A 47,104-nucleotide genomic window follows, 5' to 3' on the forward strand; every position below is an offset into this window, starting at 1 on the left:
TGGGAGCCGGTCCGGCGTCTCTCGATCCGCCGTGATGAAGTTGACCGCCATGTTGCATCCTCGCCTCTGTTCTGTAACGCTCCTAGTCTACCGGATGCCCGGGGTGATAAGTCGGACAGCCTCCTAGTGGCGACGGGGATGTCGGTGAGGAGCACCTCACGGAGCAGGGACGCGTGCTCAAGCGCTTGGCGCCGCGCACGCGCCCCTACCGCAGCGTGTTTGGTGAGTTTCAGCTCGAGCGGTTCGTCTATGGCCAACGTGAAGGCCAGGCCATCGAGCGGATCCCCTTGGATGCGCGGTTGAAACTCCCCGAGACCTGCACCTCGTTTCTGCTGCAGTCCTGGAACGAACAGCTGTTGATCGATCAGCCCTACGCACAGACCAACGACCTGCTCGAGCGCGTGCTCGAGGTGCGCCAATCGGTGCAGACACTGGAACGTCAGCAGGCCGGGTTGAGCACCTCCGTAGACGCGTTTTGGGCGCAGCAGCCAGTGCCCGCGTTCGCCAACACCCTCGTGGTCAACACCGTCGATGGCAAAGGGGTGGCGATGCGCGCCAGCGAGACCCAAGGGCTGGGCGGCAAGAAGAAGATGGCCCTGCTTGGCAGATTGCACCCCATCGCAACCGGCTTCGACTGCGCGGACCAGCGCTTTCGGAGAGCACTGCCTTCACACGGCAGGGGTCGCTGGTTCAATCCATCAGCTGCACAGAACGCCCAATGCGCCTCCACTTGGATTTGACCGCCAGCCAAGTGCCCGCTATCCTTGGTGGTCTGCCCGCACTCAGGGCGCGTAGCTCAGTGGGAGAGCACTGCCTTCACACGGCAGGGGTCGCTGGTTCGAACCCAGCCGCGCCCACCATTCAAATCAATCGCCTGCATCATTTTTACTTGACTTATCAATAAGTCACGGCTCGTGCTGGCAATTCCCAAATCGGCAGTGCGACGACAGCGCCTCAATATCCTCGAAGGTTTCGGCAATGCCGGAGGCAGCATCTGACAACTGCAATTCGTGCATACCCGGGGTGTCCCGGTGACGACGAGTAGATGAAGGCGCACGCATTCAGAGGCAGCGACGGCGGCCTCAAGTGGCTGGAAGACCCCGCCGATAAGCTTGCCGGGGGGCGCGGGAGCGACGATCCACCGCTTTCCGCATTAGCGGCAAGTCGCGCTCGTAGACACGCCCCAACGGGCGGCCGATGATGGCTGGAAAGCAACCACCACGTCGTCGGCCGGATGACGCGATTGCCGGGGAGCTAATCGCCCTTCGTCGTATCGATCTTGAGCGGAATGTACGCGAAGCAGGTACGCTTCCAACTCGTAAAGAGCAGCACCAGCGCGATGACCGTCAGGAGCATTTGAAGCGCCACGCCAGGCATAAAAAAGCTGATCGTGATGATCACGGCGGCCGCGATCATACGGATGTTGCTGTCGCCGTTACCGACGTTCTTAGGTAGGGCCATGGAGGGTTATCCTTGAGAAATTTGGGCGTTTAATTGTTTAGCTGCGAGATGGTCGTCGGCTCAGTCGGGGGGCCGACGGCCGATCCAACTTCGCAACGGGGGGGCATATCGAGCGACCATTGGGTTGGACCGGGTGAGTCTAACAAAATCGCGGACACAGGCGATGATGCATGTCGATGCACGACGCCATTGTCCCAGCTATGCAGCGTAGCATATGCCTGACCATCTGCAATGCGCGTCCCGCTCAGCCGGATTGAATCGCAGGCTTCAGCGGCACCGCCGTAACAATCCACGGCAACACAGGCGGCTCGAAGCGGCATCGACCATGCCGGCTCGCTCGACCCTAACCTTGTGGAACCTCAATGAGCGCTCGGTAACAGGTGTAGCCAACGATCGAGTCCGCAGACAGTCCTGGTAGCGCTGCAGTCGCCATTCGGGGCGAAGCCCGCGTGCATGGCTCTCCTGTGTCCCCTGGAAGCTTCCCTTGCATCCCTACTGCGTCACTGGCGCTTCCGCAGCGTTGGCTTCCTGCTGGTCGCCTTCTCCGCCGTCGTCGGCCAAACCTTCGTGCTGTCGCTGTTTGGCGAGGAATGGCGGGCATGAGGTCGGCTTGAGGTGCGTATTAGGCGTACATTAGTTTTCCGCGCGGTTCAGGAACGGGGCGATCCAGTTCGCGCGCAGTTTCAATCCATTCTTGAATTATTATCTCTGCGTTTTGTAGAGCTTTTTGATAGCTTTCCCCATCTGCCATACAACCAGGCAGTTCTGGCACTTCCGCTAGATAAGCATTATCCTCATTGCTCCAATAAATAATGATCTCATATTTAGCTGCCATATATGTCACCGAGTTTGTACTTGAGGATAACAGTACGTACTTGTTTGACTTGGTAAGCCTTCGCTAGTGCGCCGACTGGCTGAAGATTCAAGATTTCTTGAATTTTCGGCTTCGTGTAGATGAAATGATCTCCTCTCACTCTTTCTGTGAAACCGAGTGTTTTGAGCAGTTTGCACAGATCCTTAAATGAGGTGTTTGCGTCAGAAGTGCCGCGCAGGACTAACTCCAAAATCTTTTCAGTTTTTCCATTAGCTAAATCTGCTTGGCTCTCCCGTGCCTAACCCCAAGCCCCAAGCTCAGCCAAGTCCTTTGAGCAAGAGCGAAACCGGCTCGGCTAGAGCATTTTGTTAGGCGATTATCCACATTACCCAACGTGCTCCGCTGAAGCCTTGCATTCAGTATCCAGCTTCTCGCTCAGCATCTGTTCAATACTCTGACTCCAAGCGGTCTTGAACGCGGGGTCGGAGGCAAACAGTTTATACAGCTCAAGCTCTTCTTTTCTGCGTTTCAGCATCACATCCTGCAACATCTTGTCGAGCGCCAGCTCGCGCGTGTAGGGGTCGGTATTGGCCGCGTATTTTTCGCTGTAATCCGGGTGGGAGCGGATGCTGTTGACCACATTGATGAACTTCACCCGCTGCTCTTCCGGTGTCGCGCTCCAGCCCTGGAACCAGCGTTCGTTGAAGGTGCGGATGATCTCGTCGAGCGGGTCTTTGTCCGGGTCGCCATCACGGTAGCCGCGTGGATTGGGGTTCTGCGGATCAAGCTCGGACGGCGACGCATCAAGGTCGATGCTGTGGTTCAGTTTGGTCCGCTCAAGACCGTAGGAGGACAGATCGACCGCCTCCAGCAAGGCGTCGAGCTGATCCTGGTCGGGGTCGGTGATCTTCAGCTTCGGCAGCAGAAACTTCAGAAACCAGAAGAGCTTTTCCCAGGCGATGATCTCGAATGGCATGATCGACGCCATCTGGCTATAGATCTTGACGAACTGACGCGCCTTGATCTTGAAGTCGATCTTGTCCTTCTCGGTCAACTCCAGCTGCTGGTTGAAGCGCTCTGCCGCCTTGTCGACCAGCGGACTCAACGCCTGAGCGTCATCGCCCGCGAAATAGCGCGTGACGAAGTCCTCGACCTCTTGCCATTCATACACCCCGACCTGATCGAGCGCCGCCTTCAATTCGTCTGGGTATTGCTCTGGTTGTGATCGGTGAGTTTCTGACTGACCTCACTAATGGGGGTGTCGTGCTCGACCATCACCGGCTTGGTATCCATGAATAATCGGATCGGTTTGCGACCGTGTAGATCGCGTCCGTAGCGGCTGAGGAAGAGATTCATAAAGTCCATTCGCCGCACAAGCCCAAGGGGTTTGCCCTTTTCCACTACCGGCAGTGTCTGCAGTTGGCGTGCAGCGTGAAAGACCTCGCCGACTTCCTCGACGCTGTAGTCCGAGCATACGGGCGGGATCTCGGTTGCCAGTCCGGCGACCGTGGCGGTCTGCGCGTCGCTCAGGCTGCTCTCGGAGTCGGCAGCGCCGCAAAAGAGCTTCTTGCGCAGCCGTTTCCTCGGCGCTGGATCGAGCGCGCCGATAGAGTTGCCCTGCAGAAGAGGGATACCAAGCGCTTCGGCGGCACGCAGAGTCTGCTCGGTGTCGATCCCGGTGGCGACGACCAGCGCATTGAAACGCCGAGCGACATCCAGGGTGGCACGCGCGAATTCAAGGCTGGGCACCGGCAACTGCAGGGCTTCGATCTGGCCGCGGCCCAATTCGATGTAGTCTGGGCGCAGTGCCTGCACGGCGAGCAGCGCGCCATGACTGTCGCCGAAGCCGCACAGCATCCACTGGATGCCCAGCGCACGGAGATCGGCCAACAGTCGACTCAAGGCCTTCAGGCTGGACTGGACGCGGTGCTCGGAGAGCCCCAGTACGAGCCTGTCCGGCTCCAACCCCGCCTGCGTCAAGGTTTCCTGCAGCCGGTCAGCGCAAAAGCCGGGGTCGTAGAGCGCCGCCCGTCTGAGCCGATAGAACAGTTTGCCGCCGAGTCCTTGCGCCCGGAATTGTGTGGCAAGGCTGTTCAGGACCGCCAGCGTTAGCTCGGCCGATCGCCCACAGTGCTCGGCCACGCCGAATAGCGTCAAGGGGAGGCGGAGCGGGCTGTCGGTGGGTCCGCTGATCTGGCCGCGGTAGCCATGTGGGTCACGCAGTCGCAGCTCGGCAATCGGTGCGAAGGCGGGCGTCAGCGATTGCCGCACCAAGATCTGATCCAGATCCTGCACCGAGGCGTCATCGATTGAATCACCCGTGCTCGGATCATCGCAGCGCGCATGGCCAGTCCGTGTATTGGTGTCGTCGTCGGGTAGGCTCAATTGCTGACGTTCGATCACAGGACGACAAATCTCTACCTTAGCAGAACTGAGTGTCACTTTAGTGACTGCGGGCATCTGACTGAGGGCATCGCCGGGATGGGGTAAATACTGTGCTGTCTCTTGAGACAAGGCCGCTCGAGCAATGGCCGCGTTGCGGCATTCGCTGGCCGCGGCACATGGGGCCTGCATTATCTCTGGCACCTGTTGATCTGGTCTCGCATCTCGGCAGGACGCTGCGGGCTCCTGCCGATCGAGCTGCCGCTCAAGGTCTATGCACTGCTGTTCGCCAACCTGCAACAAGCGGATCTGCTCTCGCCGACGCGCCACGCCATTCCTGGCCCCGCGTCTCGCGGCATCTATCCACTTCGTGCACACGGCGCGTGGCAACGATCGGGACTTTTTTACCCATGAGCGGGTGTTCCAGAAGCTGAGCGCCTTCTCCGGGCGTTATGATCCCACGCTCAATGTCGAGTGCTTCCGCGACCTGCTCGACGGTTACCGCAATGAGCTGATCTTCTATCACTCACCCGCGCAGTACCTGCCGGGTCTCGATGGCTGGCGGCCTTGCGACGGATGGATATCGTGCTGGTCTTCGGACGTGAGGACCCGTTCCTCGACAACAATCGCTATCTCAGCCGTATCCTCTGGGAGAAGGGCCTCTGGCATGCGTTGCACGAGTGGGATGATCGTGCCCATAGCGGCTACTACTGGCGACGCATGGCGCCGCATGGCGCCGCTCTACCTATGAGCGGGCTTGAATGATCGAGCCGGTGGAGCCTAACGCAGCCCGCGCAGCCTCCTGCTCAAATCAGCCTCTTCCTGGCTTCAGCGCTGATCCATTCGCTGACCAGCACCGTTGCCAGGATGACGATAAAGATGAGCGTCACCTGCGGCCAGGCGAGGGTATCGACCGAGGCCTTGAGCTGCAGTCCGATGCCGCCCGCGCCAACCAGCCCGAGTACCGTCGCTTCGCGGATGTTGATATCCCAGCGGAACACGGCGATGCCGGCAAATGCCGGCAGCACCTGAGGCATGATGGCGTAGTCCAACACCTGGACGGGACCGGCACCGGTTGCGCGAACCGCTTCGACTTGTTGCGGGTCGATCTCCTCGATCGCCTCATAGAGCAGCTTGCCGATGAAGCCGATCGAGCGCAGCGCAATCGCGATCACGCCTGCCAGCAATCCCGGGCCAAGGATGGTGACCAGGAGGAGCGCCCAGATCAGCGCATTGACCGAGCGCGATGCAACGATCACGAGCAGTGCAAGGGGGCGTAGGAAAGCGACGCTCGGGGAGGTATTGCGGGCCGCGAGAAAGGCGATCGGTAGCGCGATCACAAGCGCGATGAGCGTCCCGAGCGTCGCGATGTTCAGCGTATCCCAGAGCGGTCGCCAGAGTTGGTCCAGATAAGACCAGCGCGGCGGGACCATGCGCGAGAACAGGTCGCCGGCCTGGCGCGGGGCATCCCAGACGAAGGCCCAGATCTGATCCCGGGTCATCAGCTCCCAACAGACCAGGAACAGCAGCACCAGGAGCAGCCAGGCCAGCCAGCCGATCAGCTCACGGCGCGGTGTGTGGCGACGCCAGCGCGCGTTCGCCTGAGGTTGCTGATTGGCTGGCTGATGGGCTGCCTTCTGAGCAGGGGACACCGCTTGGCGCGACGAAGCGCGGGGCTCGTGCCTGTTCACTGTAGCCTCCGGCGTATCCAGCTCGAGCTGTACTCGGTCGCCAGCACGATGAGGATGATCAGCAGCAGGATCGCGGCGGCTGAGTCGTACTCATAGCGGTCGAGCGCCGTGTTCAGCGTGGCGCCAATGCCGCCCGCGCCAACGATGCCGATCACCGACGACTCCCGGAAGTTGATGTCGAGTCGATACAGCGACAGGCCGATCAGCCGCGGCATGACTTGCGGCTTGACCCCGTAGTCGAGCACCTGCCACCAAGAGGCGCCCGTCGCGCGCACGGCATCAGCCTGGGCCTTATCGATCTCCTCGATGTCCTCGCCCAGCAGCTTGGCCAAGAAACCGATGGTGGCAAAGGCCAGTGTCAGGAAGCCAGCCAGAGGGCCGAAGCCAACCATCGCGACAAAGAGGATCGCGACGATGATCTCTTGTAGGGAGCGCGAGATGGCGATAATCGCTCGGCAGCCGAGATAGATTGGCAGCGGCGCGAGGTTGCGGGCAGCGCCGATGCCGATGGGCACCGAGAGGAGGATGCCGGCGACGGTCGCCGTGAACGTCATCGTCAAGCTCTCAACCAGTCCCGTGCTGATATCACGCCAGCGGCTGCTGAAGTCCGGACTGGCAAAACCGCCGATAAAGCGCAGTCCCCGCTCCCAACCATCGGCGGCCCGCGCCCAGTTGACATCGATGCTCGCGAGCGCGAGCAGACCATAGCTCAATGTAGCGAGGATCAAGAGCCAGCGGAGCCGGCGGTCGCTGATCAACGGTGGACGCCGCCAGCAGGTTGGCCAATCGGGTGACACATCCATCCCTGCCCGCGATGCTGAGCTCGGCGCGTCGGACGACCGGTCGGTCTTCATCACAGCGCCCCAGCCATCGACTGATCGGTCGGCGGCTCTGGCCCAGGGTGGTGCTGAGTGGCGCCTGCTGGGTGTCGCTCCGGCGCGCCGCCTGAGTGCCCGGCATCCTCCGTGGTCGATCCCCAATCCTCCTCGCCGTAGATCTGGGTCAGCACCTCGGGACTCAGCCCATCTGGTGGTCCGTCGTAGACGATACGCCCAGCGCGCAGCCCAACGATTCGCATCATGAACTGCTGCGCGAGGGCCACGTCGTGAATGTTGACAATGGCCGCCAGCCCTCGCCCCGAGCCAGGCCCTGAGCCACGCCCGGTGTCATCGGCCCGATTGGCTTCGGCGCAGACCTCACGCAGCAGCCGCATGATCTGCCGCGAGGTCTTCGGGTCCAGGCTGGCGGTGGGCTCGTCGACCAGCAGCAGATCGGGCTCTTGCGCCAACGCGCGGGTGATGCCAACCCGCTGGCGCTGACCACCGGATAACGCATCGGCGCGCTTGTCGGCATGCTCGGCGAGGCCCACGCGATCCAGCAGTCGATAGGCGTTCGCAATATCGGCCGGCGGAAACCGCCGCAACCAACTGCGCCAAAACGGCACGTAGCCCAGTCGCCCGGATAAAACGTTCTCCATGACGGTAAGGCGCTCGACCAGTGCGAATTCCTGAAAGATCATCCCGATTCGCCGCCGCGCGCGTCGCAACCCGCGCCGACCGAGCGCGCTGAGCTCGATCTCGTCCGGCGCAGGACTGCCCGGTCTCGCCGGCCCCAGAAACACCTGCCCGCTGGTCGGCTCGACCAGCCGGTTGATGCAGCGGATCAGCGTTGACTTGCCGGCCCCGGACGGCCCGATCAGCCCGAGCACCTGCCCTGGCGGGACGCTGAGCGAGACATCGCTGAGTGCCAGGTCACCGGCGGGATAGCGCTTGCTGAGTCGGACCAGCCGCAGGGCGAGCGGCGAGCGAGCGTCAGGGCTCACGCGCTCGGCGCTACTTGCAGTCGTAGGACACACCATTGGCAGCGTCGATCTTGCGGATTACCTCCCAATGCTCTTTAAAGGTGATCGGGATGAACTGCGCTTCGCCAGACTGCTTGAATTCCTCCTGCAGCTTTGAGCCCTCCCAGGGAAAGCTGAAGAACGCATCCTTGACCTTGTCCGCAAGCTCCGGCTTGAGGTTGTAGACCACACCATAGCCGGTGGTTGGAAAGGTCTGCGACTTGTAGAGGCTGACGACCTGCTCCGGCTCGATCACCTCGCGAGCCATCATCCTGCGCAGCACCGAGTTGGCGACCGCCGCAGCGGGGTAGTCCTGATTGGCGACGCCGAGAATCGAATTATCATGCTTACCAGAGAAGACCGGCTCAAAGTCACGCTCGGCGACCAGATCGAAGTCGCTCTTGAGGATCGCCGAAGGCGCTTTGAAACCCGAGTTCGAGGTCGGCGAGGTGAAGGCCAGCTTGCCGCCTTTGATGTCGGCCACCTCATCGATGCCGCTCCCCGGGTAGGTGATGAGCTCCATCTCATAGCCAAAGCTGCCGTCCTCGGAGGCCATCATGGCAAACGGGACGAAGCCAGCGCAGTTCACCGCCAGCGGATTGGAGCCGGTGTTGAAGCCCGAGATATGCAGGCGGCCGGCGCGCATGGCTTCAATCTGGGCAGCGTTGGATTGGACGGGAAAGAATTGCACGCGTTTGCCCGTCACCGCTTCCATGTGGGTCAGAAACTCGTCCCAGACCTCGGCATAGACGGACGGGTCCTCGACCGGGGTGTAGGCGAAGACAAGCGTACTCGGGTCGAGCCACTGCTCAGAATCAGTCGGGGCATCCGCCACGAGATCGCCGTCGGCATCGGTATAACGTGCGTCGAGTGCGAGCAGTGGCCCGGCGAGCAGGAGCAGCAAGAGGCCCAGCAGGCTAAGATAAGTCAGGCGGACAACGCTCGACAGGCTCGCTAACGATGACGGTTGGTGCATCATGGTGCTCTCGAGGATCAAGTGAGGGGTTGGGCGCAACGGGTAGACTCGTGATGCTAGCGGCCAAGTATGACCCCTTGATGACGGGTGACGACCTGCCATCCTGATATCGCCCGCCGCAGGCCCAGCGCTCCCACCCTGTCATCCGAGACAGGAGGCTCCATACGCGACCTGACGTGACCTCTCGGCACTAGTCGAATTGGATGCGCGGAACACTCAATACAGCGCCGATTGACCATGATGCTAACGCACAGCCCACAGACCACAGCCGCTTGGCGGCATGCCCTTTTCACCCTCTTGATCGGCTTGGCCATTGCTCAGCCAATCCTCGCCGATGAGGCCCGGGAAGTGGCCTACCTGCAGGTGTCTTCCCAGCCCGCCGAGGAACTGCTGAAGGTGCTCCGCCCACTTGTTGGCGGCGGTACGCTGATGGCCCATGGAGATCAGCTCATCGTGCAGGGCACGCCATCAGAAATCGCTACCGTCAGCGAGGCGCTCGAACGGCTTGACCGCGCACCACGAAGACTCATGATCGAGGTGCGCCTGGCCGAACAGTCAGCGGAGTATGACGGATCTGGGCGTCGCAGCGGCGTGCGCGTGACCGGCACCCGTCGCCAAGAGGATCTGCTGCAGCGCGTGCAGACGCTCGATGGGCGCCCAGCGCTGATTCAAACCGGCGAATGGCGTCCGGTGACGACGCTTGCTGGTGTCTGGGCACGGCAAGGTGGTGCGGTTTTTCATCACCAGGGTCAGTCGATCAACACGGGTTTCTACGCCGTCGCACGGACCCATGGCAACGACGTTACGGTCGAGCTCTATCAGCAGCACGAGCAGGCGCAACCGAATGGTCGACTGCGCGGTTCTTCCGCACAGACGACGCTGAGCGGACCACTGGACGCATGGCTCGAGGTGGGTGGCGAGCAGCGACTGCGGGAGCCCGGCGTCAGACGCTGGTCGACCGGAGACGCCGCCGAGAGGCGCCTGCAACTGCGTGTGCGTTGGCTTGACTAGCCAGCCAAGTTGCACAGGGCGCTGGTGGCTGATAACCGCTCGACCGCGCCTCATCAGCGCCTTCGGTCCCGGTGATGGCGCACATCAGATCGCTCGCTGCGGCCTTGACCTCATCGTCGGTCATGCGCGCACCGCCCCAGTAATCGTTACCCGGCCAGGAGACCTGATCCCAGGCGACGATGCTGAAGAGTTGACTTGCCTTCGGGTATTTTTTGTATACACAATAATAAGCATGGACATCACCTTTGATCCAGCCAAAGACCGCCTGAATATCGCCAATCATGATCTGTCGTTGGCGTTGGCGGCAGTCCTCGAATAGGAGCTCGCGCTGGTGCGCGAAGACACCCGTGAGGCCTACGGCGAGCAGCGCTGGATTGGCTTCGCGCCCATTGGTCGTGCGGTTTATTGCGTGGTGTTCACTGAGGAACGCGAGCTTTATCGCATCATCAGCTTGCACAAAGCCACGCCAAAAGAGATCAGAGACTATGCACGTTACATCGAAATCCGGCCGGATTTTTGAGCTACCGAGCGCAGAGGAAGAGGCCCGCATTCGCGCGGGCATCGCTGCAGACCCGGACACCCATGAGATGACCGACAAGGAGATGGCGCAACTGCGCCCGTTCGCGCGCTCCTTAGGGCGACCGAAAGCCGACAGCACAAAACAGCCGGTCTCGATCCGGCTCTCGCCAGAGGTGGTTGACTATTTCAAAGCTGGCGGCCCCGGCTGGCAGACCCGCATTGATGCCGTACTACGTGAGTATGTGGCGTCTCACTAACGCACGAACTCGACAACTCCACGGCGAAGCGCGGCGTTTGAGACCCTGGTCAAGACACTGATCGATGAGCCCGAGCTGCGCGCGGCTATTGATCTCTTCAGTCAGCGCCGACTCAGCAGAAGTGTTCGGCCCGCAGCTGTTCAGCACCGGGGCTCAGGCTGGGCTTGTGCCGATCGGGCGTCTGCGCGAAGCTGCCAATCATTGCTGACTCGACGCCTGCCAACACCGGTTCAGGCGTCGCCACCAAGAGGACCTGAGCCTTGTCGATGCCTTGCCCCTGCGGCTCCGGACACACCCTTGCCGACTGTTGCGGCCCATTCCTGGCTGGCACCACAGTGCCGCCAACCGCTGAGGCGCTGATGCGCTCGCGCTACACGGCCTTCTCCCAAGGTGCCATCGACTATCTGCGCACCACCTGGCACGCCAGCACACGCCCCGCCGAGATCACCTCGGACCCAGCGCCGACCTGGATGGGCCTCAAGATCCTGACCACCAAGGCAGGTGGTGCCGACGACAGCGAAGGCTGGGTAGAGTTCGTCGCGCGCTACAAGATCGGCCGACGTCCGTTCCGGCTGCATGAGCGCAGCCGCTTTCTGCGCGAGGATGGGGCCTGGCGCTATGTCGATGGGGTGTTGGACCCGAACTGATCCCTGGCGCCTGAACCTCCAAACCGCTCATCCAGCTCCAGGATGCACCCCCCGGATCGTCAGCACCCTCGTCTCATTCATCCAGATCAACGACCATCGTGACCAAAAAGACGACCAAGAAACCGACCCGCACCGAGCCACGGCCTGCGCAGTCTCTGCACGCCGCTTGCCGGGGCCACCGCACGGCGTCTGGAGGACGCGCTCGCGCAACTCAATGCCCTGCTCATGCTCAGAAACGACGCCGAAGCCTGGGAGGCCTTCGGGCGGATCAGCCAGACCGATTGGTTCGCTGACACTGACGGACTGCGCGCCGCGGCCTTGTGTCACTTCGGTGCCTGTGCAGCCGCGCGCCTGGGTCGGGGCGATGACGCGGTCCGGCTCTGGAAACAGGCCTCGACGATGGACCCCACGCTGAAGCCTGCCAGCGCCAATCTCAACCGGTGCGAGCGTGACCAGGCGCCACCGCCCTTTCCCATCGTGCTCGAGATGTATGAGGCCCTGCCAATCCCGTGGACGAACCGGCTGAGCCGCGATGAATTACCCGCGAGCGCAAACCGATCGACCTCCCCGCGGACCTCGCGGCGCTGCTCGATGAGTCGAATGCCTTATTCAAGCAGGGGCAGGCCGATGCGGCGGAACAGCGCCTCAACCGCATCCTGCAACGCGTGCCCACGCATGCGATCGCCCGCGGCAACCTGGCCGCTGTGCGCACGCTGCAAGGACGCCATGCCGAGGCGATGCAATTGCTGCAAGACCTGGTCGCCGACCACCCGGATTACCTCTTGGGCCGCTGCAATCTGGCGCAGATGCTGCTTGAACAGGACGCGATCGACGACGCCCACGCCCTGCTGGTCGGCCTGATCGAGCGCGAGCAGCTGCATATCCAGGAGGCGTTTGCGCTCTACGGCGCGCTGGCCAGGGTGCACCAGGCCAAGGGCGAAACGGATGCGGTGCAGACACTGCTGTCCCATCTGCAATCCATGGTCGAGGACGAGGACGATGAACGCCGATTCCGGCAACTGAAACGCGCGATCGATCGGCCTAATCTCCTGCAGGAATTCAGCGAACATCTCGCATCGTTGGTGGGACCGGGCGCGAAGCGTCCGTGAGGATGCTGCTTGTTGGGCAGGACAGTCAGTCGGCGCGACATCTGTTTGCCGATCAGCCCCTCGGGGAGCTTGCCTCACTGCGCTGGCAGTCTCGGATGATTGTCGTGGAAGGGCAGATACCGGATGCGATCGCATGCCTGCGGGCAGCGCAGCCCGCGATCGATGCGCGTGACTTCCTCTGGTTCGTGCAGGGTCAGGCATCCTTGCAGACCAACTATTCTGGGCCGCTCGAGGCCGCTTCATCACAGCGCTCAGCGATCGGCGTGCCGATCCAGAAAGGCCTGAACCACGGCTCGATAAGCCGCCGGCGCTTCGACGTGCGCCAGATGCGAGCAGCCCTCGAGCAGCGTCCACTCGGCATGGGGCAGACCCTCAAGCAGGACTTGGTTGATCCTGGGCGTCGACTCGTCGAACTCGCCGGAGATCAGCAAGACCGGAACCTGGATCTCACTGAGCCGCGCGGTGCGATCCCAGTCCTTGAGATTGCCAGTGATGTGGAACTCGCTCGGCCCCCACATGACGTTGTAGGGCTGACCGATCTGCTCAAACGCGCGCTGAACGGACGCGGGCCAAGTCTCGAGCCGAATCACGTGGCGGCGGTAGAAGGCCATCATCGCCTCCTGGTAGGCCGCGCTATCGGTGCTGCCGGCGGCTTCCTGCTGATCGAGCACCGCGCGCACCTCGGCGCTGAGCTGCGCGCGCAAGCGGTGGGTCTCCTCGCCCCAGAGCGGCGCGCTGGGCGTGCTGTTGGCGAGGATCAGCCCTTGCAGACCGAGCGGCTGGGTGAGCGCGTACTCGATCGCCAGCATGCCACCCCAGGATTGGCCGAGGATGACGGTCGCGGATGCGCTCAACGCCCTATCGAGTAAAGATCACAGCCGACCCATCGGTAAGTAGCTCGCGAATCCGCCAGGGTCGGCCATCCACATCCAGCTCGACCAGGCCAATACCACTGCCATTGAGCAGGCGCCGACCGCTCGCGGCCCCCTCGGGCTTACGCGGCAGGATGCGCAGACGCCGTCGACGGGTGAAGACATTCAGCGGTGAGCTGGGGGCAAAGAGCCAGTGATCGAGCCGATCGAGCACAGCGAGCAGGCGCTCTGGGAAGGCATTGCGCACGCCGCTACTGGTGATCTGCCAGACCTCTGGTCCGCGGCTGCGCCCGCGCAGTTCTACGTCGTAGACGAAGGAGTAATGCACGTCGCCCGAGAGGATGACGAAGTGCTCTGGTGTTTGTGGATGGCGGAAGATGTTCAACAAGCTGTGCGCCGCGCCGGAATGCGCCATCCAGTTCTCGGCATCGACCATCAGCGGAAAGCCGAGCCAGGTGAAGACGCGCTGGATGGTCTCGATCAGCTTGACGCCGAAGATCGGCGCCGGCGAGACCAGCAGCACCGCCGGCAGGCCGCGCAGGCGCTGCTGCAGATCGGTCAGCGCCTCCCAATCGAGCAGACCCGAGGGCTTGCTCGCCGCCGACTCCGAGCGCCAGCGATGGGTGCGGCTGTCGATGACGACCAGCGGTGGCGTCGTCGGCCAGTCATAATGCCAATCGCCGAAGCGTAACAGGCGCTGCACGCAGGCCTCGTGCTCGGCGCTGCCGGGATCATCGAGGCTGCGTTGCAGGCCTGCGAGCAAGTCATCGCTGAAGGCCTCGGGGCGATTGCCCCAGCCTTGATGGATCAGATAGCCGATCAGGGCATTGCCGATCACCCGCCGCGAGAGCGCATGGCCATAGGCCACCTCCTCCCAGGCGCGGCTCAGATTCCAGTCATCGGTGACGTCATGATCATCGAAGATCATCGCTACTGGGAGATGGGCCAGCAGCCGACGCACGGCCGGCAGCGCGGCGATGAAGGCATCGAGCGTGGCACGCTCCTGCGCGAATTGTGCCCGTTGCGCCTTCGTCAGGCTGGCGGGTGGATCGAGGTTGAGCCCGTGCCAGGGCGCGGGCGAGAACACCAGCAGGTACATCGCCAGCATCTCGCCCAGGCTGATCAGGTGGTTGTGGGCATTGGCGCTGGTGAAGATGGGCTTCTCAACGCCGCCGAACAGCACTTCGAGCAGGGCCGCGCTGTGGCGCTGCCGCGGTAGCAGCCACTCGCGACGGTAGTAGCCATCTCGGTGTGCATAGAGCGAGCGCGCATCGACGACGCCGCTCTGCGTCAACTCCGGCAGCGACTCGTCCGGCAGGCCTAAGCGCTCGATCAGCGCATGGATCGCGCGCAGCATCGGGCCGGCAACATCGTCCATATAAACCTGATCGCCTGAGAGCATCAGTAGCGATGGCCAGGCCGACATGGCGTCTGCGTCCTGCACGCTCGCTGTTGCTGGATTCGGTGCCGCCGTGGACGGTACTGCCGAGGCCGATGCTGCCGTGGTTGGTTCTGCAGGGGGCGGCGGTGCTGTTGGATTCGGTGTGGCCAGGCTTGGCGACCCAGCCAGCAGATCGGCGAGCCACTGGTCAGCCCGCGCCAGTCCATCCCCGCCGGGATGATGCGGCTTGCGGCAGGAGCCATGCAGCAGCGAGTGGACCTGAGCCGGCACCTTGAAGCCTGGCGAGGACTGGCCCGGATAGCAGAGATCAGGCGCCCAGTCGGCGCTGTCCTGCCAGGGTTGCTCGGGTTCCGCGAGCGGCTTCAGGGCCAAGCGATAGGCAATCCAGTGCTCAGCTGGCAGCGGTTGCGTAAGCCTCAGATCGATGAGCACATAGTGCAGCGCGCTGCCGGCGCGCAGCAGTCGGCAGGATGGATCGCCAGGCTCTAGGATGTAAGTTTGTGCTGAAGGCTGGCGATCGTCGGGCTCCAGGAGCGATTCCAGTGGTGGTTGTGGCTCCCAAGCCAGCTCCAGGCGCACACGCACCGGCGCGCGCACCGCGAGCCAGAGACTGACCCGGTCACGGAGTACGCGACGCAGGATGGGGCCGGCCCAGACCAACGGTGATGCGACAGTATTCTGCATGAGCGGCACGTCATTCGATCGGCGCCCGTCGGATGTGTTTCGGCGCTGTCGGAGTCACGAAAAGACAGCATTGGTCGCTGACGGGCGTGCACCGTGCCAACCATCACCGTCCTAAGGCGGAGTCATGCCCGTTAGTCTGGAAGACGACGCCGAATGCGTCAAATTCAGCGACGACGAGTCTTCTCCGGTCTCGAGCTTTGTCCGATCGCGGATGACTGGCCCGGCGTTTGCCTTGAGGTGGGGGCGCCGAGCGGCAGTCGGTCATCCTGCCGATGGTGATCGCCTGCGGAGGCGTATCGCATCCCTGCTCAGCACTCCCGGCGCGACTTGCCCTCCTTTATCACTCGTTTGACCATCTTGCCGAAGGCACGATCTTTGGTCCGACGCTCGGCAAGACTCGCTGAGTTGAAGCGGTCCTCCGCCAGCAGCTTGCGCCAGCGCTGCAGCCGCGCGGGCTCGAGCTGGCCCTGCTCGATCGCCGCGCGGATCGCGCAGCCGGGCTCGCGCTCGTGTTGGCAGTTCCCGAAGCGGCAGTGCGTTGACAGGGTCTCAATGTCCTCGAAGGTCTCGGCGATGCCGGAGGCGGCGTCTGCCAACTGCAATTCGCGCATGCCCGGGGTGTCCAGCACGAGGCAGCCGCCGGGGATCAGGTGCAGCTCGCGACGGGTCGTGGTATGGCGCCCCTTGGCGTCGTCTTCGCGGATGGCCTGGGTTGCGATCGCCTCGTTGCCGGCCAGGGCGTTGGTGAGGGTGGATTTGCCGACACCTGATGAGCCGAGGAAGGCGACGGTTTGGCCTGGCTGGCACCAGGGCGACAGCTTGGCCTGTGGGTCGTCTCCACGGGCGTCGAGCGCGACGACCGGGACCCGGTCGGAGACGCTGCGGGCGGCGTCGATCCAGATCGGCCGATCGGTCACCAGGTCGGCCTTGGTCAGCACCATGACCGGCGTGATTCCGGCCTCGAAGGCCAGCGCGACATAGCGCTCCAGCCGGGCCAGGTTGAAGTCCTGATTGCAGGAGGTGACGATGAAGACCGTGTCGATGTTCGCGGCGATCAGTTGTACCTGCCGGTCGGTGCCAGGCGCGCGACGCTTGATCAGGGTTTTTCGGGACAGGATGCGGCTTGATCGAGGCTGTGTGCGATCGAGCAGCAGCCAGTCGCCGACGGTCACATCGGCGCACGGTGGGAGGGTCTCGTCGAGGCCGACGCCCAGGATCTGCAGGCCACTGCGATGCACGGCGACCACACGGGCTGGGGGCGTCTCGGAGAGCACGTCCACGCTGATCTGCTCGGCGAAGAAGGGTTGCCAGCCGAGTGCGGCGAGCGACGCCGGATCCTGGCTGGCTGAGTCGGCGTGCTTGCTCTCGTGAACATGGCCGAAGTCGTCGGAGTTCATGCGGATCATCCCTACCAATACACCGGATCGTTGAGTGCCTCGACACAGCGCGAGGGTCCTTTGAGCGGGCTCATCGCTCGGTCTGTCAACGACTGCGCCAGCCAGCCTTCGGGACGCTGCAGCTTGAAGGGGGCTGGTGCATCCGCCTCACTGATCGGCTTGAAGCCGACCTTGGCATAGTAGCCGGGATCGCCGTAGGTCATCACGATGTCGACGCCGGCGCTGCGCAGCGCGGCTAAGCCATGGTTCAGCAGGCGTTGCCCGATGCCCTTCCCTTGCTGATCAGTCGCTACGGCGACCGGGGCGAGCACGAAGACGGTCCGCTGATCCTGCTCGTAGGTCAGTCTTGAGGAAAGGATGCCGCCGATGATCGCGCCGTCTTCCTCGGCGATGAAAACGAAGCGATCCTGCTGCGCCGTGCTGGCGAGCAGGTTGCGCACGAGATCGCCGATCAGCGCGCCTTCTTCCGCGCCCTCGGAGGCGGTGAAGGTGGCGCGGAACAGCTCGATGATCGCTTCATCTCGGCCTTGAGTGTCTGTCGAAAACGGCATGCTGTCTTCTCGGTTGAATCGATAAGCGGACCTGGTCGTGTTTGCTTGACCGGCGCAGGGGGCGGTCAGCGACGCGCTAACACGAACATCTCGTAGCCGAACTGGCCGTTGCCCTCGTGATAGGCGCGCAGCTCCCGGCGCAGGTCGTCCAGCACCCGTGTTCCCTCGATCTGCCCTTCCAGCTTAAGCAGCCTCGCCTCGAGGGGCTGATGTAAGCAAGCCAGGGCCTGCCTGGTCGTCTGTTCCGACCCAGGCCCCCAGTAGTCGAGCACGGAAAAGATCTCGAGAAAGATTGCCATGTAGTGGTCGTGGTCGTTCATGTCTTTCGATAACAGGGTGATGCGTGCGGCGTCTTGCCGTCGAGGCAAGCCTGACATTCCTTCAGACTCAGTCCGCCTGCCTGCGGTCGCTTCAGCAAGCGCAAACGCTGCCGGTCGGCATCGGAATAGCGCCTGTAGCCGTTCTGCTGGCGTTGCGCTTTCACGAGACCGAGCTTCTCGTAGTAAAGCAGTGTTGAGCGCGACAGCCCCAGGCTTTGCGCCAGTTCCGAAATGTTGAACACCTGCGCCCTACTCTCTTTCATCCGGTGATGACGATGACGACGAACGAGAGCTTAGAGTGTGAAGCGATAGACAGGTCAAGAGGCGCTGAGGAGACCGATCACCGAAGCAGCGGTTCCGCCACCTCAGCCGCCTGCGTCGACAAGGCCTCAGGCTCAAGGCGACCAAATCCGGGCGGCGGACGACGGTGCTGGGTCGCTTGCTCGTAGGCGTAGGCATACTGGAACAGCTTGTGCTCATCGAACGGCCGCGCCAGCAGTTGCAGGCCCAGCGGCAAGCCGCTGTCGGTGAAACCCATCGGCACCGTGATGGCCGGTTGCCCGGTATGGGGCGCAAGGACTGGGCTGTTGTTGCCGTGCGGGCTCTCGCTGTCACCGATGCCCCGTGGCGGATGGCTCCAACTGGGGTAGATGAGTGCATCGATCTGCTGTTCATCCATCGCAGCGAGGACGGCCTCGAGCAAGGCCTTGCGTCGCGGGTCGCCCTGGACGTCGACACAAGGTGGTTGCTGTGCATGCGGGTCCGTATCGACAGCCATGGCCCACTGCATCGCCCCGGTACTCTGGGGCAAGAATTGGTTGCTCGCCACCACCTCGTCCAGGGAGCGGATGGGGGCCTCTGGTCCCAAGGTTTGCAGATAGCGGTTCAGATCGTAGCGGAAACGGCTGCAGAAACCCGTGGCCTCGGTCAGGCGCTCGAGATCGGGAATTCGGAACGGATCGAGGATGACAGCGCCGGCTTGGCGCAGATCCTCGATGGCCTGCTCGAAGCGCACCACAACCTCGGGGTCGGCGGTGTCCGCATCCATGCCCATGTCGGTCTCTGTGACGACCAGAGCGCGCAGCACGCCCAGTCGAACACCCTGCAGCCCATTGCGCTTCAAGTAACGCCGATAATCCGGCTTGACCCGACCGATGGCGGCCTGGGTGAGCGGGTCCGCCGGATCATAGCCAGCCAGCACCGAGTAGACGATCGCGGTGTCGGTCACCGTCCGCATCAGGGGTCCGCCGACATCGCGGTTCGCCAGCAGCGGCACGATGCCGTCACGGCTGGTGGCACCGAGGGTGGGGCGAAGACCGACCAGGGCCAGATGCGAGGCCGGTCCGCGGATCGAGTTGCCGGTGTCGGTGCCCATGCCGATGAGGCCGAGGTTGGCGGCGATGGCGGAGGCGGTGCCGCCGCTGGAGCCCGCCGGCACCCGATCGAGGGCGTAGGCGTTGCGGGTCTCGCCATGGGTGGAGCTGATGGTCTGGTAGGGACTGAAGGCCCACTCGCCCATGTTGGACTTGGCCAGGATGATGGCGTCCTCTGCGCGCAGGCGTTGCACCAGGAAGGCGTCATCGGGCGGTACTGAGCCCTTCAGGGCCAAGGAGCCGGCCTCGGTGGGCATGTCGGCGGTGTCGACGTTGTCCTTGAGGATGACCGGGATGCAGTGCAGGCGGCGCATGCGGCCGGTCTCGGCAGACTGGCGGTCGAGCTGCCGCGCTCGCGCCAAGGCGTTGGGGTTGACGGCGATGATGGCATTGAGTCGGTCGGGCGGGGTCGGCGACCTGCTTGCGCTCGGGCTCGGGGCTGCGTCAGCCTTCGTGGGTGGGTCGTAGGTCTCGATGCGCCGGAGGTAGCGCCGGGTGAGTTGTTCACAGCTGATCCGCCCGCTGCGCAGGGCCTGGTGCGCCTGGCCGATGCTGAGCTCGATGACATCGATGTCGGGTGTCGTCCCGGTCGCTGCGCGATTCACCGGCTCGCAGGCGGTGCAGAGGCCCATCAGCAAGATGATGATGATCAGGCGCCAGGACATGCGATGCTTATGCGCCTGCAGGGCCTGGCGCTGCGAGGGGCGCTTGATCTGGATGATCCCTAAGCGCTGGTAGAGCGCCTCGAGCCGGGGATGACTGGGAGATTCGATGATCGAGAACAGGGTCGTCATGTCGTCATGGAAGTCGAACGCGTACTCTGGACCAACCGCTGGATGGGATGCAGCCTATCAGGCCTGGCCGGCGCGGTCCTGTTCAGCACCAGGGGTTGCCGATGCGCCGCTGCCATGCCTGCGGGCGAACCGCCACGGATGTCGTCTAGGCTTCCGGGCGAGCAGGCATCCCGATCAACGCCGCTCTGGGACTGACATCACGCCGCATCTGACAGCGTTTGCGCAAGAGACCTCACTATGGGACACCTGCTGAACGACAAATCGGCCTTGGTGCCGCTGATCGACCGCCTTAACCGCTACCCGGTGGGCCTGGTCGACAGTCCGCGCCTGCGCCAGATCCTCGCGCTGCTGTTCGACCCGCGTGAGGCCGAGGTGGCGGCACGCTTTCCGCTGACCGAGGCCACCCGGGCTGAGCTGGTCGAGCGCACCGGCCTGCCGGCGGCCGAGCTGGATGGGATTCTGGAGTCGATGGCCAACAAGGGGCTGGTGATGGACCTGCCAGTGGGCCATGAGACCTACTATCTGTTAGTGCCGGGGCTGATCGGTTTCATGGAGTTCAGCTTCATGCGCGATCGCGGCGATCTGCCCCAGGCGGAGTTGGCACGACTGATGTCGGCGTATCTGCGCGAACAGGGTAAAGACGGACAGGCCGGTGAGTTCTTCGGCAGCCGCTGGCCGTTGACGCGGGCGCTGGTCTATGAGGACCAGATTCCGGTCCAGTCACGCATCACTGGCTGGGAAGATGCCCGTCAGATCATCCAGGATGCCGAGTTCCACGCAGTGACGCTGTGCTTCTGCCGGCACAAAAAGGCGCACGAGGGCAAGACCTGCCAACAAGGCGCACCGGTGGAGGAGATCTGCATGGTGCTTGGCGAGGGCGCGCGCTTTCTGGTGCGCCGAGGCATGGCCGAGCCGCGCAGTGCTGATGAGATGCTGGCGATCCTCGACCGGGCGCGTGCGCTTGGACTGACGCACATCACCGATAACATTCGTGAGCAGCCGTCGTTTCTCTGCAACTGCTGTCGTTGTTGCTGCGAGCTGTTGGCCGGCGTGCAGATGGGCTTTCATGAGGGCATCGCCAAGACGCCCTTTCTCGCCGAGGTCGATCCCGAGCGCTGCGACTACTGCGGCGCCTGCCTGCGTGCCTGCAATGCCAAGTGCATCGGCCTGGCCGACGATGCCCGTGCCCTGCCCAAGGCGCAGCGCTGGGCGCAGGTGGACGCTGAGGTCTGTCTCGGCTGCGGTGCTTGCCTACAGGTGTGCGAGCAGGGTGCGTTGACCCTGGTGCCGCGCGCGAAGCGCCCGCGCCCGCCGCGCGATCGCAATGCGCTATTCACGCGCATCCTCTGGGACAAGGGTCGGCTGATGCCGTTCATCGCCGAAGGGCTGCGTCGGGGTGTTGAGCGCCTGCGCCGACGGCGTTGATCGGCTTGGCTTCAAAGCGGTCAGGCTTGAGTCGCTCGCCCGCGCCCAAGGTCTGATGCATCACGCGTTGCCCTGTTTACATCAGCGCTGTCACGCGTTTATCGATGAGGTAGACCTGGCCGTCGCTCTCCTCGCAGCGCAGGGGCTCGAGTCGCTCGCCGGAGCAGAGCACGCTCAAGGATTCGCCCGAGGTTGGATCGAAGGTAATACCATGCATGGAGCAGCGCAGGTGCCCTTGCTGTTCATCGAAGACGGCGTCGTGCATGCAGTCCAGGCGCCGCACCATGTGCACGCATTGATTCAGGTAGGCGAAGACCTGGCCCGCGTAGCGCAGCACGATCGCGGTCTGCGGGTGCTTCTTGAACAGCAAGGGGATGATGCGGTGCTGATGATCCGCCAGTTCAGTGCTGTCACAGACCAGCAGCTTGCGTCGCTCGCGCGCTGTCGTGTTGAGGGTCGATGCCGTGTTCATTGCTCAGTCACCTGGCTCACTCGGCCCTGCTTTGCCTGTGCGGCGTCATAATGCCGGCGCCAAGCCCTGCCGTTCTGTGTTGCTCTGTTCTGTTCGACAGCCTGCTGCGTAGCGACCTCCTGCTGCGGCTCCATTTCCAGATCCAGCGCGTCGGCGAGCACTTGCGCCAGATTCGGTGAGACGCCAGACCAGAGTTAAGGATGACGCTGCTTCTAAGAGTGGTCTTTGAGGTGATCTAGGCGGGGTTTACTGTTTTTAACTCTTTAAAATTCAATGAGTTAAAACAAAAAATGGCGGAGAGGGAGGGATTCGAACCCTCGATAGGCTGTTAACCTATACACACTTTCCAGGCGTGCTCCTTAAGCCACTCGGACACCTCTCCGGAACGCGGGTTGATGCTGACGCCCGTTTGTATCCATCGTTGCGATGATGGGACGTCGGCGACTTGTCGCCTGTGCATCAAGCCGGCAAGCTTAAGCGAACAGCTGTTCGCTTGCAAACTCAATCAGCCCAGCAAACCCAACCCCGCCCGGACAAACGATGAATCCTGAGCAAGAGATGACCAGCGAAGGCGCAGCCACCAGTTCGCTTGCTGACGGCACGCCGGATTCGATGCGACTTGCAGAGCCCGCATCTCCAGTGCCTGATCAAGAGGCAGGCGCTGACAGCAGCCTCGCGGATCAGGCCGATCGCCATGCGCTCTATGAGCGCGCGGTGCAGTGCCCGGAGGCCGAGGTGGATTTCGTCGCGGAGCTCTTCATCGAACGGCGCGGACGTCCTGCCCGATCACTGGCCGAGGACTTCTGTGGCACGGCTGCGGTTTGCGGCGAGTGGAGCGAGAGGCATCCGGATAACCGCGCCATCGGCACCGACAATGATCCGGCTGTGCTTGCCTATGCGCGGGTGCAGCGGCTCGCGGCGCTGTCAGCCGAGCAGCGCTCGCGTCTGCGGCTGATCGAAGCCGATGTGATGGATGTTGGTCCCGAGCGGTCGGCACGGGTGCGCTGCGAGCCCGTCGACCTGATTCTGGCGATGAACTTCAGCTGGTGGCTGATCACCGAGCGCGCGAACCTGCTGCGCTACTTTAGGCGTGTTCGCGAGCGGCTTGTCGCCGATGGCCTGTTCGTGCTCGATGCCTATGGCGGGTACGACGCCTTTCGGGTGATCACCGAGGAGCGCGCGATTGAGGATGGCGTTGAGCCGTCCTTTACCTATATCTGGGACCAGGCCGACTATGACCCGATCAGCGGCCTGATGGAATGCGCGATCCACTTCGAGTTTCCCGATGGCTCGCGGTTGGACAACGCCTTCCGCTACCGCTGGCGACTCTGGACGCTGCCCGAGCTGCGCGAGATCCTGACCGAGGCCGGCTTCCATAATCTGCAGATCTACTGGCAAGGCTGGGACGAGAACGGCGATCCCGACGGACACTTCAAGCCCGTGACCAGGGCGGAGCCCGATGCGGGATGGATCTGCTATCTAAGCGCAGAACCATAGTCAGAAGGCCGGTCAACTGAGCGTTGTCACACGATTGCTGAGGGCGTCACATGCATCCCTACGGGCGCCTGACGAGACGCCCAGCGGAAACCCCCACGTCGATCAAGCTGGCGCACCGACCAGCGCAAGCCCTCGCAGGTTGCGTGAGAAGCCTTCCAGCGCCTGGATCCCGGTCGCCTCGGCACGCTGACACCAATCCTGGAGCGACTTCAACAGCGCCTCCTGAGACGGCGCGTTGCGCTCCCAGATCTGTCGCAGCTGCTCGCGGAACTGATAGACCACCTCGAGCTGTTGGCTGCGGGCCAGGATCTGCTCCAGACTCTTCCGGCTGGTCTCGTCCAGCCGTTCGCGAACCAGTAGCTTGTTCGCACGCCGGGCAATCCGTCGGCAATCTGGCTCACTGCGGCAAAGTTCGGCGCGGGTCACCGGCTGCAAGACCTCTTTGCTGTACCGGCGGATCACGTGCATGCGCGTTACCAACAGCGCCTTCAGCGTCTCCATGTCGACCACCTGTTTACCCTCCACCACGGTTGACTTGGGCGGTAGCTTCTTGACCTTTGCCAGCCCCAGCAACGACAGCATGCGGATGTAGAACCAGCCGATATCGAATTCCCACCAGCGCATCGACAGGCGCGCCGACGACGGGAAGGCATGATGGTTGTTGTGCAGCTCTTCACCGCCAATTAGGATGCCCCAAGGCGAAACATTGGTCGATGCGTCCGGCGTCTCGAAGTTGCGGTAGCCCCAGAAGTGGCCGACACCGTTGATCACGCCCGCCGCCATGATCGGAATCCAGAGCATTTGCACCGCCCAGACGGTAATGCCGTAGACACCGAATAGGGTGAGATCGATAATCAGCATCAGCCCACAGCCCTGCCAGGTCAGGCGGCTGTAGAGGTTGCGCTCGATCCAGTCATCCGGAGTGCCGCTGCCAAAACGCTTGACGATGGAGGCATCCTTGGCGCTGGCGCTGTAGAGTTCGGCGCCCTGCCAAAAGACCTTGCGCAGCCCGAACACCTGCGGGCTGTGTGGATCTTCAGCGGTCTCGCAGCGAGCGTGATGCTTGCGGTGCACCGCCACCCACTCGCGCGTCACCATGCCGGTGGTGAGCCAAAGCCAGAAGCGGAAGAAGTGCTCCGGGATCGGATGTAGGCTCAGCGCGCGATGCGCCTGAGCACGATGCAAAAAGATCGTCACCGCAGCGATGGTGATGTGGGTGAATCCCAGGGCGATCAATACCACCTGCCAAGCCGGCAGATTAAGCAATCCGTATACTGTCATGAAGGTTCTCTATGTCTTGAGCCGTGATGAGCGCACCACCTCGGTGCGACTCTGCATGCTCTGCCCCGATATGGCAACTCTTAGATGCGCGCGTTCCCGCGTCGGAGACAAAACCTTGCTCTTAACGTGAAACAAGCGCCTTATCGTCCGGGGTGGCGACGCGCTGTGGACGTGATTAAGGCTCTGCTGAGCACCTGAGGCACAGCATTTCGCTATCGCGCAAACGCGCCACCCTCTATCGTAGCTTCCCACATGAGCATGCTCCTCACCGTCGATCAGATCACACGCCGCTTCGGGCGCAAGCCGGTGCTGCATGGCCTGCGCTTTTACCTGCGTCGCGGCGAGGTGCTAGGGCTACTCGGCCCCAATGGCGCCGGCAAGACCACGGCGCTGCGCATCCTGTCTGGGACGCTTGCGCCCAGCAGCGGCCGGGTGCTGCTGAGCGGAATCGACATGCAGCGCTCGCCACGCCAAGCCAAGGCACGGCTAGGCTATCTGCCGGAGCGCGCGCCCCTCTATCCGGACATGCGCGTCGATGAGTATCTCGCCTTCGCCGGGCGGCTGCGCCGCATGCCGACGGGCGAGCTGACCGAGGCCATGGCCCGGGTCAAGGCGCAATGCGGGCTGACGCATGTCGGGCAGCGGCTCCTGGGGCGGTTATCGAAAGGTTATCAACAGCGCGCCGGCATTGCTCAGGCACTCATCCATCAGCCCGACCTGGTGATCCTCGACGAGCCCGCCGACGGCCTGGACCCGGTGCAGATTCGCGAGCTGCGCGGTCTGATCCGATCCATCGCCGAAAACGCCGGCGTCATCCTCTCCAGCCATGCGCTCCACGAGGTGCAGGCGAGCTGTTCGCGCGTGATCATTCTGCACCAGGGGCGCCAGTTGCATGAGGCCGACCTCAGGCTGCAGGCAGCAGCGGCGCGCGACGTCCAGGTGCGGCTCAGACCACCACCGGTGCTCAGCTCGGTACTCGCGCTGCCACCCGTGGAGACCGCTGAGCCTTGCGGCAAGGATGCACTGCGCATCCGCTTGCGCAAGGAGGCTAGCGCCGATGCCCTGGCTCGGTCACTGATGGAGCATGGCTACGGTCTGCTCGAGCTGCGTCCTTGTCGCACCGACCTTGAGCAGGTCTTCTTTAGTTGCATCGGCATGGAGTCGGCAGCGTGATCCTGGTCATCGCCCGTCGCGAGCTCGCCGCCGTCTTCCAGACACCGCTGGCCTGGATGCTGCTGGCGGCAACTCAGCTGCTGCTGGCTTGGGTCTTTCTCGAGGTCATCGATCAGTATCAAGGCATCGCCGCACCCGAGCTCGAGATCGGCTTCAACGCCGCGCTCGCCGAGCGCCTCTATGGCGCGACACTGATGCTCCTATTGCTGATCGCACCGCTGCTAGCAGCGCGCAGCCTAGGCCAGGATCGGCAGCTCGGCACCGACCAGTTGCTCGGATCAGCACCCGTGCGTATCAGCGCGATCCTACTCGGTAAGCTCATTGCCCTGCTGGCGCCTCTCTGGCTGCTTGCGCTGTTGCCGCTGCTGCTGGTCGCCTGGCTGGTCGGCGCTTCGCCGGTCGATCTCGGTCTGTTCCTGGCTGCGACGCTCGGCCTCTGCCTCAGCGCTTTGCTGTTTGCCAGTGTTGGCCTCTTGACCGCCAGCCTGGTGCGACAACCGACGCTCGCTGCGATACTCGCCTATGTACTCCTGATCATGCTGTCGCTGATCCACGACGCCGATCAGCTCGCCGCGCTGCAGCTGTCGCTGTTGGACTGGCTCTCTTGGAGCCAGCATCTGGTTTGGCTCTTCAATGGCGTGGCTCGGCTCAGTGATCTCAGCTATTTTGTGCTGATGTCCGCCCTCTTCCTGGCCCTGGCGCAGCGGCAGCTCGCGAATCGTCAGCTCGGCTGAGCAGCGCCGGTATCCAGCCCTAACGCGCTTGGCGCGGCGCCACCCCGGCAGATGAATCGCGCAAGATTCACGTTAAGATCGCGACCCAGGACCGCGACCTAGGATCGAGATCCGACCTTGCACGCTGAGACTGAGAATAGAACCGGACAAACAAGACTCAGCATGCCCGAACCCACCGTGACCACCCCAATAGACTCAGCCCCCAGCGGCTCAGCGCTAGCCGTCCTGTTCCGACGGCTTAATCGCCCCGCTGCCGACCTTAGCTTCCTGCTCTTGCTGATCGCGGTCGTGGTGCTATCGGGCTGGCTGATTGCGCGCCATGATCAGAGCTGGGACCTCAGCTTCAGCGGCCGTCATAGCCTCTCGGACGAGAGCCGTGGCGTGCTTGCCGCGCTCGAAGACCCGCTCAACATCCGCATCTTTGCCGCCCCGGATGGCAAGCTTGGGCGCACCATCGAGCAGGCCATTGCACCCTATCGGCGCGCGAGCCGCTGGGTGCGGACCGACTTCATCGATCCGCAGCTCTTCCCCGAGCTGGCCCGCGCCGCCGATGTGCGTCTGCAGGGTCAACTGGTGCTCGAGTATCAGGATCGGCGGGTGGTCCTCGACCGGCTCAACGAGCGCATCCTCACCAACGCCATCGCCCGCCTGCAGCTGCAAGATCCGCCCTGGATCGCCGTGCTCGAGGGGCATGGCGAGCGCGCGCTCAATGGCGCCGGCCCCGGCGATCTGCGGCGCTTTGCCCAGCTGCTGATGCAGCGCGGCTTGCGTCTGCAGCCACTGGACCTCGCCCTTCTGCCACAGGTGCCGGACAACATCGATCTGCTGATCATCAGCACCCCCTCCATCGCGCTCTTCCCCGGCGAAGCACTGGCGTTGATCAGCTACCTGGAACGCGGCGGCAACCTGCTCTGGTTGCTGGACCCACCCGGTGATGATGGCCTGCTCGGACTCGAGCCACTGCAAACGCAGCTGGACCTCCAGCTCTTGCCGGGCCAAATCGTCGACGCAACGGCCGGCGACCTGCGCTTAGAGGCGCCAACCTTCGCTGTGGTCGAAGACTGGCCAAGCCATCCGCTCACCGCCGACTTGAGCGGCCCCGCGTTGTTTCCCGGCGCAGTGGCGCTCAAGCTCGACGAGCCTTCTATCTGGCTGCAGGCAGCGGCCTTGGAGACCGGCGCCCTGAGCTGGAACGAAACCGGCCCGGTCCGCGGCGAGGTCGCGCGCGACCCCGATGCGGGAGAGCAGCGCGGGCCGCTCAGCGTCGGTCTGCTCCTCACCCGCCCGGTGACCAGCGCCCCGCAGTATGATCCAGCCCGCGACCCGATCGATCACCAGCGTCTGGATGCACCCCGTCGTCAGCGGATCGCGGTCCTTGGCGATGGCGATTTTCTCGCCAATGCGCATCTCGATCAGGGCGCCAACAAGGCGCTCGCGCTGCAGTTGGTACGCTGGCTCGCCCATCGCGAAGACCTGATCGCGGTCCCGCCCCCAGCCAACGACCGGGTTGCGCTCGTCCTGACGCCACTGCGGATGCTGCTGCTGAGTGCCAGCGCCCTCTTCTTCATGCCCGGCCTTCTCGGCCTCGCCGGGCTCGGCATCTACTGGTCACGGACCCGGACCTGATGAGGCCACGGAGCCGTACTTGATGATGCTCGAACGCTGGCTCACGAATCTCGGCCTCGCGTTGATCGCGGCCTGGCTCGGCGTGCTCGCCATGCAAGACGTGCAGCAGCAGGTCAGCAGCGGGCGGCTTACCGACCTCAAGCCCGAGCAGGTGCAAAGCATCGCGCTGCAGCGCAGCGCTGGACCTTTGATCCGGCTCGAGCGGCGCGAGCACGGCTGGTCGATGCGCGCGCCGATCGAGGCACCGGCTGACGAAGAGGCGGTGGACCGGCTACTGAACATCGCCCACGCACGCGTCAGCCGCGTGCTGCCGGCCGATGCAACCGCCGCTGGCCGGCTCGGGCTCGACCCACCGCGGGTTCGGCTGACGCTAGACGGCCTGACGCTGAACCTCGGCGAGAGCGACCCGGTCGGCAACCGCCGTTATGTGATGATTGGCGACCTGGTCCAGCTCATCGACGATGACCAGCTGCCCTGGCTGCTGGCACCGCCCGAGCAGTTTCTCAGCCGACGCCTGTTGCCGGCCGACTTCAGCCCAGGGCTTGGCAACATCGACGGCCGCCCGCTCTCGGCGGATACGCTCGCCGCGCTGGTCAATGTGGTCGCGGAGCGCGTCGAGCCCATCGACGGCGAGTTGGGCGGGCGCATCCTGGTCATCCGATCCGCCGACGACGATCAGCCGTTGCGTTTCCTGGTGGCCGAGGGTGGCACGCGCTGGACTCGGCTCGACCAGCGCCTCAGCTACTGGCTCGCCCAGCCACCACTGGCCGAGCGAGACGAGGATGCTTTCGGTGAGCCTGGTCAGCTGCCACTGCCGGGGCTGGCAGCGGACGCCTCGCCTGAAGACGCGCCAATCACATCAAACGCCACTCCAGTCCCTGTGCCAGACCAACTCGATATACCAGACCAACAAAATGTGCCCAACCAACCCGAGTAAGCGCGGACATGCCTGAGCTGCCTGAGGTCGAGACCAGCCTGCGGGGGATCGCGCCCCATCTGGTCGGGCGCCGGATCGCGCGGCTTGAGGTGCGCGATCATCGCCTGCGCTGGCCGATCCCGGCGGACACCGCCGAACGCCTCGCTGGTCAGACCATCGCGGCGCTGCGTCGGCGCGGCAAGTACCTCCTGTTCGACCTGGAGCAAGGTGTGTTGCTCCTGCATCTGGGCATGTCTGGCAGCCTACGGGTATTGCCCGCGACGACGATGCCGGGACCGCACGACCATGTGGATCTCTGTCTCGAGGATGAGCAGTGTCTGCGCTTTCGCGATCCACGTCGCTTCGGGATGCTGCAATGGACGCCCAGCCCCGCCGAGGCGCATCCGCTGCTGCGCGATCTCGGGCCGGAGCCGCTGGGGCCTGCCTTCAGCGGCGACTATCTGCACCAGCGCTCGCGCGGTCGGCGCGCGCCGATCAAGACCTTCATCATGGATAGCCACGTCGTGGTTGGCGTTGGCAACATCTACGCCAACGAATCGCTGCATCTGGCCCGCATCCATCCGAACCGAGCGGCCGGACGCATCAGCCGCGAGCGTCTTGATCGCCTCGCCGGCGCCATTCGCAGCGTGCTCGCCGATGCCATCGCACAGGGCGGCACCAGCCTCCGCGATTTCGTTCAGGAGGACGGCAAGCCCGGCTACTTCGCCCAATCCTTGCGCGTCTACGGGCGCACTGAACAGCCCTGCCCGAGCTGCGGCGGCCCGATCCGACAATGTCGCATCGGACAGCGCTCGAGCTTCTATTGCGCGGTCTGCCAGCATTAGCGCATTAATGCCCGCTCCGCTGCGCGTCGATTTCGGCTGCAATGTCCTCGTCGAGGAGCGTCGCCGACTGGGGCAGACTCTGCACATGGCGCATCAGCGCACGCCAGCTTTCGGTTCGCACTTCAGGCTGGCGCGTTTGATCGACTACCAGTACTTCCAGCAAGGCGCCTTCGGGAAAAGGCATGCCTTCCAGCACGAGGCAGTTTGAAGCATCCATACGGACGTAGGTCTTGTATGCATTCATTGTGGCTTTTCTGTATCAGTTCGGCGCAGATCAAGATGCGCGCCCTCAGCTTGCGAGCCGGCGCCAATAGGTGCGGCGCCAGTAGTAGAGCACCGTGGTATCTGGCCACGGATACGAGTCACCATAGCCAACGCCGCGCCGGGGATATTCGATATTGTCGTTGGCCAGGTCGAGCAGCCGCCAGCTGCCCTCACGCGGCTCGCCTTCGACCGGGGACCGGGTCAGACCACGGTTGCGCTGCTCTGAGGCACCATAGCGCTGATAGTTTTGCTGCGCCTCGGCCAGGCTGACCCCGTTGCTGCTGCCGGGCATCTCCGGGAAGCGCAGTTGGGAGAGATCATCCTCCCAGCCGCAGATCGGACATCGTTGATGCGAGCCGGGGACCTGATCATGGACCAGATGTCCGCAACAGGGGCAAGGAAACTTCTCGGCAGTGTGCATCGGTCCGCCCTTGTGGATGAATGTTGCTGACCAGCCTAGCGCGTGTGCGGAGCCGGAAAAACCCCTCTGTCAGTCGGCCGATTGGCGCTGTGCAAGCGGCATCTGCCCAGCGGAGAGGTCACGCAGTCGAGCGAAGCAGGGCAAAAGTCCGGATAATTCACCCGCCATGATGGATTCCACCTTCACTCCTTCGATCTTCACCCCTTTGATCTTCACCACTGTGATCTTCGCCATCTTGATCTTCGCTATTTCTCCGACCGAGCTGCCCTATGCCTGAGCCCGCCCCTGCCTTTGCCGTTGGCCAACGTTGGCTCTCTGAAACTCAGCCCGAGCTCGGCCTCGGCATGGTCGAAGCCGTCGAGCATCGGCGCGTCACCGTGCTGTTTCCGGCCACCGGCGAGCGCCGCACCTATGCCGCCGACAATACGCCGCTGTGGCGAGCGCAGCTTGCGACCGGAGAGCTGTTGCGTGACCTCGATGGCCAAGATCTGACTGTGGTCGACCACCTCGAGCACAACGGCTTCATCACCTATCTGGTGCGCGATACCACGGGTCACGAGCAGCTGCTGCCCGAGACCCGCATCGACCCCAGGCTCCGCCTGAGCCGCCCGCAGCAGCGTCTGCGCGCCGGGCGTCTCGACAGCGATACCTGGTTCCGGCTCAGGGTGCAGGCCCTGGATCAAACGGCACAACTGGCAACCGCGCCCGCGCGTGGGCTGCTTGGTGCCCGCATCAGCCCGATCCCGCATCAGCTGCATATCGCGGCCGAGGTTGCCGACCGCCATCATCCGCGCGTCCTGCTCGCCGACGAAGTTGGCCTCGGCAAGACCATCGAGGCCGGTCTGATCCTGCATCGGCTGCTGCTGGCTGGGCGTGTGCGTCGCGTCTTGATCCTGGTGCCTGAACCGTTGTTGCATCAATGGCTGGTCGAGCTGTTACGGCGGTTCAATCTCCGCTTTGCGCTCTTCGATCGCACCCGGGTCAGCGCCCTCAAGCAAGGCGCCGATGCGCCGAATCCGTTCGAGTCCGAGCAGCACATCCTCTGTAGCCTCGACCTGCTGACCAGTGATCCGAGTCTTGCCGATGCCGCCCTGCATGCCGGCTGGGACCTGCTGATCTGCGACGAGGCCCATCATTTGGAGTGGTCGCCCAAGGCCAGCAGTCCCGCCTACGATCTGGTCGCGGCGCTGGCGGCCATCACGCCAGCGGTGCTATTGCTCACCGCAACCCCTGAACAGCTCGGACGCGCCGGCCATTTCGGTCGCTTGCGACTACTCGACCCGGAGCGCTTCGGCGACTACCAGGCCTTCTTGGACGAGGAGCAGGGCTACGCCCCGGTCGCCGAGCTGGTCAGCCGCCTCCTCGATGAAACCCCGCTGACCACTGAAGAGCAGGCGCGACTCGAGGCCTTGCTCGACGACGCCGACGGCATGACCGACGCCGAGACAGCCGAGTCTGCGCCTCGTCGCCAGCCTCTCGACGCTCAGTCCGATCGCCAAGCCATCATCGAGCAGTTGCTCGACCGCCACGGCACTGGCCGCGTGCTGTTCCGAAACACGCGCGCCGCGATCAGTGGCTTCCCCGAGCGGGAGCTGCATCCGGCACGGCTCGAGTCTTCGGTCAGCGAGAGCGATGACACCACCGAGACCGAGGCCGATCCGCTCGACGCGCTCTGGTCCGCGATCGAAAACGTTGATCGCCTGGACAACGACCCGCGGCTGGATTGGCTGATCACACAGCTGCGCACGCTGGCACCGGCCAAGGTCCTGCTGATCACCGCCACCGCCGAGACCGTACTCGATCTCCGCCGCGCCCTGCTCGAGCGCGCAGGCATCCAGGCCGCGGTATTCCATGAAGGGATGCCGATCGTCGAGCGTGACCGGGCTGCCGCCTTCTTCGCAGACCCCGAAGAGGGCACCCAGATCCTGCTTTGCTCTGAGATCGGCAGCGAGGGGCGCAACTTTCAGTTTGCCCACCATTTAGTCTTGTTCGACCTGCCCGCCGACCCAGAGCTGCTGGAACAACGCATCGGTCGCCTCGATCGGATCGGCCAGACTGAGACCATCCGTATCCATGTCCCGTATCGGGCCGACACCGCCGACGAGACCCTGTTTCGCTGGTATCACGAGGGTCTCGACGCCTTCTCCGCCCATCAACCGGCCGCACCCGCGATCTTCTGGGAACAACGCGAGACGCTGCAGGCCTTGCTCGCAGACCCAACCCCAGAGGCAGGCGAGGTTGAGGCGCTGATCACCGAGGCCAAGGCGCTGCGTCTGCGGCTGGATGCCGAGCTCGCCGCCGGCCGCGATCGTTTACTCGAGCTCAGCTCGCATCGCCCAGTGCGAGGCGCCGCCCTGGTGGAGGCACTCGCGGCAGAAGATCATGATCCAACCACCGAGACCTTCTTGACCGGGCTCTGGGATGCCTTCGGCGTCGAGCGCGAGCTTGGTCCGGGTGGCAGTCTCGTGGTCCGACCTGGCGCCCACATGCTGCAAGAGCGCTTTCCCGAACTACCGGACGAAGGCATCACCGCGACCTTCAGCCGCAAGCACGCACTCGCGCATGAAGACCGACGCTTCTTGACCCGCGAACATCCCATGACGCGTGCCGCGCTCGAGCTGATGACCGGCTCGCACATGGGCACCAGTGCGATCATCCTGACCCAAGACCCGCGCTTCGCATCCAGTGCCTTGCTGCTGGAGGCGGTCTATGTGGCCGAATGTCCAGCGCCGCCGATCCTCAACGCGCAGCGTTTCCTGCCCCCAACCGCCCGGCGCATGCTAATCGACGAAGAGGGCAAGGAACGCAGCGCCGAGATCGACATCAACGCCCTCGGCGGCAAGTGCCTGCGCTCACGGCGACCGCTAGCACGCGCGCTCATCAAGGCCAAGAGCAAGGTGATCGAGGCGATGGTCGCGCTGGCCGAGCAGGAGGCCGCACGCGAGAGCCGGGCGTTGCGTGAGCAGGCCGGCAGACTGATGCGAGATCAGCTCGATCAGGAGCTGGCGCGGCTGCAGGCCCTCGCCCGCCGCAACCCCGCGGTGCGCCCCGCGGAGATCGAGGCCCTGGCGGCCGAGCGCGATGCGCTCGCCGAGACGCTTGCGAATAGCCGGCTACGCCTCGATGCCCTGCGCCTCATTGCCTTTGCCTGAGTCTGAGTCTGAGTCTGAGCCTGAATCTGAATCTGAATCTGAATCTGAGTTTGCGTCTGTGCGTTCGGCGTCGGCTGTTGCGCCGAGCCGAGCCAGCGCCCGCTTGCCGAGCCTGGCTTGCAGCCGCTTGTCGCCGCTGATCTCAGGCCGATGTGAAGGTTGATCGGCCGCTCAGGGCGACTGGAAGAAGCGGTAGTCGTCGTAACGCACGATGGCGCCATCGGCAAGCACCTGCTCGACGAAGAAACCGTCGCGCGTCAGCTCGCCCTCACGCACCTTAGCGCCATTCAGATAGACGAAGCGCCGCACGGGGTCATCGTCGTAGACATGAACCGTCATTAGGAACGGCGGAAGCTGGCGACGCAAGCTGGAAGACAGCGGCGCCGGCCGCTCGCCCGATGCGACCTGGCGGTCATTCTGGGCGCGATTGCCGATGCTGCGTTCGGTCGATTTCGGCGCCGCAGCATTGCGACGCACCGCCTCTGCATCCCGGCTCGCGCTGGCTGCAGGGCTAGCCCCACCGGATTGAAATGTCCGCTTGAAGTCCTCAATCTCGGCGATCAGCTCCGGTGGGACCGGGGCGTAGTCACGCTCAGGCTGAGCATTGCCAGCGCTCGGTTGACGGCGCTCGATCGAAGGAGACGCATCAGGCCCGAGCACCGCGCGTCTCAGCTCATCGGCACCGCGCGGGAGGCGCTCACCCGGCTTTGGCGCTGCCGGCACGACCAGCACCTGCGGCTCGACACTGAGGTCTTCGGGGTCACTGAGTCGCAGCGGCGACGCCGGCGAAGCGCTTGAGGCGGTCGCAGCCCCAACCCCAGCGCCCACTGCGCCCGGAACAGAGGCTGCTTGCAGCGCCGCACCCTCAGGCCTGCTGCTGCCATCAGCCAATCCCCCATCGGAATCAGCGTCTGGCCCAGCAGCCGAGCGCTGCCCCAAGCCGACGCCGGCACTGATGCCTTGCTCAAGCTCGCCGCTGAGCAGCGACGAAGCATCGGGAGCCGTGGTTGGACGCAGCGCGGCGTAGATCGCAACCACCACCGCAAGCGCAGCCAGCCCAACGGCCGTGAACACCCAGGGCTGGGTACGGGTGGGCTCAAGTGGGTCTTCGAACGCCGTCGCCTGCAGACGCGGCACCTGACCCATCTCGCGCTCCTGCTGCGATTTCTTCAGTGCTTCCAGGATGTACGACATAGGACGTTTAGGTGAATCTCACGCGATGCGTTTTCCAGGCTGGCGCCGCGCGATGAGCATTAGAGCGATGAGCATTAGAGCGACGAGCCAATCCAGGAGGGATCGGTGTCATCAGGGACTTCGAGACTGGCTGAGACGCGGGATTTCGCTATCGGCGAGCGCATTGTTCAGCAGGATCAGGGTGCGCGGCCCGGCGATGCCATCGACCGCGAGTCCACGACCGGCCTGAAACTCCCGCACCGCCGCCTTCAGATTGGCGTCGTAGCGCGGACTGCTCGTGTCGGTCAATGATGCGTCAGGCAGCGCCGCGAGCTGCGCTCTGAGCCAGCGCACCGTATCGCCGGACGTACCCGGGCCGATCATCCGCACGCCATCTGGTGGCAGTCGCCACAGCATCAGCACATCCCCGGACCAGCGCTCATCGAGCGTCGCGATCGGCACCCGGCGCAGCGTCTCGCCGCGCTGGAGCACGGCAAACTCGTCATCGATACCAGTGATCAGCGCATATCGCTCTTGACCATCGATCAGCAGCTGCAGCACCGCAGGGCGATCGAACAGCCGCAGGTCGCTCCAGCGTTCACGAGAACGCTCGCACTCTAGTCCCAGGGTGGACATGCCGTAGCAATCCGCAGCCTCTTCTGGCGTATGGCCCCAGCGCTGCACCAGTGCCGAGACCGACTCGCCCTCATCCAATAACAGCGCTGGCAGCTCGCCGATCTCCGCCTCCGGAACCTGAGGGGTGATCCGCGCGAGCGCGATGCGTGGGATACCCTGACCGGTCTCGGCCAGCGGCGTCGCGGCCGATTCCGCAGTGGCTGCGCTCAGCTCGGCTCCAGCCTGCTCCGCAGAGACCGCCTCAGGGTCGATCGCCGCGACCTGGTTAGCCTCGGACGTCTCTGCAGCCTCTGCAGCTAGGCTCGCGGAATCGGTGTCGTTTGCCGCCATCAGCGCGCCGTCGGCGGCGGTCTTATCGGCCGTGTCGCCCGACTCCGGGTCACCGTCAGTGTCGGCATCGGCATCGGCAGCGTCCGCCAACTGCGCTGCCTCATCATCGACGCTCAATTCGGCCCAGACCTTAGCGACACGATCAAGCTGCAGCTGTGTGCGCTCCAACAGACCAGAGGCACCAAGCCAGCCGCCAAGACCAAGGGCCAAGACCAGGGCCGCGGCCATCGCCCATTGCGGCTGGCGGCGCGAGCGTTGCCGCGGTTGCTCGCCACCGAGCAGCTCGTGCGCGGCTCGACGCACAATGGCGGGCGTGACCTGCATGCGCCGACTCACCGCGGCACCAAGCAGGGAGCGGTCGCAGATCAGGTTGATCAACCGTGGCACACCGCGCGATCGCCGATGCACCTCGCGCAGCGCCGCGGCGCTGAACAGTGGCCGCTGCACACCGGCAACCGTAATCCGGTGATCGACATAGTTCGCGGTCTCGCGCGCCGACAGCGGGCTCAGATGGAAGCGTGCAGTGATGCGCTGGTTGAGCTGACGCAGCTCCTGCGAGGCCAGGATCTCGCGCAGCTCGGGCTGGCCGATGAGAAAGATCTGCAGCAGCTTCTGCTTCGAGGTCTCGAGGTTGGTCAGCAGCCGCACCTGCTCGAGCACCCGCGGACGCAGATTCTGCGCCTCATCGATCACCACCACAGGATGACGACCCCGTGCATGGGCATCAAGCAGAAAGCTGTTCAACCGATCCACCAGCACCTTGACCGAGTCATGGTGCTCAGGCGTCGCAACGCCAAATTCTTGGCAGATCGCATGCATCAGCTCGATCGCCGTCATCGCCGGGTTCAACACCAGCGCAACGTCAACCTGCTCCGGGGTCTGCTCTAAGAATGCACGGCAGATGGTGGTCTTGCCGGTACCGACCTCGCCCGTCAGCAAGACGAAGCCACCGTTCTCACCGGCACCATAGAGCAGGTGCGCGAGTGCCTCCCGGTGCTGCTCGCTGAGAAACAGGTACTGCGGGTCGGGGGTGATCGAGAAGCTGGCTTCGCTAAGGCCGAAATAGTTAAGGTACACGGTTGGACCTGCGCAACTGCGCGGACGAAGGACAAGGCCTGCGCCGGGGCTTAGTATCGACTTGAGCCTCTATCATAAGACTCGCGCGATTTTGCTGCACCCTTTTGGCGCCGATGGACACCGATCCTGATAGAATTTCGGTTGATCTGTCAGCAGCGCCGATGCGCAAGCGCACAGACGCCATCGCAATCCGACACCCTCGCCCGCGCTAAACCATGGTCTCGTTGGCTTACGCCCTGCCCCTGCTGATGCTCGCCTCGGCACTGGCCGTTCGGCTCAGTGCGTCGCGCCTCGGTCCATTCATCGCGCGCATTAGCGTCGGCGCTAGCGCTATGACGCTCGCGATTGCAATCATCCTCTTCGGCGTCCAACTGAGCGCTGAGAGCGGTCGGTTAGTCAATACCGGGCTTGGGCTGTTTACCCTCTACGTCGACTGGCTGAGCACCCTGATGGCGCTCTTGGTCAGCGGCGTCAGCCTGGTGGTGCACGTCTTCTCGGTGCGCTACATGCAGGATGACCCGGCCTATACCCGCTACTTCATGCTGCTCGATGGCATCGTCGCGGTCATCCTGCTGATGGTAATGTCCGGCGACCTGCTCACGCTGCTGCTGGCTTGGCATCTGATTGGGGTCTTGCTCTATTTCCTGCTCAACCACGATACGCGCCGCCCCGCAGCCACACGCTACGCCTTCTGGACCCTGTTCACACACCGCTTCGGCGACCTGCCACTGCTCGCCGCCGTGGCGCTCATCTACCACGCCTTCGGCACCCTGACCCTGCCCGAGGTGTTCGCAGCGATGGCCGCGGCACCGAACACCACCACGCTGCTCGGACTGCCGCTCGCTGAGACCCTTGGTGTGCTGATCCTGCTCGCGGCCTTCGCCAAGTCAGCACAGTTCCCGCTGCATACCTGGCTGCCCTACACCATGGACGGGCCAACCCCGGTCTCGGCATTGATGCATGCCGGCATCGTCAACTCCGGCGGCTTCCTGATCAACCGCTTCGCGCCGGTCTTCGTGCATACCGAGGGCGTGCTCCTGCTTGCCTTCGCGGTTGGTCTCATCACCACCATCATGGGCTCGCTGATGATGTTGATGTAGAGCGACATCAAGAAGGCGCTGGGCTACTCGACCATGGGCCAGATGGGCTACATGGTGATGGAGTGCGGGCTGGGCGCCTTCTCGCTGGCGATCTACCATCTCATTGCGCATGGTGTGTTCAAGGCGACGTTGTTCCTCGGCTCCGGCGCCATCATTGGCAACGCGCGCAAGGACCCGAATATCCCCGAGGGCGAGATCTATCAGTTCATGGTCGAGCGCAAGGTGCCGCATCCACCGGTCTCTTGGGTGATCTTTGCCGGCATCACCATCACCGTGCCGCTGCTGATCGTCTTTGGCGCCCATCAGCTGGTTGACGAAGGCTTCCTGCATCATCAGGGCGCGCTCATCCTGCTGCTGTTCGGCTGGATCACCGGCGCTCAAACCCTGTTCTTCGTCTACAAGATCGGCGGCGAGCGGCCGTTTACGGCGCTGCTCTACGTCATCCTCTCGTTTGGTTTGGTCATCATGACCTACGTGCTGGTCGGTCACGCCTTCGACGCCCTGCTCTATCCCGATCCGGCGTTTCGCGAGGCCCTGTATGCGGCCGCCTCGGTCAACTTTACCTCGTTCCTGCTCGTGCTCATGCTGCTGATCGCCCTGATCGCCGGTGGCTGGCTGATGGTGTTCCGCTCCACGGCCGAGCGGCAACCGCTGAATCGACGCTGGCGCGGGGTCTATCTGAACCTCTATGCGCTGATGTCACGCGAGTTCTACATCGCCGACCTCTACAGTCGGGCTGGTGAGACGATCCTAGCGGCCTCGAAGCGTGTCAATACGCTGTTGCGCTGGGTCTGACGCATGCGAGCTGAGCACTGATGAAACCGATGCTGACACGATGCTGAGCCGATGCTGACCTTGCTCTGTTTCCTGCTTGCCGGTCTGCTGCTGCCGCTGTTTCCGCTGAGCATCGGGGTCAACCTGTTGCTCCAGTATGCGGACGATGGACTGTTGAGTAGGCCCCTGGTGCAAGCCGCGCTGATGCTGCTGATGCCGCTGGTCGGTGTCGGCCTGATCGCCTTGGGCCTCGCGCTGGCCAAGACCGACGGCAGCCCCTCGGCCTTGATCACCCCGTTCGCGCTCTGGGGCGGCGCGACCTCGGTCTTCTATGCCTTCCGCATGCTGAGCGCGCGCGATGGGCGGATCTGGCTGGCGCAGCTCTATACATCGGCGCTGGCTCTGATCTGGGTCGGCATCGCACACGAGGTGCCACCCTTGCTGCCGGCCTTAGGGCTGGCGCTACCGCTACTGCCCTTACTGTTCCTGTTCGACAGCCTGGCACGCCGGTTTGGCATCGCCCGTGTCGGTCTCTACCCAGGGCTCGGCCTGCGCATGCCGCAGTTTTCGACCCTGTTCGTCATCGCCGTGCTGGTCGCCGTCGCGGTGCCCTTCTCGCCCGGCTTCTTCGCCATTGCCGACCTCGCCTTTGGCGGTGTCGGCAGGAACGAGCTGTTCACCCTGCTGCCGCTTGGCATCTCCTGGCTGCTCTGGACCTGGGCCGGCATCAACCTGCTGACCGGCATCGTCTTCGGCATCCCGCGCGACGATCTGCGCTACCGCGATCTCAAGCCGGCAGGCGCTGCGGCGCACGGCGCTGGCATGCTCGCGCTGGCGATCTTTGGACTCTTTTTGGTAGAGCGCGCGCTATGAGCAGCAGTTCCAAGTCTGCATCAGCCCGGGCAGCGGGGGCCGACTCGGCTCGCAAGTCCACACCTGAATCGGCGACCGCAGACGTAGTCCATGACGCATCAGTGGACCTGTCAAAGCGTGAGCTAGAGGGCTTGTCAATGAATGCGTCAACAACGGGCGCGCTACAGAGCGCGTCGACGGATACTTCATCGGGCGACACCGCGACCGGCGCGCTGTCGACGCCAAGCCTCGGCCAACGCCTCAAGATCCGCTCGATGGTGACCATGGCCGGTGAGGTCCTGCCGTTCTTCTGGCCGATGCGCAACTTCATCCATCACAACCCGCTGCATGGCCTTGAGCATCTGCCGTTCGAGCAGGCCGTCGCCGAGGCCAGCCGCCTATTCCACGCCCGCGGCTGGCTGCGCCGCACCGAGTACCAACGCCTGCTTGCCGAGGGCGATATCGACCTCGACACCCTTGAATCCTTGGTCAGTGACCAGGTCGATGCTTGGCTGCGTGACAATGGTGCCGAGCCCGCACAAGAACCCAAGCAAGAGGCCGAATGGGAGCCCGAGCAGCAGCCAAAGCAAGACCAAGAGCAGGAGCCAGACCAGGAGCCAAACCAGGAGGCAGAGCGAGGCATAAACCGGGATCTGGAGCAGGACCCAGCCTCCGAAAACAGCGTCCTGCTCAAGCGCCTGCTGATGGCGATGCTCACCGCACTCGACCAGCCTGCGCCCGGCGACCGCGCGCCCTGTGCCGAAGAGGTATTGGCCTGCTTGCGCGATCCGATGGTCCGACGCTATGAACGCAGCTAGCGCCAAGTCCAAAGTCAGCCCTCAGCATGACGTCAGCGCTCAACATCAAGTGCGCGCCAAAGGTCAGGCAAACGCCAAGCTGCTGAACAACGCCAAGCTACCGACCAACGTGAAGCTGCTAAACGACATCAAGCTGCCGGCCAACGCTAAGCCGCTGGATCACGCCAATCTGTGGGTTATTGCCGGCACTAAACCGGAGTCAGCGAGATGACAGCCGATGCCAAGCATTTCGCCGACCAGCTGGGCCGGGAGCTGACCCTCTACGATGCCGTCGACCAGCTCTTCGGCACACGCATCGGCGAGACCCTCAACGAGCTGCTGATCAAAGGCCTGATGGACTTCTTCGATGAAGGCCAATCGATCTGGCGCATGCCCGGCCGTCGCCAGGGCCTGTTTCGCGGCTGGAGCCGGATCGCTTGCCGCAACCGTCGACTCCGGCTCCGTGGTATGGACGTCGGCGCCATCCTCGCCGAGACCGACCAGCCCGAAGTGATGATCGATCGGGTCATGCGCCGGCTTGGCATCCCTGAATCGCTGTGGATGGACAGCTTCACCGTCGAGCTGAGCAAGCTCCACGGCTGGGCCGGCTTCGTGCGCTGGCGTGCCCAGGCCCGCCATTACTACTGGCAAGAGCGCAACCCCGCGGACCTGGTCGACTACCTTGCCATCCGGCTGGTGCTCGCCCTGGCCTTGCTCGAGGATGCCGGCCGCCGCCTTAAGCGCGAGCTGACCTGGCCAGCGCTGAAGGCTTTCGCCGAATCCAATCCGCGCGAGTGCCTGCTGCGACGTGAGCTCAACGCCGGCACCGTCCTACCCGACTTCGCGCACCGGGTCGAGGTCGCCGTCGAGCGTGGCGACCCAGCCCGCATCGAAGCCCTCTACTTGGAATATGAGCGCGCCAAACTTGCGCGAGAGGCCTGCACCCGCGCGCGCCGCATCCAGGCCATGGCCGAGCGGGCCGGTCTCTCCCGCGAGCAATTGCTGGCCTATCCGGACGATGCCCTGTTGCAGCTGATCGATGGCATCTATGCCTTTAAGGACGGCGAAGGCATGACCTGGACGCGCGCGCTCGAGCAGACCTACATCGATCGTCTACTCGCCGCGATCGGCCCGCGGCTTGGATCAAGCGTGCGTCATAGCGATAGCGCAAGCCAAAGCGCAGGCGATGGCGATGGCGTCCAAGCCCTGTTCTGCATCGATGTGCGCAGCGAGCGCCTGCGCCGCCAGCTCGAGGCGCTTGGCGACTACGAGACCTTTGGCATCGCCGGCTTCTTCGGCATCCCGATCAGCTTCATCGAGTTCGGTAAGGGCCACGAGACCGCGCTCTGCCCGGCCGTGGTGCAGCCCAGCAATGTCGTCGTCGAGATGCCCCTCACCCACGCGGAAGTCTCGCACTCGCTCTACGAGCTGGCCCACGAGGTGGTGCACGACCTCAAGAACACCGTGCTCGCGCCCTATGTGACGGTTGAAGCGGTCGGACTGCTGTTCGGCTTTGATATGGTCGGCAAGACCTTTGCGCCGCGTGCCTACAACACCTGGCGTCAGCGGCTGGAGAGCCAGAAACCACCGTTGCGGCTGCTGATCGACAAGATCGGCGAGGAGGAGGCGCACGAACTGATCACCCATCTACAAGACGAGATGATCATCCGCGCCGCCGAGCGGCATTTCGGCATCAAGCGCGAGTCCCTCACCAGCCCAATGATCCGCGAGCTGCGCGAGGTCGCACTCGGACAACGCCAAGGCAGCACTGCCTTTGCCGATCGCTTCGATATCGAGCCCGCCAGCGAAGCGGTCTTCATCCGCTCGCTGCAGGCCGAGTATCGGGTCAACCCAGACCAAGCGCGCATCCAACTCGAGCATCTCGCCAAGATCGGCTTTCGTCACCAGCGCCAGGCGCAGTTGGTCGGCACCGCCTTGCGCTCGATCGGCCTCAGCGAAGGCTTTGGCCGCACTGTGCTGGTGGTTGGTCACGGCAGTACCTCGGAGAACAACCCCTACGAGTCGGCGCTGGATTGCGGTGCTTGCGGCGGCGATCAGGGCCTGATCAACGCCCGCATCTTCGCCGCCATGGCCAACCGGCGCGAGGTGCGTGAGCTGCTTGCCGAGGATGGCATCCTGATTCCGGACGAGACCTGGTTCGTCCCGCTCCTGCATGACACCACCACCGACGAGATCCAGCCCGCCGATCTGGATCAGCTACCCGCCGCCGTGCTCACGCGCATGACGCGCATCCAAGAGGACCTGACCGCAGCGGGTCGACTCTGCGCGCTTGAACGCTGCCGGGAACTCGACGAGCGCAACGTCGATACCCCGGAGACCGCGGCACGCCGTGTCAAGCGCCACGCACTGGACTGGACCCAGGTCCGGCCCGAGTGGGGTCTGTCGAAAAACGCCAGCTTCATCATCGGCGCCCGCGCGCTGACGCGCGAACTCGATCTCGACGGCCGCACCTTTCTGCACTCGTACGATTACCGGCTCGATCCAAACGGCCGTCTGCTCGAAGTCATCCTCTCCGGCCCGCTGATCGTCGCCCAATGGATCAACCTCGAGCATTACTTCTCGGTGGTCGACAATGAAGGCTTCGGCAGCGGCAGCAAGGTGTTCCACAACATCACCGGCCGCTTCGGCGTGATGAGCGGCAACCTCAGCGATCTGCGCACTGGCCTGCCGGCGCAGACCGTGCTCAAGGGCGATCGGGCCTATCACAAACCGATGCGCCTCATCACCGTCATCGAGGCTCCGTTGACGTTGGTGCAAGGTCTGCTGAATCGGCTCTACAAACCGCGCGAGCTGGTTCAGAATGGTTGGATCAGACTCTTGGTACTCGACCCGGAAAGCGCTTGCATGCATGGCTTCGAGGCTGGCGGATGGTCGCTGATCGAGCCGGCCGCAAGCACAACGGGCCGGGCAACGACCTGATCTCACCCACGATCGATGTCTAGAGGCAATCAGCCATGAAAGCGCTCAAACAGAGCCAGATGAAGAAGCTGGAGATTATTGTTCAGGGGGAATACCAAGAGTTTGTTGTCGATTTGCTCGATCGCGCTGGGGTCAGCGGCTGGACTCTGGTGCACAACCTCTCTGGCAAGGGCTCCCACGGCAGCCACGAAGGCCATCTGATGTTCAATGCTGACGATGTGCTGGTGATGATCATCACCGCTGTCCCCGAGGACCTCGCCGGCCCCATCCTCGAAGGCCTGACGCCGTTTTTCAACAAGCACATGGGCGTGGTCTTCACCAGTGACATCTCGGTCACCCGACTGGGCAAGTTCCAGCAGCCCGCGCCTGGCCAATAGCGCATGGCATCAAGCAGGCACCGCCACCCATGTTCAAACGACTGCCGTCACCGCACCTAGCTCATCCGGACTGAAGCATGACTGATCTATCCCCGACAGCCGGGCTGCGTCTGCATCACCGATTGTTATTGATCTGTGGGTTCTGGCTGCTCATCGTCAGCGCCTCCTTGGCCTGGAACATCCATCAGGCCAAACAGAACCGAGACAACCTAGCGCGAGAGACCGCAAACGCCTTCTTCGAGCAACTGCTGCTGACTCGGCGCTGGAATGCGATGCATGGCGGCGTCTATGTCCCAGTCACGGATGACACCTTGCCAAACCCTTACCTTGTCGACGAGCTGCGCGAGATTCGTGTCTCCGAAGACCTGATGCTCACCAAGGTCAACCCAGCCTTCATGACCCGGCAGCTCAGTGAGATGGCCATGGAGCGCAGCAGCGTTCAATTCCATATCACCAGCCTGAACCCGATTCGCCGTGCCAACGCGCCTTATCCCTGGGAGGAGCAGGCGCTGAAACAGTTTGAAGCCGGCGCCAAAGAATTCGGCGAGATCGCACGCGATGGCGAGCGCTTGATTTACCGATACATGGCGCCCCTCATCACCGAGCAGGCCTGTCTAAAGTGCCACGCCGATCAGGGGTATCAGGTTGGCGAGGTTCGCGGTGGGGTGAGTGTCACGCTGCCAACCCTGGCGCCGTTGCCCATCGCAGGGCTGGTTGGCAGCCATCTGGCGATCGCGGTCTCTGGCCTGCTACTGATTCTTGGACTCGGCTGGCTGCTCAGGAGCGCCTATGACGAACTGCGGCGACAGGCTGTGGTCGACGCGCTCACCAGCATCCCAAACCGCCGCTACTTTATTGAACAGCTGATCCGCGAGCTGCACCGCGGCGCGCGCGAGCAGATGCCGCTATCGCTCATCATCTTTGATATCGACTACTTCAAGCCCTTCAACGACCATTATGGCCATCTGGCCGGAGACCGGTGCTTACGCACGGTGGCCGACACGTTAAAGGCAGGCCTGCACCGCGCCACCGATTTCTGCGCCCGCTACGGCGGCGAGGAGTTCGTGGTGGTCTTGCCAAACACGGGGCCCGAAGGTGCCGCCAAGATTGCGGAGGAACTGCGTCGATCGATCTCGAGCCTTGATCTCGAACACGCAGTCGCCCCCTTTGGCAAGGTCACGATCAGCGCCGGCGTTGCCACCAACACGCTCGGTGCGTTGGACCACGAGAGTCTGATTGATCGAGCTGATCGAGCCCTCTACCAAGCAAAGGCGCGGGGTCGAAATCGCGTCGAAGCAGAAGTCGCCAGCGAACGCGCGCCCAGCAATCAGGGTCTGCGCGCCCCGGCAGCAGCGCATCGCGCCGAAGGCAAGCTTAGAGCAACCCCTGTTTAAAGCCACCGCAACCCTAGATTGCTTGACGACTCCAAATGCTTGCAGATGAGTCAAGTTTGTGTGCAGCGCAGCAAAATCGTGGCTCAACGGGCTGAGGCGAGGCCTCGCTCGCGTTGGCCACAGCAGCCGCTAACCGCATTTGGGCTTTACATTGCCTTTTTTCATATCGCAATAGATTAGCGTTCACTAATGTAGCTTCATGATCAAGCGAGCAAGCGCCGCATCAGCGACGCGCCCATCATGAGGCAGAAGACATGAGCGCACAAACCAAGCCATCGACCGCAGCGGACATGCCGCTGCATCAAACAAGCAAAGCTTCCCAAACCGATCCCAGCCGCAGTCAGCGGCGACCTTGGGGCAAACTCCTGCTCCTAGGGCTTGCGGCCTACCTGGTACTACAGATTGCGCTGGTGATCTACTGGTGCCGACAGCCCGCCAGCTTCGACGTTGCGCAGTTCACCCAACAGGAAACCTCAGCACTTGGCGGCCAGCCGGTGCCTGGAACCCACTTCGTGGCGGCCACCATTGGTGTTGCGGATACCTTGCTGACCAAACCCGGTGGCCTCATCCATAACGATCAACTCCCGCCCGGCGTGCTGCTCGACAACTGCCCGAGTTGGGAGTGTGGTGCCATCATGGCGCTGCGCGATGCCCTGCGGGCGCTGCGTGATGACTTCAGTCGGACCAAGTCGCAATCGGCCGAGAATCTGGATCTAAAACGCGCGGATCTGCAGTTCTCGATGGACCCTAAGTTTTGGATCATGCCCGCCGCTGAGGACGAATATCGCAAAGGGATCGATGCCCTAGAACGCTATCTGGATGCGCTGAGTACCGGCAATCTCAACTTTGGCCGCTTCTCAGTCCGCGCCGATAACCTTGCCGAGTATCTGGCCTTGGTCGAGAAGCGCCTCGGTAACTTCGGACTGCGCCTCAGCTCGAGCAGTGCCGACCCGCGGCTGAGCGCGTCATTATTCCCGCCCGGAACATCGGCCGAGATCGAGCAGTTGCCGCTGATGGACGGCGCCGATAGCCAAGCCTCAGAACAGCGCACCGCGCCAGATAAGGTCGACGACGTCTTCTACTGCGCCCGCGGTTACAGCTGGGCCTTGCTGCACTTTGTCGAGGCGCTGCGGATCGACTTCGCGCCGGTGATCGCGGACAAACGCGCGCAGCCGGCACTGGAGCAGATCGAACGCGACCTACAGGGCGCGCTTAAAGGGATGCGCAGTCCGATCGTGCTCAACGGCAATGGCTTTGGCCTGCTTGCCAACCATTCACTGGTGCTGGCCTCCTACATCGCCCGGATCAACGCCGCCGTGATCGATCTGCGTATCCTGCTGGAACAGGGCTGAGCGGCATACCCAGATGTTCTACCTCATATATGGTCCGCCCCGCGATGCAAGAGCCACTTGACTGTTCAGCAGAAGGAAACGTTGCGGCCATATATCCGGCGTCGTGATGAGGTGGCGTGATCGCTCCTCGCGCCCTGATGGAATCCGCGCGCATTCCTGTCCTTATCACTGTTTCAGTCTCGGCGATGCCGGCTGGTGAGGATTACAGGGTTTCAGGAATGCAGGACAAGCCTTTCATGCCATCACAGTGACAGTCACTCTTAGCAACTCGTGGTTAGAAACTCGTGGTGTGGGTGATCGTGCTCGCTCGGATGTGACTCAATCCCTCATCGGTGCTCGCGGCGGTTAAACCGCCTGACTCAAGGCGTGCTTTGGATCGTAGGCCTCGCCTTTGGT

At 63.4% G+C, this 47,104-nt stretch carries 48 protein-coding genes, 2 tRNA genes and 1 pseudogene; 26 read left to right on the forward strand and 25 right to left on the reverse strand.

What is annotated here, in order from left to right; all coding sequences use genetic code 11:
* The first annotated feature begins 173 nt into the window (after positions 1-173).
* A complete protein-coding gene (locus CKO42_RS18985) occupies positions 174-740 on the forward strand; it encodes a hypothetical protein (protein WP_200247484.1) in 567 nt (188 codons plus the stop codon).
* A 45-nt stretch (positions 741-785) separates the two neighbouring features.
* Positions 786-860: transfer RNA gene (locus tag CKO42_RS18990), tRNA-Val, on the forward strand.
* Between the two features lie 394 nt (positions 861-1,254).
* Here the strand turns inward: CKO42_RS18990 and CKO42_RS18995 are convergent.
* Positions 1,255-1,461 carry a YgaP family membrane protein gene (locus CKO42_RS18995; protein ID WP_200247486.1) on the reverse strand — a complete coding sequence of 69 codons (207 nt, stop codon included), beginning with the start codon at positions 1,459-1,461 and terminating at the stop codon, positions 1,255-1,257.
* 453 nt (positions 1,462-1,914) lie between these two features.
* On the opposite strand from CKO42_RS18995, the gene CKO42_RS19000 reads away from it, so the two are divergent.
* The gene (locus tag CKO42_RS19000) at positions 1,915-2,064 is read left to right on the forward strand and encodes a hypothetical protein (RefSeq protein ID WP_200247576.1); all 150 of its coding nucleotides are present in this window, start codon (positions 1,915-1,917) and stop codon (positions 2,062-2,064) included.
* A 19-nt stretch (positions 2,065-2,083) separates the two neighbouring features.
* On the opposite strand, the gene CKO42_RS19005 is transcribed toward CKO42_RS19000, so the two are convergent.
* The 3 genes from CKO42_RS19005 to CKO42_RS19015 form a co-directional block, all read right to left on the reverse strand.
* The gene (locus tag CKO42_RS19005; protein WP_200247488.1) at positions 2,084-2,296 is read right to left on the reverse strand and encodes a type II toxin-antitoxin system HicB family antitoxin; all 213 of its coding nucleotides are present in this window, start codon (positions 2,294-2,296) and stop codon (positions 2,084-2,086) included.
* Positions 2,297-2,660: 364 nt separating this feature from the next.
* Positions 2,661-3,446, reverse strand: a complete 786-nt coding sequence (locus CKO42_RS19010) for an HsdR family type I site-specific deoxyribonuclease (RefSeq protein WP_200247490.1) — start codon at positions 3,444-3,446, stop codon at positions 2,661-2,663.
* A 23-nt stretch (positions 3,447-3,469) separates the two neighbouring features.
* Positions 3,470-4,678, reverse strand: coding sequence for an EAL domain-containing protein (locus CKO42_RS19015; protein WP_200247492.1), 1,209 nt, complete (start codon positions 4,676-4,678; stop codon positions 3,470-3,472).
* Between the two features lie 102 nt (positions 4,679-4,780).
* On the opposite strand from CKO42_RS19015, the gene CKO42_RS19020 reads away from it, so the two are divergent.
* Positions 4,781-5,071, forward strand: coding sequence for a hypothetical protein (locus CKO42_RS19020; protein ID WP_200247578.1), 291 nt, complete (start codon positions 4,781-4,783; stop codon positions 5,069-5,071).
* Between the two features lie 162 nt (positions 5,072-5,233).
* A complete protein-coding gene (locus CKO42_RS27505) occupies positions 5,234-5,422 on the forward strand; it encodes a hypothetical protein (RefSeq protein WP_242479532.1) in 189 nt (62 codons plus the stop codon).
* A 41-nt stretch (positions 5,423-5,463) separates the two neighbouring features.
* Here the strand turns inward: CKO42_RS27505 and phnE (CKO42_RS19030) are convergent, their stop codons facing one another.
* From phnE (CKO42_RS19030) to phnD, 4 genes are all read right to left on the reverse strand, one after another.
* The gene (gene phnE / locus CKO42_RS19030; RefSeq protein WP_200247494.1) at positions 5,464-6,309 is read right to left on the reverse strand and encodes a phosphonate ABC transporter, permease protein PhnE; all 846 of its coding nucleotides are present in this window, start codon (positions 6,307-6,309) and stop codon (positions 5,464-5,466) included.
* 35 nt (positions 6,310-6,344) lie between these two features.
* A complete protein-coding gene (phnE, locus tag CKO42_RS19035) occupies positions 6,345-7,106 on the reverse strand; it encodes a phosphonate ABC transporter, permease protein PhnE (RefSeq protein ID WP_200247496.1) in 762 nt (253 codons plus the stop codon).
* A gap of 95 nt (positions 7,107-7,201) precedes the next feature.
* Positions 7,202-8,170 carry a phosphonate ABC transporter ATP-binding protein gene (locus tag CKO42_RS19040; RefSeq protein ID WP_338034956.1) on the reverse strand — a complete coding sequence of 323 codons (969 nt, stop codon included), beginning with the start codon at positions 8,168-8,170 and terminating at the stop codon, positions 7,202-7,204.
* 10 nt (positions 8,171-8,180) lie between these two features.
* The gene (phnD, locus tag CKO42_RS19045) at positions 8,181-9,167 is read right to left on the reverse strand and encodes a phosphate/phosphite/phosphonate ABC transporter substrate-binding protein (protein WP_200247500.1); all 987 of its coding nucleotides are present in this window, start codon (positions 9,165-9,167) and stop codon (positions 8,181-8,183) included.
* A 237-nt stretch (positions 9,168-9,404) separates the two neighbouring features.
* On the opposite strand from phnD, the gene CKO42_RS19050 reads away from it, so the two are divergent.
* Positions 9,405-10,175, forward strand: coding sequence for a secretin N-terminal domain-containing protein (locus tag CKO42_RS19050; RefSeq protein WP_200247502.1), 771 nt, complete (start codon positions 9,405-9,407; stop codon positions 10,173-10,175).
* Here the strand turns inward: CKO42_RS19050 and CKO42_RS28595 are convergent.
* On the reverse strand, positions 10,108-10,458 hold the full coding sequence (locus CKO42_RS28595) for a hypothetical protein (RefSeq protein WP_420844333.1): 351 nt from the start codon (positions 10,456-10,458) through the stop codon (positions 10,108-10,110). The two genes, CKO42_RS19050 and CKO42_RS28595, sit on opposite strands and share 68 nt — an antisense overlap.
* A 48-nt stretch (positions 10,459-10,506) precedes the next feature.
* On the opposite strand from CKO42_RS28595, the gene CKO42_RS19055 reads away from it, so the two are divergent.
* Together CKO42_RS19055 and CKO42_RS19060 are read left to right on the forward strand one after the other, a co-directional pair.
* Positions 10,507-10,695, forward strand: a complete 189-nt coding sequence (locus CKO42_RS19055; protein ID WP_200247504.1) for a BrnT family toxin — start codon at positions 10,507-10,509, stop codon at positions 10,693-10,695.
* Positions 10,661-10,951 (forward strand): BrnA antitoxin family protein, encoded by a 291-nt coding sequence (locus CKO42_RS19060; RefSeq protein WP_200247506.1) that lies wholly within the window; start codon positions 10,661-10,663, stop codon positions 10,949-10,951. The genes CKO42_RS19055 and CKO42_RS19060 overlap by 35 nt, the downstream gene beginning before the upstream one ends.
* A 112-nt stretch (positions 10,952-11,063) precedes the next feature.
* Here the strand turns inward: CKO42_RS19060 and CKO42_RS28000 are convergent, their stop codons facing one another.
* Positions 11,064-11,195, reverse strand: a complete 132-nt coding sequence (locus CKO42_RS28000) for a hypothetical protein (protein WP_274608939.1) — start codon at positions 11,193-11,195, stop codon at positions 11,064-11,066.
* Between the two features lie 22 nt (positions 11,196-11,217).
* Here CKO42_RS28000 and CKO42_RS19065 point away from each other — a divergent pair, with 22 nt between their 5' ends.
* Both CKO42_RS19065 and CKO42_RS19070 read left to right on the forward strand, forming a co-directional pair.
* Positions 11,218-11,598, forward strand: a complete 381-nt coding sequence (locus CKO42_RS19065) for a YchJ family protein (protein ID WP_200247508.1) — start codon at positions 11,218-11,220, stop codon at positions 11,596-11,598.
* 584 nt (positions 11,599-12,182) lie between these two features.
* Positions 12,183-12,707, forward strand: coding sequence for a tetratricopeptide repeat protein (locus CKO42_RS19070; protein WP_242479541.1), 525 nt, complete (start codon positions 12,183-12,185; stop codon positions 12,705-12,707).
* A gap of 251 nt (positions 12,708-12,958) precedes the next feature.
* Here the strand turns inward: CKO42_RS19070 and CKO42_RS19075 are convergent, their stop codons facing one another.
* The 7 genes from CKO42_RS19075 to CKO42_RS19105 form a co-directional block, all read right to left on the reverse strand.
* The gene (locus CKO42_RS19075; RefSeq protein ID WP_200247512.1) at positions 12,959-13,561 is read right to left on the reverse strand and encodes a proline iminopeptidase-family hydrolase; all 603 of its coding nucleotides are present in this window, start codon (positions 13,559-13,561) and stop codon (positions 12,959-12,961) included.
* Positions 13,562-13,565: 4 nt separating this feature from the next.
* Positions 13,566-15,665, reverse strand: a complete 2,100-nt coding sequence (locus tag CKO42_RS19080) for an alkaline phosphatase D family protein (RefSeq protein WP_200247514.1) — start codon at positions 15,663-15,665, stop codon at positions 13,566-13,568.
* A 308-nt stretch (positions 15,666-15,973) separates the two neighbouring features.
* The gene (rsgA, locus tag CKO42_RS19085) at positions 15,974-17,062 is read right to left on the reverse strand and encodes a ribosome small subunit-dependent GTPase A (RefSeq protein ID WP_200247516.1); all 1,089 of its coding nucleotides are present in this window, start codon (positions 17,060-17,062) and stop codon (positions 15,974-15,976) included.
* Positions 17,063-17,073: 11 nt separating this feature from the next.
* Positions 17,074-17,613, reverse strand: coding sequence for a GNAT family N-acetyltransferase (locus CKO42_RS19090; RefSeq protein WP_200247519.1), 540 nt, complete (start codon positions 17,611-17,613; stop codon positions 17,074-17,076).
* Between the two features lie 65 nt (positions 17,614-17,678).
* The gene (locus CKO42_RS19095; protein WP_207148777.1) at positions 17,679-17,981 is read right to left on the reverse strand and encodes a hypothetical protein; all 303 of its coding nucleotides are present in this window, start codon (positions 17,979-17,981) and stop codon (positions 17,679-17,681) included.
* Positions 17,930-18,175, reverse strand: a complete 246-nt coding sequence (locus tag CKO42_RS19100; protein WP_200247523.1) for a MerR family transcriptional regulator — start codon at positions 18,173-18,175, stop codon at positions 17,930-17,932. Before CKO42_RS19100 ends, CKO42_RS19095 begins: the two co-directional genes overlap by 52 nt.
* A gap of 98 nt (positions 18,176-18,273) precedes the next feature.
* Positions 18,274-20,100 carry an amidase family protein gene (locus tag CKO42_RS19105; RefSeq protein WP_242479534.1) on the reverse strand — a complete coding sequence of 609 codons (1,827 nt, stop codon included), beginning with the start codon at positions 20,098-20,100 and terminating at the stop codon, positions 18,274-18,276.
* 237 nt (positions 20,101-20,337) lie between these two features.
* Between CKO42_RS19105 and CKO42_RS19110 the strand changes: the two genes are divergently transcribed.
* Positions 20,338-21,525, forward strand: a complete 1,188-nt coding sequence (locus CKO42_RS19110) for a 4Fe-4S binding protein (protein WP_200247525.1) — start codon at positions 20,338-20,340, stop codon at positions 21,523-21,525.
* Between the two features lie 76 nt (positions 21,526-21,601).
* Here the strand turns inward: CKO42_RS19110 and CKO42_RS19115 are convergent, their stop codons facing one another.
* Both CKO42_RS19115 and CKO42_RS19120 read right to left on the reverse strand, forming a co-directional pair.
* The gene (locus CKO42_RS19115; protein WP_200247527.1) at positions 21,602-21,997 is read right to left on the reverse strand and encodes a Rieske (2Fe-2S) protein; all 396 of its coding nucleotides are present in this window, start codon (positions 21,995-21,997) and stop codon (positions 21,602-21,604) included.
* 291 nt (positions 21,998-22,288) lie between these two features.
* Positions 22,289-22,379 (reverse strand) — tRNA-Ser (locus CKO42_RS19120).
* Between the two features lie 158 nt (positions 22,380-22,537).
* Between CKO42_RS19120 and CKO42_RS19125 the strand changes: the two genes are divergently transcribed.
* Positions 22,538-23,494, forward strand: a complete 957-nt coding sequence (locus CKO42_RS19125; protein WP_242479535.1) for a class I SAM-dependent methyltransferase — start codon at positions 22,538-22,540, stop codon at positions 23,492-23,494.
* A 102-nt stretch (positions 23,495-23,596) separates the two neighbouring features.
* Here the strand turns inward: CKO42_RS19125 and CKO42_RS19130 are convergent, their stop codons facing one another.
* The gene (locus tag CKO42_RS19130) at positions 23,597-24,775 is read right to left on the reverse strand and encodes a DesA family fatty acid desaturase (RefSeq protein ID WP_200247529.1); all 1,179 of its coding nucleotides are present in this window, start codon (positions 24,773-24,775) and stop codon (positions 23,597-23,599) included.
* Between the two features lie 258 nt (positions 24,776-25,033).
* On the opposite strand from CKO42_RS19130, the gene CKO42_RS19135 reads away from it, so the two are divergent.
* The 5 genes from CKO42_RS19135 to mutM all read left to right on the forward strand — a co-directional run bounded on the left by CKO42_RS19135 (position 25,034) and on the right by mutM (position 30,069).
* On the forward strand, positions 25,034-25,948 hold the full coding sequence (locus CKO42_RS19135; RefSeq protein ID WP_420844334.1) for an ABC transporter ATP-binding protein: 915 nt from the start codon (positions 25,034-25,036) through the stop codon (positions 25,946-25,948).
* A complete protein-coding gene (locus CKO42_RS19140) occupies positions 25,945-26,682 on the forward strand; it encodes an ABC transporter permease (RefSeq protein WP_200247533.1) in 738 nt (245 codons plus the stop codon). Before CKO42_RS19135 ends, CKO42_RS19140 begins: the two co-directional genes overlap by 4 nt.
* Before the next feature lie 162 nt (positions 26,683-26,844).
* Positions 26,845-28,308 carry a GldG family protein gene (locus tag CKO42_RS19145; protein WP_200247535.1) on the forward strand — a complete coding sequence of 488 codons (1,464 nt, stop codon included), beginning with the start codon at positions 26,845-26,847 and terminating at the stop codon, positions 28,306-28,308.
* A gap of 22 nt (positions 28,309-28,330) precedes the next feature.
* Positions 28,331-29,245, forward strand: coding sequence for a DUF4340 domain-containing protein (locus CKO42_RS19150; protein ID WP_200247537.1), 915 nt, complete (start codon positions 28,331-28,333; stop codon positions 29,243-29,245).
* A gap of 8 nt (positions 29,246-29,253) precedes the next feature.
* Positions 29,254-30,069, forward strand: coding sequence for a bifunctional DNA-formamidopyrimidine glycosylase/DNA-(apurinic or apyrimidinic site) lyase (gene mutM / locus CKO42_RS19155; protein WP_200247539.1), 816 nt, complete (start codon positions 29,254-29,256; stop codon positions 30,067-30,069).
* A 4-nt stretch (positions 30,070-30,073) separates the two neighbouring features.
* On the opposite strand, the gene CKO42_RS19160 is transcribed toward mutM, so the two are convergent.
* The 3 genes from CKO42_RS19160 to CKO42_RS19170 all read right to left on the reverse strand — a co-directional run bounded on the left by CKO42_RS19160 (position 30,074) and on the right by CKO42_RS19170 (position 30,988).
* Positions 30,074-30,313: a hypothetical protein gene (locus tag CKO42_RS19160; protein WP_200247542.1), complete on the reverse strand. Its 240-nt coding sequence runs from the start codon at positions 30,311-30,313 to the stop codon at positions 30,074-30,076.
* A gap of 45 nt (positions 30,314-30,358) precedes the next feature.
* The gene (locus tag CKO42_RS19165; protein WP_200247543.1) at positions 30,359-30,754 is read right to left on the reverse strand and encodes a CPCC family cysteine-rich protein; all 396 of its coding nucleotides are present in this window, start codon (positions 30,752-30,754) and stop codon (positions 30,359-30,361) included.
* Positions 30,755-30,823: 69 nt separating this feature from the next.
* Positions 30,824-30,988 carry a hypothetical protein gene (locus CKO42_RS19170; protein WP_200247545.1) on the reverse strand — a complete coding sequence of 55 codons (165 nt, stop codon included), beginning with the start codon at positions 30,986-30,988 and terminating at the stop codon, positions 30,824-30,826.
* A 35-nt stretch (positions 30,989-31,023) separates the two neighbouring features.
* Between CKO42_RS19170 and rapA the strand changes: the two genes are divergently transcribed.
* Positions 31,024-33,906, forward strand: a complete 2,883-nt coding sequence (gene rapA / locus CKO42_RS19175) for an RNA polymerase-associated protein RapA (RefSeq protein ID WP_200247547.1) — start codon at positions 31,024-31,026, stop codon at positions 33,904-33,906.
* A gap of 171 nt (positions 33,907-34,077) precedes the next feature.
* On the opposite strand, the gene CKO42_RS19180 is transcribed toward rapA, so the two are convergent.
* A complete protein-coding gene (locus tag CKO42_RS19180; protein WP_200247549.1) occupies positions 34,078-35,100 on the reverse strand; it encodes a general secretion pathway protein GspB in 1,023 nt (340 codons plus the stop codon).
* A 111-nt stretch (positions 35,101-35,211) separates the two neighbouring features.
* Positions 35,212-37,122: an AAA family ATPase gene (locus CKO42_RS19185; protein ID WP_200247551.1), complete on the reverse strand. Its 1,911-nt coding sequence runs from the start codon at positions 37,120-37,122 to the stop codon at positions 35,212-35,214.
* Positions 37,123-37,337: 215 nt separating this feature from the next.
* On the opposite strand from CKO42_RS19185, the pseudogene CKO42_RS19190 reads away from it, so the two are divergent.
* The 8 genes and pseudogenes from CKO42_RS19190 to CKO42_RS19225 all read left to right on the forward strand — a co-directional run bounded on the left by CKO42_RS19190 (position 37,338) and on the right by CKO42_RS19225 (position 46,708).
* Positions 37,338-39,017, forward strand: a pseudogene (locus CKO42_RS19190) (NADH-quinone oxidoreductase subunit 5 family protein).
* A gap of 51 nt (positions 39,018-39,068) precedes the next feature.
* A complete protein-coding gene (locus CKO42_RS19195; protein ID WP_200247554.1) occupies positions 39,069-39,869 on the forward strand; it encodes a hypothetical protein in 801 nt (266 codons plus the stop codon).
* Positions 39,870-40,123: 254 nt separating this feature from the next.
* On the forward strand, positions 40,124-40,666 hold the full coding sequence (locus CKO42_RS19200) for a putative inorganic carbon transporter subunit DabA (RefSeq protein ID WP_420844335.1): 543 nt from the start codon (positions 40,124-40,126) through the stop codon (positions 40,664-40,666).
* A 49-nt stretch (positions 40,667-40,715) separates the two neighbouring features.
* Entirely contained in the window at positions 40,716-40,877 is a 162-nt protein-coding gene (locus tag CKO42_RS19205; protein ID WP_200247559.1) for a hypothetical protein, read from the forward strand.
* Entirely contained in the window at positions 40,874-43,585 is a 2,712-nt protein-coding gene (locus CKO42_RS19210; RefSeq protein ID WP_200247561.1) for a DUF2309 domain-containing protein, read from the forward strand. The genes CKO42_RS19205 and CKO42_RS19210 overlap by 4 nt, the downstream gene beginning before the upstream one ends.
* A 35-nt stretch (positions 43,586-43,620) precedes the next feature.
* Positions 43,621-43,962: a P-II family nitrogen regulator gene (locus CKO42_RS19215; RefSeq protein WP_200247564.1), complete on the forward strand. Its 342-nt coding sequence runs from the start codon at positions 43,621-43,623 to the stop codon at positions 43,960-43,962.
* A 77-nt stretch (positions 43,963-44,039) separates the two neighbouring features.
* Positions 44,040-45,356: a GGDEF domain-containing protein gene (locus CKO42_RS19220; protein WP_200247567.1), complete on the forward strand. Its 1,317-nt coding sequence runs from the start codon at positions 44,040-44,042 to the stop codon at positions 45,354-45,356.
* A gap of 254 nt (positions 45,357-45,610) precedes the next feature.
* Complete coding sequence (locus tag CKO42_RS19225; protein ID WP_242479536.1) at positions 45,611-46,708, forward strand: DUF2333 family protein; 1,098 nt, start codon at positions 45,611-45,613, stop codon at positions 46,706-46,708.
* The last annotated feature ends 396 nt before the right edge of the window (positions 46,709-47,104 follow it).

It is taken from the genome of Lamprobacter modestohalophilus, from assembly GCF_016583905.1.
In the GTDB taxonomy this organism is placed as follows: Bacteria; Pseudomonadota; Gammaproteobacteria; order Chromatiales; family Chromatiaceae; genus Lamprobacter; species Lamprobacter modestohalophilus.

Excerpts from the sequence above, each read along its gene's own strand:
- CKO42_RS18995 (WP_200247486.1), bottom strand. The coding sequence starts at position 1,461 with ATGGCCCTACCTAAGAACGTCGGTAACGGCGACAGCAACATCCGTATG.
- CKO42_RS19000 (WP_200247576.1), top strand. The coding sequence starts at position 1,915 with ATGGCTCTCCTGTGTCCCCTGGAAGCTTCCCTTGCATCCCTACTGCGT.
- CKO42_RS19005 (WP_200247488.1), bottom strand. The coding sequence starts at position 2,296 with ATGGCAGCTAAATATGAGATCATTATTTATTGGAGCAATGAGGATAAT.
- CKO42_RS27505 (WP_242479532.1), top strand. The coding sequence starts at position 5,234 with ATGGATATCGTGCTGGTCTTCGGACGTGAGGACCCGTTCCTCGACAAC.
- phnD (WP_200247500.1), bottom strand. The coding sequence starts at position 9,167 with ATGATGCACCAACCGTCATCGTTAGCGAGCCTGTCGAGCGTTGTCCGC.
- CKO42_RS19050 (WP_200247502.1), top strand. The coding sequence starts at position 9,405 with ATGCTAACGCACAGCCCACAGACCACAGCCGCTTGGCGGCATGCCCTT.
- CKO42_RS28595 (WP_420844333.1), bottom strand. The coding sequence starts at position 10,458 with ATGATTGGCGATATTCAGGCGGTCTTTGGCTGGATCAAAGGTGATGTC.
- CKO42_RS19060 (WP_200247506.1), top strand. The coding sequence starts at position 10,661 with ATGCACGTTACATCGAAATCCGGCCGGATTTTTGAGCTACCGAGCGCA.
- CKO42_RS19065 (WP_200247508.1), top strand. The coding sequence starts at position 11,218 with ATGCCTTGCCCCTGCGGCTCCGGACACACCCTTGCCGACTGTTGCGGC.
- CKO42_RS19080 (WP_200247514.1), bottom strand. The coding sequence starts at position 15,665 with ATGCAGAATACTGTCGCATCACCGTTGGTCTGGGCCGGCCCCATCCTG.
- rsgA (WP_200247516.1), bottom strand. The coding sequence starts at position 17,062 with ATGAACTCCGACGACTTCGGCCATGTTCACGAGAGCAAGCACGCCGAC.
- CKO42_RS19090 (WP_200247519.1), bottom strand. The coding sequence starts at position 17,613 with ATGCCGTTTTCGACAGACACTCAAGGCCGAGATGAAGCGATCATCGAG.
- CKO42_RS19105 (WP_242479534.1), bottom strand. The coding sequence starts at position 20,100 with ATGACGACCCTGTTCTCGATCATCGAATCTCCCAGTCATCCCCGGCTC.
- CKO42_RS19110 (WP_200247525.1), top strand. The coding sequence starts at position 20,338 with ATGGGACACCTGCTGAACGACAAATCGGCCTTGGTGCCGCTGATCGAC.
- CKO42_RS19115 (WP_200247527.1), bottom strand. The coding sequence starts at position 21,997 with ATGAACACGGCATCGACCCTCAACACGACAGCGCGCGAGCGACGCAAG.
- CKO42_RS19125 (WP_242479535.1), top strand. The coding sequence starts at position 22,538 with ATGAATCCTGAGCAAGAGATGACCAGCGAAGGCGCAGCCACCAGTTCG.
- CKO42_RS19130 (WP_200247529.1), bottom strand. The coding sequence starts at position 24,775 with ATGACAGTATACGGATTGCTTAATCTGCCGGCTTGGCAGGTGGTATTG.
- CKO42_RS19135 (WP_420844334.1), top strand. The coding sequence starts at position 25,034 with ATGCTCCTCACCGTCGATCAGATCACACGCCGCTTCGGGCGCAAGCCG.
- CKO42_RS19145 (WP_200247535.1), top strand. The coding sequence starts at position 26,845 with ATGCCCGAACCCACCGTGACCACCCCAATAGACTCAGCCCCCAGCGGC.
- CKO42_RS19150 (WP_200247537.1), top strand. The coding sequence starts at position 28,331 with ATGATGCTCGAACGCTGGCTCACGAATCTCGGCCTCGCGTTGATCGCG.
- mutM (WP_200247539.1), top strand. The coding sequence starts at position 29,254 with ATGCCTGAGCTGCCTGAGGTCGAGACCAGCCTGCGGGGGATCGCGCCC.
- CKO42_RS19160 (WP_200247542.1), bottom strand. The coding sequence starts at position 30,313 with ATGAATGCATACAAGACCTACGTCCGTATGGATGCTTCAAACTGCCTC.
- CKO42_RS19165 (WP_200247543.1), bottom strand. The coding sequence starts at position 30,754 with ATGCACACTGCCGAGAAGTTTCCTTGCCCCTGTTGCGGACATCTGGTC.
- CKO42_RS19170 (WP_200247545.1), bottom strand. The coding sequence starts at position 30,988 with ATGGCGAAGATCACAGTGGTGAAGATCAAAGGGGTGAAGATCGAAGGA.
- rapA (WP_200247547.1), top strand. The coding sequence starts at position 31,024 with ATGCCTGAGCCCGCCCCTGCCTTTGCCGTTGGCCAACGTTGGCTCTCT.
- CKO42_RS19180 (WP_200247549.1), bottom strand. The coding sequence starts at position 35,100 with ATGTCGTACATCCTGGAAGCACTGAAGAAATCGCAGCAGGAGCGCGAG.
- CKO42_RS19195 (WP_200247554.1), top strand. The coding sequence starts at position 39,069 with ATGCTGACCTTGCTCTGTTTCCTGCTTGCCGGTCTGCTGCTGCCGCTG.
- CKO42_RS19200 (WP_420844335.1), top strand. The coding sequence starts at position 40,124 with ATGGTGACCATGGCCGGTGAGGTCCTGCCGTTCTTCTGGCCGATGCGC.
- CKO42_RS19210 (WP_200247561.1), top strand. The coding sequence starts at position 40,874 with ATGACAGCCGATGCCAAGCATTTCGCCGACCAGCTGGGCCGGGAGCTG.
- CKO42_RS19215 (WP_200247564.1), top strand. The coding sequence starts at position 43,621 with ATGAAAGCGCTCAAACAGAGCCAGATGAAGAAGCTGGAGATTATTGTT.
- CKO42_RS19220 (WP_200247567.1), top strand. The coding sequence starts at position 44,040 with ATGACTGATCTATCCCCGACAGCCGGGCTGCGTCTGCATCACCGATTG.
- CKO42_RS19225 (WP_242479536.1), top strand. The coding sequence starts at position 45,611 with ATGAGCGCACAAACCAAGCCATCGACCGCAGCGGACATGCCGCTGCAT.